The sequence below is a fragment of the Bacillus sp. FH genome, from assembly GCF_052216825.1.
In the GTDB taxonomy this organism is placed as follows: domain Bacteria; phylum Bacillota; class Bacilli; order Bacillales; family Bacillaceae_G; genus Bacillus_A; species Bacillus_A paranthracis.
The window spans coordinates 173015-216607 of sequence record NZ_JBQOUU010000006.1 but is presented as its reverse complement, the minus strand read 5'-3'; the positions used below and the strand labels follow the sequence as shown (position 1 = coordinate 216607).

Genomic DNA, 43593 nt, shown 5'->3' with positions numbered 1-43593 from the left:
AGTTTGACTGGGGCGGTCGCCTCCTAAAGTGTAACGGAGGCGCCCAAAGGTTCCCTCAGAATGGTTGGAAATCATTCGTAGAGTGCAAAGGCATAAGGGAGCTTGACTGCGAGACCTACAAGTCGAGCAGGGACGAAAGTCGGGCTTAGTGATCCGGTGGTTCCGCATGGAAGGGCCATCGCTCAACGGATAAAAGCTACCCCGGGGATAACAGGCTTATCTCCCCCAAGAGTCCACATCGACGGGGAGGTTTGGCACCTCGATGTCGGCTCATCGCATCCTGGGGCTGTAGTCGGTCCCAAGGGTTGGGCTGTTCGCCCATTAAAGCGGTACGCGAGCTGGGTTCAGAACGTCGTGAGACAGTTCGGTCCCTATCCGTCGTGGGCGTAGGAAATTTGAGAGGAGCTGTCCTTAGTACGAGAGGACCGGGATGGACGCACCGCTGGTGTACCAGTTGTTCTGCCAAGGGCATAGCTGGGTAGCTATGTGCGGAAGGGATAAGTGCTGAAAGCATCTAAGCATGAAGCCCCCCTCAAGATGAGATTTCCCATAGCGTAAGCTAGTAAGATCCCTGAAAGATGATCAGGTTGATAGGTTCGAGGTGGAAGCATGGTGACATGTGGAGCTGACGAATACTAATAGATCGAGGACTTAACCATATAATATGTAGCAATGTTATCTAGTTTTGAAGGAATATGCCTTCATAGTTTGGTGATGATGGCAGAGAGGTCACACCCGTTCCCATACCGAACACGGAAGTTAAGCTCTCTAGCGCCGATGGTAGTTGGGACCTTGTCCCTGTGAGAGTAGGACGTCGCCAAGCAAAAACCTAAGTCGTTTCGACTTAGGTTTTTTTGTGTTTATTTATATATATCAAATGTCATAATCCGTAAATTTAGTAATCTTAATGAGAGAAAAGAATGAAAATGAGGCTATTGAGGGTAACTGTTATTTCTTACTACAAGTATATATTTTACATAATGAGAGTAAGAAAAGCGGGATGATATAAGAATGAAAATAAGTATTCAATCATTACAGTAATGAATGCGATACAAAGGAATAGAAACGATATGCTTTATTCCGCATTAACGGGCAGTAAGACCCCCACCTCAAATTTCAGCGGAAGCAAAGAAGCTAGGTAGGGGATCAACTGCTCGTAAAAGCCCGATTGTTGAAGGTTGATTAAAGTTTCACTTTATATAAAAGCATACGGAATTAATATACAAACCGTTTTGTGTATGGTAGATCTCTAGAAATATATATTCTAATTGCTTATCCTTCTTGCATATAGTTACAATTATTCTTTTGAATATAACTAAAACACGAACGTTATTGATGAGTAATAAAAAAACATTCGATTATTTGTTGACATTGTTTATAAAATATTGTTAATATAGCCATAGAAAGAATAATATATAAGACCTCATATAATCGCGGGGATATGGCCTGCAAGTCTCTACCTAACGACCGTTATTCGTTAGACTATGAGGGAAAGTCACTCGGTATTTTTCTATTCACAAGGGATACGTATGCCTGAGTAGAGCGCTTTCTCTCATAGTAAAAGAGAAAATGTTCTATTTCAGGCTTTTTTTATTTGAATCGGGGGGATTCTAATATGAAATCACTAGTTGGAGTCATAATGGGAAGCACGTCAGACTGGGAAACAATGAAATATGCTTGTGACATTTTAGATGAATTAAATATACCGTATGAGAAAAAAGTTGTATCCGCTCATCGGACTCCGGATTATATGTTTGAATATGCAGAGACGGCTCGTGAACGTGGATTGAAAGTTATTATTGCTGGAGCTGGTGGAGCAGCGCATTTACCAGGAATGGTTGCAGCGAAGACCAATCTTCCTGTAATCGGAGTTCCAGTTCAGTCAAAAGCGTTAAACGGCTTAGATTCATTATTATCCATCGTCCAAATGCCAGGAGGGGTTCCAGTTGCAACTGTTGCAATTGGTAAGGCTGGTTCAACAAATGCTGGTTTACTTGCTGCACAAATACTTGGATCATTCCATGATGACATATATGATGCATTAGAATTGAGAAGAGAAGCAATTGAAAAAGATGTGCGCGAAGGTAGTGAGCTAGTATGACGAGAATCATTTTACCTGGAAAAACAATCGGTATTATTGGAGGCGGCCAGCTAGGAAGAATGATGGCATTGGCAGCTAAGGAGATGGGATATAAAATTGCTGTTTTAGATCCTACAAAAAACTCACCATGTGCACAAGTTGCTGATATTGAAATTGTTGCATCATATGACGATTTAAAAGCAATTCAGCATTTAGCGGAGATCAGTGATGTTGTCACATATGAATTTGAGAATATTGATTATAGATGTTTACAATGGCTTGAAAAACATGCTTACTTACCGCAAGGCAGTCAGTTGTTAAGTAAAACACAAAATCGTTTTACAGAAAAGAATGCGATTGAGAAAGCAGGATTACCAGTAGCAACGTATAGATTAGTTCAAAATCAAAATCAGCTTACTGAAGCAATCGCTGAATTATCATATCCTTCCGTCTTAAAAACGACGACAGGCGGATATGATGGGAAAGGGCAAGTTGTTTTAAGAAGTGAGGATGACGTTGATACAGCGCGAGAGCTTGCGAATGCAGCAGAGTGTATTTTAGAGAAATGGGTGCCTTTTGAAAAAGAAGTATCAGTTATTGTCATTCGTAGTGTAAGTGGTGAAACGAAAGTATTTCCGGTAGCAGAAAATATTCATGTAAATAACATTTTGCATGAATCCATCGTTCCGGCTCGCATTACAGAAGAACTTTCTCAAAAAGCTATTGCTTATGCAAAAGTGCTTGCGGATGAACTAGAACTTGTGGGAACACTAGCGGTAGAGATGTTTGCTACAGCTGATGGTGAGATTTACATTAATGAATTGGCGCCAAGACCTCACAATTCAGGACACTATACACAGGATGCATGTGAAACGAGTCAATTCGGCCAACATATTCGAGCAATCTGTAATTTACCTCTTGGAGAAACAAATTTGTTAAAACCAGTTGTCATGGTAAACATTTTAGGCGAACATATAGAAGGGGTCCTAAGACAAGTGAATAGATTAACCGGGTGCTATTTACACTTGTATGGAAAAGAAGAAGCAAAAGCACAGCGGAAAATGGGGCATGTTAATATTTTAAATGATAATATTGAAGTCGCTCTAGAAAAAGCGAAGAGTTTGCATATTTGGGACCATCAAGAACAACTGTTGGAGGGAAAAAGATGATTAGTCGTTATACACGCCCAGAAATGGGTGCAATTTGGACGGAAGAGAACAAATTTAAAGCGTGGTTAGAAGTTGAGATTTTAGCTTGTGAAGCATGGGCTGAGCTTGGCGATATTCCGAAAGAAGATGTTAAGAAAATTCGTGAGCATGCATCATTTGATATTGATCGTATTTATGAAATTGAAAAAGAGACACGTCATGACGTAGTTGCATTCACTCGTGCTGTATCAGAAACACCAGCATTAGGCGAGGAACGTAAATGGATTCATTACGGTTTAACATCTACAGACGTAGTAGATACAGCGTTATCTTACATCTTAAAACAAGCGAATGAAATCATATTAAAAGACTTAGAAAACTTCGTAAGTATTTTAGCTAATAAAGCAAAAGAGCATAAATACACGATCATGATGGGAAGAACACACGGTGTTCATGCAGAACCAACAACATTCGGTTTAAAACTTGGTCTTTGGTATGAAGAAATGAAACGTAACGTAGAGCGTTTCAAACAAGCTGCTAATACAGTTCGTGTTGGTAAATTATCTGGTGCGGTTGGTACATATGCAAATATCGATCCATTCGTAGAAAAGTATGTTTGTGAAAACTTAGGATTAGAAGCAGCACCAATTTCAACACAAACATTGCAACGTGATCGCCATGCTCATTACATGTCAACACTTGCATTAATCGCAACATCTATTGAAAAGATGGCAGTTGAGATTCGTGGTTTACAAAAGAGTGAAACACGTGAAGTTGAAGAAGCTTTCGCAAAAGGTCAAAAAGGTTCTTCTGCAATGCCGCATAAGCGTAATCCAATTGGATCTGAAAATATGACTGGTTTAGCTCGTGTTATCCGCGGTTATATGATGACAGCTTATGAGAATGTTCCATTATGGCATGAGCGTGATATTTCTCATTCTTCAGCAGAACGCGTAATTTTACCAGATGCTACAATCGCGTTAAATTACATGCTAAATCGCTTTGGTAATATCGTTAAAAACTTAACTGTATACCCAGAGAATATGAAACGCAATATGACAAGAACATACGGCTTAATTTATTCTCAGCGCGTAATGCTTACATTAATCGATAAAGGTATGGTGCGTGAAGAAGCTTACGATATCGTACAACCTAAAGCGATGGAAGCTTGGGAAACACAAGTACAATTTAAAGAGCTTGTAGAAGCTGATGAGCGTATTACGAGCAAGTTAACACAAGAAGAAATTAATGAATGCTTCAACTATGAGCATCATATGCAACACGTTGATACAATCTTTGAACGCCTAGGATTAAACGAAGCGTAAAATTTCATATGGCACAGAATAGAGTCATTCTGTGCCATTCTTTATAAAAACATTATTCACATTTTTCAAACTACAGGGGGCTTGCGAAATGCAAAAGCTAGAATTGCTGTATGAAGGTAAGGCAAAAAGAATTTATCGTACAGAATCAGCAGATATGGTTTGGGTAGAGTACAAAGATAGTGCGACTGCTTTCAATGGGGAGAAAAAAGAGACGATTACAGGAAAAGGTCGTTTGAACAATGAGATTACAACTTTATTGTTCAGAAAGTTACAAGAAGTAGGAATTAAAACACACTTTGTTGAGAAGCTATCTGAAACAGAACAACTTGTTAAAAAAGTGAGTATTATTCCTTTAGAAGTTGTCACAAGAAATGTAATTGCAGGAAGTCTTTCAAAACGATTAGGAATGGAAGAGGGAACTGTACTTGCAGAACCAATCGTAGAATTTTACTTCAAAGATGATGATTTAGGAGATCCGCTTGTAACGGAAGATCATATTCGTGTATTAAACGTTGCATCGCCAGAGCAAGTAAGCGTATTACGAGATATGGCTCTACAAATCAATCAAGTGTTGATTGATCATTTCGCAAGCTGTCGTGTAAGATTAGTAGATTTCAAATTAGAGTTTGGTGTAACGGATGAAGGAGAAATCATTTTAGCAGATGAAATTTCACCAGATACTTGCCGTTTATGGGATGAAACGAGCAATGAGAAGTTTGATAAAGACGTATTCCGTCGTGATCTTGGAAATTTAACAGATGCTTATGAAGAGATTTTAAAACGTTTAGGGGGAATTTCACATGTATAAAGTTAAGGTATATGTAACATTAAGAGAAAGTGTATTAGATCCACAAGGAACAGCAGTAAAAGGAGCACTTCATAGCCTTTCATTCACAGAAGTACAAGATGTTCGAATTGGAAAGTACATGGAACTAACAATTGATAAATCGGTAACTGACTTAGATAGTAAGGTAAAGGAAATGTGTGAAAAACTATTAGCAAACGTTGTAATGGAAGACTTCCGTTATGAAGTTGAGGAGGTTGTCGCACAGTGAAATTTGCCGTAATAGTATTTCCAGGTTCGAACTGTGATGTCGATATGTTCCATGCAATTAAAGATGAGCTTGGCGAAGAAGTAGATTACGTTTGGCACGATACAGAGAATTTAGATGAATATGATGCAATTCTACTACCAGGTGGTTTCTCTTACGGTGACTACTTACGCTGCGGTGCTATTTCTCGCTTTGCAAATGCAATGAAAGCAGTACAAAAAGCTGCTGAGCAAGGAAAGCCAATTTTAGGTGTATGTAATGGATTCCAGATTCTTGTTGAATCAGGATTATTACCAGGAGCATTAATGAGAAATGAAAACTTAAAATTTATGTGTCGAACAGTTCAGTTACGTGTTGAAAATAATGAAACGATGTTTACATCACAATATGAAAAAGATGAAGTAATCAATATTCCAATTGCACATGGTGAGGGGAATTACTATTGTGATGAAGAGACTCTTAAACAATTAGAAGAGAATAATCAAATCGCATTCCGTTACGTAGAAAACCCGAACGGAAGCGTTTCAGATATTGCTGGTATTGTAAACGAAAAAGGAAATGTACTTGGTATGATGCCACACCCAGAGCGTGCTGTAGATGAATTACTTGGCGGTGCTGAAGGGTTAAAAGTCTTTCAATCTATCTTAAAACAGTGGAGGGAAACATATGTCGTTAATGCTTGAACCAAATCCAACACAAATTAAAGAAGAGCGCATATATGCGGAAATGGGGCTAACAGACGAAGAGTTTGCCATGGTTGAAAAGATTTTAGGCCGTCTGCCAAATTATACAGAAACAGGATTATTCTCTGTTATGTGGTCTGAACATTGTAGTTATAAAAATTCAAAACCAGTACTTCGAAAATTCCCAACAACAGGTGAGCGCGTCTTGCAAGGGCCTGGGGAAGGTGCTGGCATTGTAGACATCGGTGATAATCAAGCGGTTGTATTTAAAATGGAAAGTCATAACCACCCTTCTGCTATTGAGCCATATCAAGGAGCAGCAACAGGTGTTGGCGGTATTATTCGTGACGTATTCTCTATGGGAGCACGTCCAGTAGCTCTATTAAACTCACTTCGATTTGGAGAATTACAATCACCACGTGTGAAATACTTATTCGAAGAAGTAGTAGCAGGAATTGCAGGATACGGTAACTGTATCGGTATTCCAACTGTTGGCGGCGAAGTACAGTTTGATCCATGTTATGAAGGAAATCCACTTGTAAATGCAATGTGCGTAGGCTTAATTAACCACGAGGACATTAAAAAAGGGCAAGCGCACGGTGCTGGAAATACAGTAATGTACGTAGGAGCATCAACTGGTCGTGATGGTATCCACGGTGCAACATTCGCATCTGAAGAGTTATCTGAAAGCTCAGAAGCGAAGCGTCCAGCAGTTCAAGTAGGAGATCCATTTATGGAGAAACTTCTTATCGAAGCTTGCTTAGAACTTATTCAATCTGATGCACTTGTTGGAATTCAAGATATGGGTGCGGCTGGTTTAACATCATCTTCTGCAGAAATGGCAAGTAAAGCAGGCATGGGTATTGAAATGTACTTAGATGATGTACCACAGCGTGAAACAGGAATGACACCATATGAAATGATGCTATCTGAATCACAAGAGCGTATGTTAATTGTTGTGAAAAAAGGTAGAGAACAAGAGATAGTAGATTTATTTGAGAAGTATGGTCTTGCAGCCGTTACGATGGGGAAAGTAACGGAAGACAAAATGCTTCGTTTATTCCATAAAGGTGAAATGGTAGCTGAAGTACCAGCAGATGCTCTTGCAGAAGAAGCACCAATTTACCATAAACCATCACAAGAAGCAGCATATTTTGCTGAGTTCCAAGAAATGAAAATGGAAACGCCGAAAGTAGAAAACTATAAAGAAACGTTATTCGCTTTATTACAACAACCGACGATTGCAAGTAAAGAGTGGGTTTATGATCAATATGATTATCAAGTTCGCACAAGCACAGTTGTTACACCAGGTTCAGATGCAGCAGTTGTACGTGTACGCGGTACAGAAAAAGGATTAGCAATGACGACAGATTGTAACTCTCGCTACATTTATTTAGATCCAGAAGTGGGCGGTAAAATTGCAGTAGCAGAGGCAGCACGTAATATCGTATGTTCTGGCGGGGAGCCACTTGCAATTACAGATTGCTTAAACTTCGGTAACCCAGAAAAACCAGAAATCTTCTGGCAAATTGAGAAATCAGTAGATGGTATGAGTGAAGCTTGTCGCACATTACAAACACCAGTTATTGGCGGAAATGTATCAATGTATAACGAACGTAGTGGTGAAGCGGTATACCCAACACCGACAGTTGGGATGGTTGGACTTGTACACGATTTAAAACATGTAACAACACAAGAGTTTAAGCAAGCTGGCGATTTAGTTTATGTTATCGGAGAGACGAAAGCTGAGTTTGGTGGAAGTGAATTACAGAAAATGCTTCACGGCAAAATTTTCGGTCAATCACCAAGTATCGATCTAGACGTAGAATTAAAACGTCAAAAACAAGTATTAGCAGCCATTCAAGCTGGCCTTGTTCAATCTGCACATGACGTTGCTGAAGGTGGTTTAGCAGTTGCAATTTCAGAAAGTGCAATTGGTGCTAACGGCTTAGGTGCTACTGTGAAATTAGACGGGGAAGCAACAGCGGCATTATTTGCGGAATCACAATCCCGCTTCGTAATAACTGTAAAACGTGAAAATAAAGAAGCGTTCGAAAAAGCGGTAGAAGCAATTCAAGTTGGAGAAGTAACAAATACAAATGAAGTAACAATTCATAATGAAGAAAATGAAGTATTACTTACAGCAAATGTAGATGAAATGAGAAAGGCTTGGAAAGGGGCAATCCCATGCTTGCTGAAATAAAGGGGTTAAACGAAGAATGTGGCGTTTTCGGAATTTGGGGGCATGAAAATGCGGCACAAGTTTCATACTACGGATTGCACAGTTTACAGCACCGTGGACAAGAAGGCGCAGGCATTGTCGTAAATAATGGAGAAAAAATCGTCGGTCACAAGGGGTTAGGCTTAATATCAGAAGTGTTTTCAAGAGGAGAGCTAGAAGGATTGAACGGAAAATCAGCAATCGGACACGTACGATACGCGACGGCTGGTGGAAGTGAAGTGGCTAACGTTCAACCATTACTATTCCGTTTTTCTGATCATAGTATGGCATTAGCTCATAACGGGAATTTAATTAATGCCAAAATGCTTCGTCGTGAATTAGAGGCAGAGGGAAGTATTTTTCAAACAAGTTCAGATACAGAAGTACTTTTACATCTTATTAAACGTAGTACGAAAGATTCGTTAATTGAAAGTGTAAAAGAAGCTTTAAATAAAGTGAAAGGTGCGTTTGCATATCTTTTACTAACTGGAAATGAAATGATTGTTGCGCTAGATCCAAATGGATTCCGTCCCCTTTCAATTGGAAAGATGGGAGATGCTTACGTTGTAGCATCAGAAACATGTGCTTTTGATGTAGTAGGTGCAACATACATTCGTGATGTAGAACCGGGTGAATTACTTATCATTAATGATGATGGAATTCACGTAGATCGTTTTACAAATGATGTAGAACATGCAATTTGCAGTATGGAATACATTTACTTCGCACGCCCAGATTCAAATATCGCTGGTGTTAATGTCCATGCAGCACGTAAAAACATGGGGAAACGTTTGGCGGCAGAAGCTCCTATTGAAGCTGATGTTGTTACTGGTGTACCAGACTCTAGCATTTCAGCAGCAATTGGTTATGCGGAGGCGACAGGCATTCCATATGAGTTAGGATTAATTAAAAATCGTTACGTTGGACGTACGTTTATTCAACCTTCTCAGGAACTGCGAGAGCAAGGGGTTAAGATGAAGCTTTCAGCAGTAAGAGGTGTGGTTGAGGGGAAACGAGTTGTTATGATTGATGATTCTATCGTACGAGGAACAACGAGTAAACGAATTGTTCGTATGCTTCGCGAGGCTGGAGCGACAGAAGTTCACGTAAGAATAGCTTCACCACCTTTGAAATATCCATGTTTCTATGGCATTGATATTCAAACGAGAAAAGAATTAATTGCAGCAAATCATACGGTAGAAGAAATTCGTGAAATGATCGGTGCAGACTCATTAACATTTTTAAGTGAAGATGGATTAGTAGATGCAATTGGACGTCCATATGAAGGGAAATACGGTGGCCTTTGTATGGCGTACTTCAATGGAGATTATCCAACAGCTCTTTATGATTATGAGCAAGAGCTTTTAGAAAGTATGAAATAAGAAGAAAAAAGCTTCTACTTCTTTTGATGTAGAAGCTAGCTTCTTTCTTAAAACGGCCCGCACAGGATAGGGAGAAATTAAAAGACGAGGTGTAAATAACGATGGCGAATGCATATAAGCAAGCAGGAGTAGATATTGAAGCTGGATATGAAGCGGTATCTCGCATGAAAAAACACGTACAAACAACAATGAGAAAAGAAGTACTAGGCGGTTTAGGCGGTTTTGGAGGTATGTTTGATCTATCAAAATTTGCATTAGAAGAACCTGTATTAGTATCTGGAACAGATGGCGTGGGAACGAAATTGATGCTCGCTTTTATGGCAGATAAACATGACACAATTGGTATTGATGCAGTAGCAATGTGTGTAAATGATATTGTTGTCCAAGGAGCAGAGCCGCTTTTCTTCCTTGATTATATTGCTTGTGGTAAAGCTGAACCTAGTAAAATTGAAAACATCGTCAAAGGTATATCAGAGGGCTGTCGCCAAGCAGGTTGTGCTTTAATTGGTGGAGAAACAGCTGAAATGCCAGGAATGTATTCTACAGAAGAATACGATTTAGCTGGTTTTACAGTTGGGATCGTTGATAAAAAGAAAATTGTAACAGGTGAAAAAATTGAAGCTGGTCACGTATTAATTGGCTTGGCATCTAGCGGTATTCATAGTAACGGTTATTCTTTAGTACGAAAAGTATTACTAGAAGATGGAGAGCTATCTTTAGATCGCATTTACGGACGCTTAGAGCTACCTCTTGGTGAAGAATTATTAAAACCAACGAAAATTTATGTCAAACCTATTTTAGAACTATTGAAGAAATATGAAGTATACGGTATGGCACATATTACAGGTGGCGGATTCATTGAAAATATTCCACGTATGTTACCAGAAGAAATCGGTGCAGAAATTGAATTAGGATCTTGGGAAATTCAGCCGATCTTTAGTTTACTTCAAGAAGTTGGCAAGCTGGAAGAGAAAGAAATGTTCAATATTTTTAACATGGGTATTGGTATGGTAGTAGCGGTGAAGGAAGAAGATGCAAAAGATGTTGTTCGTCTTCTTGAAGAGCAAGGAGAAACTGCTCGTATTATTGGACGCACTGTACAAGGAGCTGGCGTTACTTTTAATGGAGGCACAGCGCTATGAGTAGATTAGCAGTTTTTGCTTCTGGAAGCGGATCTAACTTTCAATCTCTCGTTAATGCAGTAGAAGAAAAAAGATTGGATGCAGAAATTAGTTTATTAGTATGTGATAAACCAGAAGCACGCGCTGTTGGGCGAGCACATTATCATCATATCCCGTGTTTCGCTTTTTCAGCGAAAGCATATGAGTCAAAAGAAGCGTTTGAAAAAGAGATATTAAAGAAGCTAGAAGAGTATGAAATTGATTATGTTATTTTAGCTGGATATATGCGTTTAATTGGACCAACTTTACTAGAAGCTTACGGCGGAAGGATTATTAATATTCATCCATCACTATTACCGAGTTTTCCAGGGAAAGATGCTGTTGGTCAAGCGTTAGAAGCAGGTGTGAAAGTAACTGGAGTAACGATTCATTATGTAGACGCAGGTATGGATACAGGGCCAATTATTGCACAAGAAGCAGTAGTTGTTTCTGAAGGGGATACGAGAGAAAGCTTACAAAAGAAAATTCAACAAGTTGAACATAAATTATACGTAAATACAGTGAATCAAATTGTTCAATCTACGAAAGAACCAACTGTTAACTAACATACAACCAGGGGTGAAGGGTAAATGAAAAAGCGTGCATTAGTAAGTGTTTCAGATAAAACAGGAGTAGTAGAATTTGTTAAAGGTTTACTAGAACAAGGGATCGAAGTTATATCAACAGGTGGTACGAAAAAATTACTAGAAGAAAACGGCTTACAAGTAATCGGTATTTCTGAAGTAACTGGTTTCCCAGAAATTATGGATGGTCGTGTGAAAACATTACATCCAAATATTCATGGTGGTCTATTAGCAGTTCGTGATAATGAAACGCATGTAGCACAAATGAATGAGTTAGGTATAGAGCCAATTGATTTTGTTGTCGTTAACTTATACCCATTCAAAGAAACAATCGCTAAGCCTGATGTAACATTTGCTGATGCAATTGAAAATATTGATATCGGTGGCCCGACAATGATTCGCTCTGCTGCGAAAAATCATAAATTCGTATCTGTAATTGTAGATCCAGTAGATTATGATGTTATATTAGCTGAATTAAAAGAGAACGGTGAAGTAGCAGAGGAAACAAAACGTAAACTAGCAGCAAAAGTATTCCGTCATACAGCAGCATATGATGCACTAATTTCTAATTACTTAACAGAGCAAATGGGTGAAGAAAGTCCTGAAACATTAACTGTGACATTTGAGAAAAAGCAAGACTTACGTTATGGCGAGAACCCACATCAAAAAGCAACTTTCTATAAAGCGCCATTCGCAGCAACTTCTTCTGTTGCATACGCAGAACAATTACACGGTAAGGAATTATCGTATAACAATATTAATGATGCAGACGCAGCGCTTAGCATCGTGAAAGAATTTACAGAACCAGCAGTAGTAGCGGTAAAACATATGAATCCATGTGGTGTTGGAGTAGGTACGGATATTCATGAAGCATACACACGTGCTTATGAAGCGGATCCAGTATCCATTTTTGGAGGCATTATTGCAGCGAATCGTGAAATTGATAAAGCTACAGCTGAAAAGTTACATGAAATTTTCTTAGAAATTATTATTGCACCTTCTTTCTCAAAAGAAGCTTTGGAAGTATTGCAAAGTAAGAAAAACTTACGTTTACTAACTGTAAATATTGAAAAATCGACAAGCGCGAGCAAAAAACTAACTTCTGTACAAGGTGGCCTTCTCGTTCAAGAGGAAGATACGTTATCATTAGATGAAAGTACAATTTCAATTCCAACAAAACGTGAACCTTCAGAGCAAGAATGGAAAGATTTAAAATTAGCTTGGAAAGTTGTAAAACATGTGAAGTCAAATGCAATTGTTTTAGCGAAAGATGATATGACAATTGGTGTCGGTGCGGGACAGATGAACCGTGTAGGTTCTGCAAAAATCGCAATTACACAAGCTGGTGAAAAAGCACAAGGTAGCGCGCTTGCATCTGATGCTTTCTTCCCAATGCCAGATACATTAGAAGAAGCAGCAAAAGCAGGAATTACAGCAATCATTCAACCAGGCGGATCAATCCGTGATGAAGATTCTATTAAAGTGGCGGATACATATGGGATTGCTATGGTGTTCACTGGCGTACGTCATTTCAAACACTAATAGAGGAAGTTTAAAAAGTCCGGTTAAGATAACCTTCCTTTTTAAACTTTGATTGATATGAAAAAACAAACTAGGAGCATAGCTTCTAGTTTGTACTTATTTAAATATTGGGGGATGAAATATGAATGTTTTAGTAATTGGCCGCGGTGGGCGTGAGCATGCTTTAGCTTGGAAGTTTGCACAATCTGAAAAAGTAGAAAAGGTATATGTAGCACCAGGTAATGAAGGTATGCGTGATGTTGCAACACCAATTGATATTGATGAAAATGATTTTGATGCATTAGTTTTATTTGCGAAAGAGAATCATGTTGAGTTAACTTTCGTTGGACCAGAAATTCCACTTATGAATGGAATTGTTGATCGTTTTAAAGAAGAGGGACTTCGCGTATTTGGTCCGAATCAAGCGGCTGCTGTTATTGAAGGTAGTAAAGCTTTTACAAAAGAGCTTATGAAAAAATATAATATTCCAACTGCAGCGTACGAAACTTTTACAGACTACGAAGAAGCAGTAAAGTACATTGAAAAGGTTGGTGCACCAATTGTTATTAAGGCAGACGGTTTAGCGGCTGGTAAAGGTGTAACGGTAGCAATGACACTTGAAGAGGCATTACAAGCTGTGAAAGAAATGCTGCAAGATGTAAAGTTCGGGGAAGCGAGTAAGAAAGTTGTTATTGAAGAGTTTTTAGATGGACAAGAATTTTCATTAATGGCATTTGTGAATGGAACAACTGTACATCCGATGGTAATTGCACAAGATCATAAACGAGCTTTTGATGGTGATAAAGGTCCAAATACTGGCGGAATGGGTGCATATTCTCCAGTACCACAAATTTCGGAGTCAGCAGTTCAAGAGGCGATTGAAACGGTGTTACATCCAACTGCTAAAGCGATGATCCAAGAAAATCGATCGTTTACAGGAATTTTATATGCGGGACTTATTTTAACAAATGATGGTCCAAAGGTAATTGAATTTAATGCACGTTTTGGCGATCCTGAAACTGAAGTTGTATTACCCCGTTTAGAAAATGATTTAGTGGACGTATGTAACGCTGTATTAGATGAAAGTGAGTTAACGTTACAATGGTCAGAGGAATCGGTAATTGGTGTTGTGCTTGCTTCGAAAGGATACCCGGAAGCATATAAAAAAGGTGAAATTATTAAAGGGCTAGATGCATTGCAAGATGTAATTGTTTTCCATGCGGGTACAGCAATGAAACATGGTGACTTTGTGACAAACGGTGGCCGTGTACTATTTGTTGCTTGTAAGGCGAATAGTTTACAAGAAGCAAAAGATAAAGTATATAAAGAAATCGGTAAAATTGAGAGTGATGGTCTATTTTACCGAAGTGATATAGGATATCGTGCAATTGGGCATGAGATGACGAGAAATTAATATGTGAAAAATCCCGCTGATTCCTCAGCGGGATTTTTTATGCATCTTTATCCTTTTTTAATTTCCCTTTTTGCTTTGCCATTTCTCGAAGTAAATATTCGATGTGTGCATTGACGCTACGAAACTCATCATTCGCCCATTTTTCGATGACTGCGTGTAATTCAGGATCAATACGTAATGGAAAGCTTTTCTTTTTAGCCATAAGGATTTACAACCTTTTAGTATAGGCTTCCTGTATTAATAACTGGTTGCGCACCTTTGTCTGAAACGATGGCAACTAATAAGTTGTTCACCATATTTGCTTTACGCTCGTCATCGAGTTCTAGTACGCCTTCTTCATCTAACATATGGATTGAATCTTTTGCCATCTTCACAGCACCTTCAACAATCTCTTTTCTAGCAGCTAATACTGCTTTTGCTTGTTGACGTTGTAGCATTGCATGGGCAATTTCTGTTGCGTAAGCTAAATGTGTTAAACGAGTTTCTAATACTTCTACGCCAGCAATTTCAAGGCGTGCTTCTAACTCGCGTTTTAATTCTTCAGAGATTTCTTCAGTGTTTCCACGTAACGTAATGCAAGTTTCATCTTGAAAATTGTCATAAGGATATTTCGTTGCAACGTGGCGGATTGCCGTTTCGCTTTGAATTTCTACAAATCGATCATAATGTTCAACGCCGAACATTGCTTTTGCAGAATCAACAACCTTATATACGATAACAGCTGCAATTTCAATTGGGTTGCCGTCGACATCATTTACTTTTAATTTTTTACTATTAAAGTTTTCAACACGTAACGATACAGTTTGACGGAACGCGAACGGAATCGTTAAAAATAAACCGTTTTGACGAATTGTTCCTAAATAATTACCGAAAAACGTAATGACTTTTGCTTGATTTGGCTGAACAATCCCGATACCTGTAGCAAGAACTGCAGCTAAAATAATAGTTAATGCTGCTCCTATGAAAATTTCTTGTACAAGGAAAAATACACCGATAGCGGCTAAAATTAAAATTCCAATAATCCCAAGAAAACCATTAACGTAAAATACTTGTTTTTCTTTCATATGATCGCCTCCTGATATAAAAATGATATCACTTTTATATCATTTTAAGCAAGGGGTTTACACCTAATTTTCTGAATTTTATTGATTATGTATATTTAAATACTTAAAATAAGAATGTATGTTCTGTTTCATGGTAAAATAAAGAAGACTTAACCGCCCACTGCAGCAGCTAAGTCCCTTTGAGAGCATCTTGCATCGTGACAAATGATTCAAAGCGGTTTTGCCAGGATTATATCTTCAATCGCTGACTCAATCTCTTTGTCAGAAGCGTCATAACTTCCATTTGACTGTGGTTTGTCGTGATTGGAGGTTTGATTCGCTTCTTCTTTAGTATGTCCCTTTTTAGCAAAATCCATGCTAGGCATTTTAAATGCCCCCATGTTCATGTATTTTCCGAATTTCCACATTTCAACAATAGGGCAGAAACGAACAATTCCCTCTGCAACTTTCATTGCACCAATCCATAGCAAAATGTTAGACCAAGTGCACCAAGGTTTGCGCACGAGTTTCGTTGCACTACAACCGAAGAGGACAAGTCCGAGTGTAATTCGAATTAGGGCATTTATTGTACCGATATTTTGCTTCATTAGAAAAACACTCCTTTTATGAAAGTTGAAATAGATAATACTATTTCTTTTATTAGTATCCCTTTTGATTTTTCGGATATGTAATCCAACATTTGACGTGGAAAAAGATGTTGGATTGTGCGTGTGTGTAAGTAACTTTTTTTGTTATAATGAAAGAATGCATAAAAGGAACTTCAAAATTAAATCCTCTAGTTTAAAAAATATGGAAGAGGTAATTCCAAACTTAATTCTCCGTTTTAAACAAATATTTAAGATGAAGTTAAAACAATAATGATGAAAATAAACTGTTATTTTAAACAGAAATATATACAACTTGAGAAAAGAAAGGGTGTTTTCATGTACGATATTTCCGGATGGAAACATGTATTTAAGCTTGATCCGAATAAGGAATTAAGTGACGAACATTTAGAAATGATTTGTGAGTCTGGAACAGATGCTGTTATTGTAGGCGGAAGTGATGGGGTGACAATTGATAATGTACTACACATGCTAGTTAGCATTCGTAGATATGCAGTTCCTTGTGTGTTAGAGGTTTCTGATGTGGAAGCAATTACACCAGGATTCGATTTTTATTATATCCCAAGCGTTTTAAATAGCCGAAAGGTGGAATGGGTAACAGGCGTTCATCATGAGGCTTTGAAAGAATTTGGGGATATTATGGATTGGGACGAAATTTTTATGGAAGGATATTGTGTTTTAAATCCTGAAGCGAAAGTAGCCCAGCTTACAGATGCAAAGTGTGATGTAACAGAAGATGATGTAATTGCATACGCGCGTTTAGCAGACAAGCTATTACGTTTACCGATATTTTATTTAGAATATAGCGGTACGTATGGAGATGTTGAACTTGTTAAAAATGTGAAAGCAGAATTGAAACAAGCTAAGTTATATTATGGCGGTGGTATTTCTAATGCTGAACAAGCGAAGGAAATGGCGCAGTATGCTGATACAGTAGTTGTCGGAAATATTATTTATGATGATATAAAAGCAGCGTTAAAAACGGTTAAAGCAGTAAAAGGAGAGTAGGTGCAGGCATATATGAGTATGACAGATAGATTATTAAATGGTTTAAATCCGCAGCAACAAAAAGCAGTACAAACAACGAACGGACCACTTCTATTAATGGCAGGCGCAGGCAGTGGTAAAACACGTGTGTTAACACATCGTATTGCGTATTTACTTGGTGAAAAAGGAGTAGCACCATGGAATGTACTAGCTATTACCTTTACAAATAAAGCCGCTCGTGAAATGCGCGAGCGTATTGATACACTTGTCGGACCAGAAGCTGAAGATATTTGGATTTCTACGTTCCACTCTATGTGTGTACGTATTTTACGACGTGATATCGATCGCATTGGTATTAATCGTAATTTTACAATTTTAGATTCAGGTGATCAGTTAACTGTAGTCAAAAAAATTATGAAAGAGCGCAATATTGATCCGAAGAAATTTGAACCGCGCTCTATTTTAGCTGGTATTAGTAATGCGAAAAATGAATTGTTATCTGCGGATAAATATGCAAAGAAAATTACAATTGCTGATCCATATGAAAAATTAACGAGCGATGTATATACAGAATATCAAAAACGTCTTTTGAAAAATAACTCACTAGACTTTGATGATTTAATTATGACGACGATTCAACTATTTGAACGTGTTCCAGAAGTACTAGAGTTTTATCAGCGTAAATTCCAGTATATTCACGTGGATGAGTATCAAGATACGAACAAAGCGCAGTACCTTCTTGTTAAACATTTAGCAGCACGTTTTAAAAATTTATGTGTTGTAGGTGACTCAGATCAGTCAATTTATCGCTGGCGTGGTGCGGACATTTCCAACATTTTGTCATTCGAAAAAGACTATGAGAATGCGCAAGTTATTCTGTTAGAACAAAATTATCGTTCGTCACAAAATATTTTAAATGCAGCGAATGCGGTTATTGAAAGAAATACGAATCGTAAACCGAAGAAATTATGGACAGATAATGAAGTTGGAAGCAAAATCTCTTACTATCGTGCTGCAACGGAAAAGGACGAAGCATACTTTGTGGCGAAAAAAATTCGCGACGATATTCAAATGGGAAAACGAAAATATACTGATTTTGCAGTGTTATATCGTACAAATGCGCAGTCTCGTATGGTCGAGGAGATTTTCCTGAAATCTAATATTCCTTACAAAATTGTCGGCGGTACGAAGTTCTACGACCGTAAAGAGATTAAAGACATTTTGGCGTATTTACGCTTAATTGGTAATCCAGATGATGAGATTAGTTTCGCACGTATTATTAACGTGCCAAAGCGTGGAATTGGTGCGACTTCTATCGACAAAATTATTAATTACGGTGTACAAAATGGAATTTCATTAACAGCTGTATTCGATGAGATTGAGCATGTTGGAGTAAGTGCAAAGGTTACAAAGGCAGTAAAGGAATTCGCAGGTTTATTACACAACTGGGTAAATATGCAAGAGTATTTATCTGTTACAGAATTGGTAGAAGAAGTTATTGAGAAAACAGGTTATCGCGATATGTTGAAAAATGAGCGTACGTTAGAAGCAGAAGGTCGTCTAGAGAACTTAGATGAGTTTTTATCTGTTACGCAAACATTTGAATCTCAAAGCGAAGATAAGAGTCTTGTTGCATTCTTAACAGACTTAGCACTTGTTGCAGATATTGATCGTGTAGATGAAGACCCAACTGCTGGTGAGGAAGTTATTTTAATGACGATGCATTCAGCGAAAGGATTAGAATTCCCAGTTGTCTTTATTGTTGGTTTAGAGGAAGGAATATTCCCGCATACTCGTTCTCTAATGGAAGAAGATGAAATGCAAGAAGAGCGTCGTCTTGCTTATGTAGGTATTACTCGTGCAGAAGAAGAGTTGTATTTATCTAATGCACAAATGCGTACTTTATTTGGTAGAACAAGTATGAATGCCGCATCTCGATTTATTACAGAAATCCCGACAGAACTAGTGGAATCATTAAATGAAACAGCGCCGAAGCGTGAAACTTCGTTTGGTGCAAAAGGAAGAGTGGCAAGTAGCAGTAAAACGACAACTACAACACGTTCTCGCTCAGCTTTCGCGCGTCCTGCAGCTAAGACGACAGGCGGCGAACAAATCGGCTGGGCAGTAGGCGATAAAGCTTCCCACCAAAAATGGGGAATCGGTACAGTTGTAAGTGTAAAAGGTGAAGGTGATGCAAAAGAATTAGATATTGCGTTCCCAAGCCCAATTGGTGTTAAACGCTTGTTAGCAAAATTTGCACCTGTGACGAAACAATAGGAAAGGAATGAGGATATGTCAAAAGAGATAGCAAAAAAACGTATAGAAGAACTACGTGATTTGTTAAATACATTTAACTATCAATATCACGTGTTAGACAATCCTTCTGTTTCTGATGCGGAGTATGACCGTAATATGCAGGAGCTTATAAAATTAGAAGCAGAGAACCCAGAGTTTATGAGTGAAGATTCTCCCTCCGTTCGCGTTGGGGGAACGGTTCTTGATATATTTGAAAAAGTAACACACAAGTCACCGATGTTAAGTTTAGGAAATGCATTTAACGAAGGAGATTTACGTGATTTTGACCGACGAGTACGTCAAGGAATTGATGATGCGAATGTAAGATATATATGCGAATTAAAAATTGACGGACTTGCAGTTTCACTTCATTATGAAAAAGGACGCTTCATTCAAGGGGCAACACGTGGTGATGGTGTAACAGGTGAAGATATTACTCAAAATTTAAAAACGATTAAAGCAATCCCGCTTCGTTTAAATGAAGAAGTAACGTTAGAAGTACGAGGCGAAGCTTACATGCCGAAGCGTTCATTCGTTAAGTTAAATGAAGAAAAAGAGCAAAATGGTGAAGATGTATTTGCAAATCCGCGTAATGCGGCAGCAGGTTCAATCCGCCAACTTGATCCGAAAATTGCAGCGAAGCGTAACTTATCTATGTTTGTATACGGTCTTGCGAATGTAGAAGAAAAAACAATCCTATCACATAGTGAATCGCTTGATTTCTTAGGTGAACTTGGATTCAAAACAAATCCAAATCGACGCACATGTGAAACAATTGAAGAAGTTATAGCTTATGTAGAAGAATGGCAAGAAAAACGTCCGCATCTTGATTATGAGATTGACGGGATCGTTATAAAAGTAGATGATGTTGCTCTTCAAGAAAGTCTAGGCACTACAGCAAAGAGTCCAAGATGGGCAATTGCTTATAAATTCCCAGCTGAAGAAGTTGTAACAAGATTAACAGGCATTGAATTAAGTGTTGGTCGTACAGGGGTTGTAACACCGACTGCAGAGCTAGAGCCAGTGCGAGTGGCTGGTACGATCGTTCGTCGTGCTTCTTTACATAACGAAGATTTAATTCGTGAAAAAGATATTCGAATTGGTGACTACGTTGTTGTGAAGAAGGCTGGAGATATTATTCCTGAAGTTGTGAATGTTATTTTCGATAAGCGTACTGGTGAGGAAGAAGAATATCATATGCCAACGCATTGCCCAGCGTGTGAGAGTGAACTAGTTCGTTTAGAAGAAGAGGTAGCACTTCGTTGTATAAATCCAACTTGTCCTGCTCAAATTCGAGAAGGGTTAATCCATTTCGTTTCAAGAAATGCAATGAATATTGATGGACTTGGAGAACGTGTCATTACACAACTCTTTGAGGCAGATTATATTCGTACATTTGCTGATTTATATTCGTTGACGAAAGAGCAATTATTACAGCTAGAACGATTTGGAGAAAAATCAGCAACGAATTTAGTACAAGCAATTGAAAATTCTAAAGAAAACTCATTAGAGCGATTATTATTCGGTCTTGGTATTCGCCATGTTGGAGCGAAAGCGGCACGTACATTTGCAGAGCATTTCGAAACGATGGATGCGCTTGTGAAGGCAACGGAAGAAGAACTAAAAGCAATTAATGAAATTGGTGAAAAAATGGCTCAATCCGTAGTAACGTATTTCGATAATGAAGACGTATTAGAGTTATTACAACAATTTAAAGAATACGGCGTGAACATGACATATAAAGGCATGAAAATTGCTGATTTACAAAACGTTGAGTCGTACTTCGCAGGAAAAACTGTCGTTTTAACAGGGAAATTAGAAGTTATGGGACGTAGTGAAGCGAAGAAAAAGATTGAGGCATTAGGTGGAAAAGTAACAGGAAGTGTTAGTAAAAGTACAGATTTAGTTGTTGCAGGTGAAGCGGCAGGTTCGAAATTAGCACAAGCGGAGAAACATAATGTCGAGGTTTGGAATGAAGAGAGGTTCTTACAAGAGCTAAATAAGTAAGAGGTGCAAACTTACCATGAAAAAAATAGCATTAGCGGTATTAAGCCTTGGCCTACTTGTAAGTGGGTGTAGTGCAGGTGCTGATAAAGATGAAAAAGTGGTTGAGAAATCGGGGAAAGCAAAAGAGCAAGCAATCGTCCCGAATTACTCTATTTCGGATGAATATTATAAGACGACTATTCCATTTGAGGGAGGAAACGCACGTGGCTTAGTTGTGCAAGGAGTAAGTAATCGTCTTGATATAGATGAATTTGAAACAGGATTAATGCGTATTGCGAAAGAATCATTTAGTACGAAAGATAATGTTTTCAAAGGCGGAAAATCCCTAACTACTCAGTATATACAGATGCTTGTTAAAAGAAAACGTACAGATGCAGAACAAAAGGAACTAGAAGATACATTAAAAAAAGATGCGGTTAAATTCCCGAACATAGGGTTAAATCCTGCATTAGGTACAGGATCCGAATCATTAGAAGTGAAAAATAAAAAAAATCCAATATATATTTCAAATATTTTAGAGCATGATTATTATGTGAACAAAGGCGAAAAAGATGAGCGTAGTGGCATTGTAGTTGGATTAGCAATGAATTCGGTTCATTATTATGAGGAAGAGCATGGGTACCCGCGTGAGGCTGCAATTTCGAATGAAAAGATGTTAGCTGAAGGGAAAAAAATGGTGCCAGAAATCTTGAAAGTTATGCATCAACAAGATCCTGAGACAAAAAACCTTCCGATAACATTTGCAATTTATCGTCAGGCTCCGAAGTCTTCGCTCGTGCCAGGTAACTTTGTTTCTTATGCGAATGTCGAAAAAGGTAGTGAAACGGTTGAGGATTGGAAACAAATTAATGAGAAATATTATTTGTTCCCATCTGAACAAGCGAAAACAGATAATAAACGTGAGGACTTGGCGAGAGTATCAAACTTCAAGGCAAAATTAAGCGATTATTTCCAAGGTGACTATACAGCTGTTATCGGTACTGGTATGTATAGAGACGATGAATTAAGAGAAATAAAGCTTGATATTCCTGTCCAGTTTAATGGGAAAGCAGAAATAATTGGCTTTACACAATATGTAGCCGGGCTTGTTATGGAATACTTCCCGAATTATATGAAAGTACAAGTAACGATTAAATCTGTAGAACGTCCAGAAGCGATTATTATACGTGAGGCGAAGCAAGATGAGCCGTATGTGAAAATTTTAGATTAAATAGAAGGGCCGTTCCTTTATGGAACGGCTTTTTTTCTTGGGTAATTTTGTTATAATTTAAAATGTTATAAATAATGGGGTAAGGGGTAAAGCGCATGGACGAATTAAGTTTTCAAGTCATTATTTTATTAATCGCATTCGGTTTTTTAGCAGCTTTTATTGATTCAGTTGTTGGCGGTGGAGGGTTAATTTCGCTTCCGGCACTTATGTTTGTTGGTTTACCGCCAGCTTCGGCAATTGCAACGAATAAATTAGCTGCAACGATGGGGACGTTTACGAGTGCAATTTACTTTATTCGATCGGGAAAGGTCGATTTTAAAATTGTAGGAAAGTTAATCCCGTTAACTGTTATAGGAGCAGTAGCAGGTGCTTTAGTAGTAAAGTTTATTCCTCCAGATATTTTACGTCCGTTAGTGCTTGTAATGTTGGTATTTATTGCTATTTATATTATTGCGAAAAAGGATTGGGGAAGTGTGTCTACCTATAAGAAGATGACGAAAAGAAAAACATTAATATTTTTCTTTGTTATTTTAATGATAGGGTTTTACGATGGGTTTTTTGGACCAGGGACGGGATCCTTTTTAATTTTTGCATTTTTATTAATTGGTTTGGATTTTATTCAAGCGGCAGCATCTGGAAAACTTTTGAACTTTGTTAGTAATATCGTATCGTTAATCACTTTTTTATTTTTAGACGTAATTCATTTTGAATACGGTATTATTATGGGGTTATCGATGATTTTTGGCGCTTATTTTGGATCGAAGTTTGCAGTTCAAAAAGGTGTTGGATATGTAAGAACTTTATTTTTGTTAGTAACTATTTTATTGATTAGCAAAAACGTTTTGGAATATACTCATATTTTGTAGAGTTATACATTTGTATAACTCTGTTTTTTATTATATTTTAAAAATTAATTAATTTTTAAAATATAAGTCTAGGAATATTTGAATAAATCTAAATTATCGTGTAGAATAATGTTGTAAAATGTAAACGTTTTTCTAAGGGGAGGCTAAAAATAATGGTAGTAGCATACAAACATGAGCCATTTACAGATTTTTCAGTGGAGGCTAACAAATTAGCGTTTGAAGAAGGTTTAAAGAAAGTAGAATCTTATCTTGGGCAAGACTATCCATTAATTATTGGGGGAGAAAAAATCACTACAGAAGACAAAATTGTTTCTGTAAACCCTGCAAATAAAGAGGAACTTGTTGGTCGTGTTTCAAAAGCAAGCCGTGAGTTAGCTGAAAAAGCAATGCAAGTAGCGGATGAAACATTCCAAACTTGGAGAAAATCAAAGCCAGAAATGCGTGCAGACATTTTATTCCGTGCTGCAGCGATCGTTCGTCGTAGAAAACATGAATTCTCTGCTATTCTTGTAAAAGAAGCAGGTAAACCATGGAATGAGGCAGATGCTGATACAGCAGAAGCAATCGACTTTATGGAATATTATGGTCGTCAAATGTTGAAATTAAAAGACGGAATTCCAGTAGAAAGCCGTCCAATTGAATATAATCGTTTTTCTTACATTCCATTAGGAGTAGGTGTTATCATTTCTCCTTGGAATTTCCCATTCGCAATTATGGCAGGTATGACAACAGCTGCTTTAGTTTCTGGTAACACAGTATTACTAAAACCAGCTAGTACAACTCCTGTAGTAGCAGCGAAATTCATGGAAGTATTAGAAGAAGCTGGCTTACCAGCTGGCGTAGTAAACTTCGTACCAGGTAATGGTTCTGAAGTTGGTGACTACTTAGTAGATCACCCTCGTACACGTTTCATTAGCTTCACTGGATCTCGTGATGTAGGTATCCGTATTTATGAGCGTGCAGCGAAAGTAAACCCAGGCCAAATTTGGTTAAAACGCGTTATCGCTGAAATGGGCGGTAAAGATACAATCGTTGTTGATAAAGAAGCAGATCTTGAATTAGCAGCTAAATCTATCGTTGCATCAGCATTCGGATTCTCAGGACAAAAATGTTCTGCATGTTCTCGTGCAGTAATCCACGAAGATGTATACGATCACGTATTAAATCGTGCTGTTGAATTAACGAAAGAATTAACAGTTGCTAACCCAGCTGTATTAGGTACAAACATGGGTCCTGTTAATGACCAAGCTGCATTTGATAAAGTAATGAGCTATGTTGCAATTGGTAAAGAAGAAGGTAGAATTTTAGCAGGTGGCGAAGGAGACGATTCTAAAGGCTGGTTCATCCAACCAACAATCGTTGCTGACGTTGCAGAAGATGCTCGCCTAATGAAAGAAGAAATCTTCGGACCAGTAGTAGCATTCTGTAAAGCAAAAGACTTTGACCATGCACTTGCAATTGCAAACAATACAGAATACGGTTTAACAGGAGCAGTTATCTCTAACAACCGTGATCATATTGAAAAAGCACGTGAAGACTTCCACGTAGGTAACTTATACTTCAACCGTGGATGTACTGGTGCAATCGTAGGATACCAACCATTCGGTGGCTTTAACATGTCTGGTACAGACTCTAAAGCTGGTGGTCCTGACTACTTAGCGCTTCACATGCAAGCAAAAACTACTTCTGAAACTTTATAAGAAATAGTAGAAGAGATCTTCGCAGTCTGCGAAGATCTCTTTTTTTTTGAAAAACTTTCTATATGTGGAGTAAGATAGGTGTCAGTAGAAAAACTGATTAAGTATTAAGGTTTATTTCAGTAAAATAAGGTATATTATATTTGTTGAATAGATTCTCTTTAAAGAGAAGAAAAGTAGGTGAACAAAGTGGGAAAATATCAATTGGATTACAAAGGTCAGGTAGCTGTCGCAAAGTTCCATGAAAAACAGACGCCTGTCAAATTTGATAAAAAGCAGCAAATTGAAAAATTGCGTGCGGAGTATTTGAAAAAGAAACAAAAACAAACAGATAAATAATAGGGGAAACTAGTTCGAATTTAAAATGCTATATATTACCATTCGGCAAATAGAACTAGCTAAACCCTATTCATATCGGGATAAACATGTAAATAGAAATAAAACAATGAGAAAAGTTGACTTATTAGTCACATTTTTTTGTATTCATTTTAAGGATTTCCTGTATAATACAATTTGAAAGAAAATCTATGGTTTGACAAGAAACACTCTTTTCGGTTTTGCTCACTGAAGAGAGTGTTTTTTTGTAGCTAAAAACTCCTCTGTACTCATTACATTTGCATATACGCCATTTAAACTAGCTAAAATTGTATTATGAATATAAACAGCTGGTATCGTAGCATTCTTAAAAGAAAGATCTTTTGTCGCACAAGCATCATGTATAACAGTACATTGCAAGCCGAAATCAAAGGCAGCCCGTACGGTAGCATCAATACACATATGAGTCATCATCCCGCATATGACGAGGTGCTCAATATTTAAACGTTGTAATTGCTCTAGAAGATCGGTTTCGCGAAAACTATTTGGATAATGTTTGAGTATAACGGTTTCTTCTTTAAGTGGGCGTACGCTTTCATGAATATGTACACCTTCTGTATTGGGTAGGAAAAAAGTAGCGTCCTCTTTTATTGCTACATGTTGGATATGAAAAATAGGTTCGTTTTTCGTTCTAAAGAATTGTAATAGCTGACTAGCATATTCGCTTGCTTCTACTGGATTACGCAATTCCATTTTTCCATGTGGAAAATAATCATTTTGAATATCAACGAGTAAAAGAGCTGTTTTCATATATTTACCTTCCTCCAATTTCATATTCAAATAATGGTATTCAATTAGTAGAGAAGATTATCCTTTTAAAAAATATGCAAGAGGAGAATTTTACATAACTTTAAAGATTACTATTTTTTCTTGAATTTTTCATCTAAAAATTTTAATAAAGAAATAATTAATATTTTTCTAAAAAATGTATTGACTCTTATTATTCTGAGTTCTATAATGAGAATTAATTAAACGATAATTAAATCGATACATTCTTATCCAGAGAGGTGGAGGGACTGGCCCTACGATACCTCAGCAACGGGTTTTTTAATACCGTGCTAACTCCAGCAAGCCTATGAAAGGCTTGGAAGATGAGAAGATGTGACCGAGTACATATAAGTGCTCTCCTTCTTATCTTTATGGTTGATAAGAAGGAGAGCACTTTTTATTTTACCTCGAAAGCTCTACTTCAAGTTTTTACAGCATATAGGAGGGGGAAAAATGATTTCTTTTAATAATGTAAGTAAAGTATATGAATCAGGTGGGCAATCTGTTCATGCGGTGGAGGATGTAACGTTATCAGTTGAGAAAGGCGAAATTTTTGGCATTATCGGTTTTAGTGGCGCTGGAAAGAGTACATTATTACGCCTAGTAAACATGTTAGAGAGACCAACGGCAGGAACGATTTCAATAGATGATAAAGATATTACATCATTATCGACGAAAGAATTACGGAAGCTAAGACAAAGAATCGGGATGATTTTTCAAAACTTTAATTTATTTAATTCAAGAACAGTGTTTGGGAATATTGCTTATCCATTAAAGTTAGCAAAAGTACCAAAGAATGAAATAAAAGAAAGAGTAAATGAATTGTTGAAGTTTGTAGGGTTAGAAGATAAAGCAAACAATTACCCAGAGCAGCTATCAGGCGGACAAAAGCAGCGTGTAGGTATCGCTAGAGCACTTGCAACATCACCAGATATTCTTATATGTGATGAGGCAACATCAGCTTTAGATCCAGAAACAACGACAGAAATTCTAAACTTATTAAAGAAAGTAAATCGAGAATATAATTTAACAATTCTTCTTATTACACATGAAATGCATGTTGTGAAAGAAATTTGTCACCGTGTAGCTGTAATGGAAAAAGGAAAAGTTATTGAAGAAGGAAAACTGTTTGATGTTTTCACACAACCAAAAACAACGACGACTCAAAACTTTGTACGTTCTGTTATTAATGATCATTTACCGGAAAGTGTTTTAGCGAAAATTCAAAATGGTGGTCAGATTTATCGCCTAACATTTACTGGTGAGGAAACAGGACAGCCGGTACTATCATATATCGCAAAAAACTATAATGTCGATGTAAATGTACTGTACGGAAATATTATTGAACTTCAAAATGTGCTATTTGGAAATCTTCTTGTAGAATTGCAAGGTGAACAGAGGGAAATTCAAAAAGCATTACAACATCTAAGACTGCAAGTGCAGCTGAAGGAGGTAGAAGCTCATGCGAGTTGATTGGAGTATATTTTGGCCGCGCATATTAGATGCGACGGGGGATACCCTCTTAATGGTAATTGTAACCCTTATATTCGCTACAATTCTTGGTATACCTCTAGGTTTACTTTTATATGTAACGAGAAAAGGAAACTTTTTAGAAAATAAATGGGTCTTTTCTATTCTTAATATTATCATTAATACAATTCGTCCAATTCCATTCATCATATTCTTAGTAGCTTTAAGCCCGCTAACAAGAAGTGTTATCGGAACGACAATTGGAACGGCGGCAGCAATTTTTCCAATGACGTTAGTTGCATCAATTGGTATCGCTAGAATGGTTGAAACAAATCTTGTTTCTGTTCCGAAAGGGGTAATTGAAGCAGCGCAAGCGATGGGTGCTTCACCAATTAGAATTGTTTTTGAAATCCTTGTACCAGAAGCGTTAGCACCATTAATTTTAGGTGTTACATTTATGACAGTTGGTTTAATTGAATTTTCTGCAGTTGCTGGGCTTGTCGGTGGTGGCGGCCTTGGTGATTTAGCAATGACATATGGTTATCAACGTTTTGATACATCAGTTATGTTCGTAACGGTCGTTTTACTTATCATTCTTGTACAGTTAGCTCAAAACTTAGGAAACTACTTTGCGAAAGTCTTTTTACGCAGATCATAAAAGGAAGAGGGGGAAAAGAGAATGAAGAAGATTTTAGCATTTGCATTATCAGCGATTGTAGGGGTTTCAGCATTAAGCGGCTGCTCAAGTGGAGACACAGGGGCAGGAGCGAAAGAAAAAGTAGTTCGCGTCGGTGTAACTGGAACGGATGGAGACGCTTGGGAAATTTTGAAGAGGAAAGCTGAAAAAGAAGGAATTAAAATTAAACTGGTTGAGTTCTCTGATTACACAACGCCAAATAAAGCGTTAGCTGATGGAGATATTGAATTAAATTCATTCCAGCATATTGCATTCTTAGAGCAATTTAAAAAGGAGCATAAGCTAGATATTACAGCTGTTGGTACAACGCAAATTGCACCAATGGGTTTATACTCTGAAAAACATAAGAAAGCAAATGAAATTCCAGATGGTTCAGAAATTGCGATTCCAAATGATCCGACGAACCAAGCACGTGCATTAAAACTTCTTGATGCAGCTGGGTTATTAAAGCTTAAAAAAGACTTTGGTCTATTTGGAGATCCAAGCGGCATTGCTGAAAATCCGAAGAAGTTAAAAATTACACCGGTTATCGCACAGCAAACACCTCGTGTATTAAAAGATGTAGCAGCTTCAGTTATTAATAACGGTGTTGCTGGTCAAGCTGGATTAGATCCAGCGAAGGATCCAATTTTCTTAGAAGATCCAAAGAATGAAAATGCGAAGCCATATATTAATATTTTCGCAGCTCGTACGAAAGATAAAGATGATCCAACACTGAAAAAAGTAATTGAATTATATCATTCAAAAGAAGTAACAGATGCAATTAAGAAAGAAACAAATGATGGTTCAATTTCAGTAGATCTTTCACTTGATGAGCTTGAAAAAATCGTAAAATAATGATTGGGTTTAATGGACTAACAGAAGGAACCCCTCCGCTGTTAGTTCGTTCAACATATAATCTACTTAACAAACAAAACAACCCTAATTCTGTACCTTCCAATTCTGTATAACATAGAATCCAATGTTTGTTAAGTAGAGTAATGGACCAGGAGTTTTCCTGGTCTTTTTTATGAATGAAAGTAGCTAGCGAATAGTAAGGTAATCCAAATTATAATAGGATAAGAAAATAAGCTGAAAGCGAGTGTAATTAAGAATTTATTTTTATGAATTAAGTGTTTTTGGGATAAAAAAAAGAAAATAGAAAAGATGGCAATGAAAACTGCGGATATTACGCCAGGGTTATAAGAACGGTAAATGAAAAACAAAATAATATGTTGAACAGAGTTGAAGAAAATTGCCCCTTGTATAAAAATAATCCAGTATATAGAAGACAAGATGTTTATTTGATATAGAAAGACGATAAGTAAAACAAAGAGAGTCAATATAGAAATCGCAATGGAAAATTGTTGGCTAGTTATAAAAGTAATTGAAAATTGATTAGCAAGATATTGTGGCATTTGGAAAGATTCTTCAAGGTTATGAATGAAAAATAAAAAGGGAATTAGCCAGATTGTAAGAGGAGTAAAGTGTCTTGCAGAAAATGTTTTTATCAATTTACATCAGCTCCAATAAAGGGATAGAAAGCCTATAGGAAAAGGCCTTCTACAAGGATATAATTATTCAATTACAATACTTTTTAAATTGCTATTATGTTGTGGTTGTTCGGGAGCATAAGAAGATAGTTCCTCTTGCAAAATATTTAGTACTTGCTGAGCTTGTTGCTGGATTGGAGTAGGTAGCTCTTCTAATATATGCATCCCGACTTTTATTTTTGTGCGAATTATTTTTCGTAGTAGTTCCTCATGCATGCACTACACCTCCAAACCGAATGTTTAGTACATCATCTTCAAACTTAGCTCCTTGAATAGAAAGGTGCGTTAACGTTTTTGGCAGGGTGATATTTCGTTTTGCAGAACCAGCCCGAATAATAAGTTCATCGCCTTTTTGATTTAATGCAAGTTCACTTTTGTTAGAGAAGGGAATGGACAGAACGAAAATATATTCATCGCCATCTTTTTTTACATATTGAGTGCGACCGTTAAATTTTACTTCAGTAGGACAATAATCTTTTTTAAATAAAGCATCTCCAACGCGTTCTAACATAGGTAAGCCAACAACTTCTTGTTCAAACATTGGAGCTTCGTAAATAGGAAGCGGATCAAAGCTATTTTGAATTAATGTTTTATATTTCTTTTGAGTATCTTTCCAAGCTTGAAAATAAGGATCGATGACAGTGTTAGGGATGACGCGGTTAATCATAATCGCATCTACGTTATAATCGTATAAATTTAAATACGTAAAGCTACGCTGAGCCTCTTTAATAACCATTTTTTCGGGATTTACAACGATGCGGATACTTGTTACGTCTCGGTTTGATAAAATATCTCTCATTTCTCCAAGTTGTTCAAGTGTATTTGTTAATTCGTCCATAATATCATCGGTTGGAAGGGGGACACCAAGAAGTGGTTGCGCTACAGGACGAACAACTTTTAAAACTTTTCTTTTAATAGGGAAGAGTTTTTCCATCCACCAGCCGAGCATGTCTGGAAAACTGAGCATGGCTAATGTTTCTCCTGTTGGGGCACAATCAATGATAATAACATCATATGTGTTTTGTTTATAATAATCGAGTACACGAAGTAAGCTAATTAAATCTTCCATACCAGGAAACATCGTTAACTCTTCTGTTGTAATATCATCAGCTGCTTTGGAAGTGAAGAGTAGTGTAATATATTTCTGTAATTTCCCCAGCCTTTTTCCATTTCATAAATCGTATTAATTTCTTGTGCCCATAGGTTTTCACGAATTTCTAATGGTTCAGAAGATAGTTTTATACCAAATGAATCTCCTAAACTATGAGCTGGGTCTGTGCTCATTACTAAAGTTTTTAATCCTTGTTTTGCGCTTTGAAGTGCAGTTGCCGCTGAAATGCTAGTTTTTCCTACGCCGCCTTTACCTGTATACAAAATAATTCTCATCATTCATATCCCCTTTGTTTCGAGTATCGAATATTACGAGTGGCGAAATAAACAATTGAATAAAAACCCAGCTAGGGTTTTATTCAATCGGAATGTTTTTCATTTTAGGTGTAGAAACTTTTTCTTCTGTTTTTTGTTGTGATGTAGCAATGTGATTCATAATCTTTTGGAAGATCTGTAGTAAAAATGCTTTTTCTTCTTCCGATAATGCTTCTGTTACTAGGCTAAAGTAATGGGCTGCATTTTGTTTTACTTCTTGAACGAGTATTACGCCGTTTTCTGTTAAACGAATTAATACAATACGTCGGTCATTTTCATCACGGTAGCGTTCAATATATCCCTTTTTTACAAGGCGATTTACAACACCTGTCGTTGTACTCATTGGTATATCAAGAAGATCAGCAATTTTCGTCATTGTAATATCTGTATTTCGTTCCATCCAAAGTAAACAAAATACTTCTGTTTTAGAAAGTGTTAAATCTAGGCTTACCCATTCTTCAGGATAGAAAAGTTTCTTGGCGTTATCTAGCAGTAAGTCTAAAAAATGTTCATATTGCAACAATTAATTCCACTCCCGTATATTTCGAGGTTCGTAATATTTATTTTTATTTTATGTAGAATAGAAATAATTGTCAATGATTTTAATTGTTTTTTTCAGATTAGGCAGAAAACTTTCTTTAAAATAGTATTCTTTTATGATAGATTTATAAATATAAAACTAGAATTTACATAAAAATCCATCATGGTAAATATACTTATCTATAATGGATGTACTGCTAACGAGGGGGAGAACGATGAGAAGACGTAATACGCAAGCGTTCACGTTTTTAGCATGGACTTCATTTGTTTGTGCGCTTTCAGGTATGCTAATTGGTATTTATACGCTAGATGAAACGCTTAGTGTAAAAGGATACTATTTAATTGGAACATTATTTTTAACGATGTCTTGTTTTGTATTACAAAAAACAATTCGTGATAATGAAGAAGATAACGAGAGATTTCCGAAAAATAAACCGTTAGATAAAGAGTAAATCGTAAAGAAAGGCGTTTGCCTTTCTTTTTTTATGTAAAAATGGTGTAAGTACCGTGTGTTGACTTGCTTGAAGTACTGAAAATTTGGTATCATCAATAGTATTGTAGATTGAACGATATATTATGGAGGTGGCCTAGCCGTGTCAAGAATTTCCGTTGAGAATGTAAAGCACGTAGCACATTTAGCACGTCTTGCAATTACTGATCAAGAAGCAGAAAAATTTCAAAAACAACTAGATGCAATTGTTACTTTTGCAGAACAGTTAAATGAATTAGATACAACAAACGTAAAACCAACAACTCATGTATTAACTATGAAAAATGTTATGCGTGAAGATGTACCAGAAAAAGGTTTACCAGTAGAAGAAGTATTAAAAAATGCACCGGATCACAAAGATAATCAAATCCGTGTTCCAGCAGTATTAGAATAGAGGAGGGGAATTTCGATGTCATTATTTGATCATTCAGTATCAGAGTTACATAAGAAGTTAAACAACAAAGAAATTTCCGTTACGGATTTAGTAGAAGAATCTTATAAACGTATTGCGGATGTTGAAGATAACGTAAAAGCTTTTCTTACATTAGATGAAGAAAATGCACGCGCGAAAGCGAAAGAATTAGATGCAAAGATTGGTGCTGAAGATAATGGTTTATTATTCGGTATGCCAATCGGTGTAAAAGATAACATTGTAACTAACGGTCTTCGTACAACTTGTGCGAGCAAAATGTTAGCAAACTTCGATCCAATTTATGATGCGACAGTTGTGCAAAAGCTAAAAGCTGCTGACACAATTACAATCGGTAAATTAAATATGGACGAGTTCGCAATGGGTTCTTCAAATGAAAACTCAGGTTTCTACGCTACGAAAAATCCATGGAACTTAGATTACGTTCCAGGCGGATCTAGTGGTGGTTCTGCAGCAGCTGTAGCAGCAGGAGAAGTATTATTCTCTCTAGGTTCTGATACGGGTGGTTCTATCCGTCAACCAGCTGCATATTGCGGCGTTGTAGGTTTAAAACCAACCTACGGACGCGTATCTCGTTACGGATTAGTAGCATTTGCATCTTCACTTGACCAAATCGGACCGATTACACGTACAGTAGAAGACAATGCATACTTATTACAAGCTATTTCAGGTCTTGACCGTATGGATGCAACTTCTGCTAACGTTGAAGTAGGAAACTACTTAGCTGGTTTAACAGGCGACGTTAAAGGTTTACGCATTGCTGTACCGAAAGAATACTTAGGAGAAGGTGTTGGCGAAGAAGCTCGTGAGTCAGTACTAGCTGCTTTAAAAGTATTAGAAGGTATGGGCGCAACTTGGGAGGAAGTGTCTCTTCCACACTCTAAATACGCTCTAGCAACGTATTACTTATTATCTTCTTCTGAAGCATCAGCTAACCTTTCACGCTTTGATGGCGTACGTTATGGTGTTCGTTCTGATAATGTGAATAACTTAATGGATCTTTACAAAAACACACGTAGCGAAGGCTTCGGTGATGAAGTAAAACGTCGTATTATGCTTGGTACATTTGCTCTTAGCTCTGGTTACTATGATGCATATTACAAAAAAGCACAACAAGTACGTACATTAATTAAAAACGACTTTGAAAATGTATTTGCTAACTACGATGTTATTATTGGACCAACAACGCCAACTCCGGCATTTAAAGTGGGCGAAAAAGTTGATGATCCAATGACAATGTATGCAAATGACATTTTAACAATCCCAGTAAACTTAGCAGGCGTTCCAGCGATTTCTGTTCCATGTGGATTCGGTGCTAACAACATGCCACTTGGTTTACAAATTATTGGTAAACACTTCGATGAAGCGACAATTTACCGCGTTGCACATGCGTTTGAGCAAGCAACAGACCATCATACAAAAAAAGCAAGTCTGTAAGGAGGCGAGCATAGATGAATTTAGAAACAATTATTGGTTTAGAGGTTCACGTTGAGTTAAAAACAAATTCGAAAATTTTCTCTGCGAGTCCAACAGAATTCGGAGCGGAACCAAATACACAAACAAGTGTAATTGACTTAGGATACCCAGGAGTACTTCCTACTTTAAATAAAGAAGCAGTTAACTTTGCAATGAAAGCTGCAATGGCATTAAACTGTGAAATCGCAACAGAAACAAAGTTTGACCGTAAAAACTATTTCTATCCAGATAATCCGAAAGCTTACCAAATCTCTCAGTTTGATAAGCCAATTGGTGAAAATGGTTGGATTGAAATCGAAGTAGACGGTAAAAAGAAACGTATCGGTATTACACGTCTTCATTTAGAAGAAGATGCTGGTAAATCAACGCATACAGCTGACGGCTCATTAGTAGACTACAACCGTCAAGGTATGCCTTTAATTGAGATCGTATCTGAGCCAGATATGCGTACGCCAGAAGAAGCATATGCATACTTAGAGAAGTTAAAATCAATCATTCAATACACTGGCGTATCTGATTGTAAGATGGAAGAAGGTTCCTTGCGTTGTGATGCGAACATTTCCCTTCGTCCAGTTGGACAAGAGAAGTTCGGTACAAAAGCGGAACTGAAAAACTTAAACTCTTTCACTTACGTACAAAAAGGTCTTGAGTTTGAGCAAGCTCGCCAAGAAAAAGAATTATTATCTGGTGGTATCATCCAACAAGAAACACGTCGTTATGATGAAGCAACGAAGAAAACAATCTTAATGCGTGTGAAAGAAGGATCTGATGATTACCGTTACTTCCCAGAGCCGGACTTAGTTGAACTTTACATCGACGATGAGTGGAAAGAAGCAGTTCGTGCTTCTATTCCAGAACTTCCAGATGCACGTAAAGCTCGCTATGTTGCAGAATTAGGCTTACCAGCTTATGATGCACACGTATTAACATTAACGAAAGAAATGTCTGATTTCTTTGAAGCAACTGTTGCAGACGGTGCTGATGCGAAATTAACATCAAACTGGTTAATGGGTGAAGTACTTGCATACCTAAACAAACAACAAAAAGAATTAAAAGACGTTGCATTAACGCCTGCTGGTTTATCTAAAATGGTTCAATTAATTGAAAAAGGTACAATTTCTTCTAAAATTGCGAAGAAAGTATTTAACGAATTAATTGAAAAAGGTGGAGACCCAGAAGAAATCGTTAAAGCGAAAGGCCTTGTTCAAATTTCTGACGAGGGTACACTTCGTAAAGTTGTAACAGAAATTCTTGATAATAATGAGCAATCTATCGAAGACTTTAAAAACGGTAAAGACCGTGCAATTGGCTTCTTAGTTGGTCAAATTATGAAAGCTACAAAAGGGCAAGCAAATCCACCGCTTGTTAACAAAATCTTACTTGAAGAGATTAATAAGCGATAATAGTAGTAACTTTTAAAGATTAAGCAGAAAAACACCCGTACATGGGTGTTTTTCTAGGTTAATCAAACGTTTGTTTAAATGAGAGAAAATTATTTAAACAAACGTTTGATTAACTGTCAAAAGTGGAAAAATGTTTGTATAGCAACTATGGTATGATAGTTGCAAAAAGGTGGGAATAATGATAAATCTAGAAATAGAGGTTTTTTCATCTCATGAAATAATAGATAATTATTATTCGTTATATGTAAATTGTTGTGAGGAAATAGATGGACATAAATTTTTTGTCAAATAAAACAAAACCATTGAAATGAATATTTACTTTTGATGGGCTACACGAATCGGGTTCTTACTGCCTGTTTGAGCGAGATAAAAGAAGGATAGGAAGATGAGAGGAGGTAGGCACGGGAATACTGAATAGAAGTTCGGTATGTTCTTTTTTGATACATAAAGAAATTTCCTGTGCTAATAAATGATGAAGCGAGCAAGAATTATTTATAATCCTACTTCTGGGCGTGAGCTATTTAAGAAGAGCTTACCAGAAGTATTACAAAAATTAGAACAAGCTGGATATGAAGCATCTTGTCATGCGACAACGGGTCCTGGAGACGCAACTGTGGCGGCGAGGCAAGCTGTAGAGCGTAAATTTGATGTTGTTATTGCGGCTGGTGGTGACGGCACGTTAAATGAAGTCGTAAACGGTCTAGTTGGTCATGAATTCCGTCCGAAGTTTGGAATTATTCCAGTTGGAACGACAAATGACTTTGCACGTGCAATCGGTGTACCTCGTTCTATTGAAGAGGCAGCGGATATTATTTGTGAAGGAAAAACTGTTCCATTAGACCTTGGTAGAGCAAACGATACATATTTTATTAACATCGCTGGTGGCGGTCGTATTACAGAATTAACATATGAAGTACCAAGTAAGCTAAAGACTGTATTAGGACAACTTGCTTATTATTTAAAAGGTATCGAAATGCTACCATCACTACATCCAACATACGTTGAAATTGAGTATGATGGAAAATTACTACAAGAAGAAATTACGATGTTTTTAATTACGAATACTCGTTCAGTGGGTGGCTTTGAAAAGGTAGCACCATATGCATCGATTAACGATGGCTTATTTGATTTATTAGTGCTGAAAAAAGGTTCGATTGCCGACTTAATTAAAGCTGCAACACAAGCGCAGCGTGGTGAACATATTAACAATCCAAAAGTACTATACACACAAGCGAACCGAATTAAAGTGCATTCACCAGATAAACTAATGATTAATTTAGATGGTGAATATGGTGGAGATGCACCGATGGAATTCGAAAATATGTATCATTGTCTGGAACTATTTGTTCCTGAACATCAAGAGGATGCCCTGTAAAGGCATCCTTTTTTATTTATACATATATGAACGTGTCCAAGGAATGGAATCACTAATCCCTTTTGTAAATACAAATTGATGTAAATCAATGTTACCAGTATAAAACGAAGCTGCACAAGCATTTAAATACAAGCGCCACATACGAATAAATCGCTCATCTTTTGTTTTACGTATTTCATCTAGTGTATTTTCAAAGTTTTCTGCCCAGTGTTGAAGTGTTTTACCGTAATGTCTGCGCAAACTTTCAACATCAACTATAAAGAAATGCTGATTAGTTATGTTAGTAATTAATTCATTAACGGCGGGGACGTATCCACCAGGAAATATATATTTCTCAATCCAACTATTAGTAGCGCCCTCTGTAGGAGAAGTAATACAGTGAAGAACGGAAATACCACCATCATTGAGTAATGCATTGACCGTTTCAAAGTACTCTGTAATGTGATCTTTCCCGACATGTTCAATCATACCTACACTAACAATTTTATCAAACTTTCGCTCGTGAATATCACGATAATCGAGTAAATTTACTTCAACTAAATCTGTGAGATTTTCTTTTTCGATTCTTTCTAGAGTTTTTGCATATTGTTCTTCACTTAATGTGACTCCCGTTGCTTTCACACCATATTGTTTTGCGGCAGCTGTAATGAGTTCACCCCATCCGCAACCAATGTCTAGCAAAGTATCTCCTTTTTGAAGGTTTAACTTTTTTAAAATATGATTTACTTTATTATGTTGAGCAGCTGTTAAGGAATCGGTTTCATTTTGGAAATATGCACAAGAGTATGTCATTGTTTCATCTAGCCATAATTTATAAAAATCGTTCCCAATATCATAATGATGGGCGATATCTTCTTTATTTTTTCGTTTTGAAAAATTCCATTTGCTTGTAAAGTATTGTAATTTGCTATTACCTAAAAAACTGTCTTTGTTTTTATAAATAGACTCAATCGCTTTTTCAAGGTTACCCTCTATTTCAATATCTCCATTCATATAAGCTTCACCAAATGCGATGGAGGGATCTTTTATTATCTCTTTTTTGGCAAGAGGTTTGTGGAATGTAATATGAAATTGAGGATTCCCTTCACCGTACTGTACAGTGTTTCCATCCCAAAGTGTAATTTGAACAGGATCTAAAAACAGATTTTCTAATGTTTTCTTATAAAATATTTCTTCAACCATATATAAACATCTCCTACTTAAAAAAAGAATTAGGAAACTATCATGATAGTTAATGAGGTTAAGTAATTAGCTAATTTTCAATAAGATGAGAGTAATTTTACGCTTCTGTTACGTAATAGTCAAACAATCCGATTTGTATTGTAAATTGGAAGTTAGTTTGATTTTCATGGTATTTTTACAATTCGTTTATTTTATATCCATACTTTATTGATACACTGGAGGAGATAAGAGACGAGAGGTGGGGTGTTATGGAGAAAGTAAAAGCAATACTATTTGATAAAGATGGGACATTAATGGATTTTCATTCAATTTGGATAAAAGTGGCTGAAGAACTTGTGGCTGAATGTATAAAATTATACCAACTGCCACAATCAATGCAGCCGACTTTATTAAAAGAAATCGGTGTGGATGGGGTATTTGTTCACCCACGTAGCGCAATAGCGGCAGGAACAAGTCTTGATGTGGCAAAGGGGCTTTGTAAGTATATTACGTCATCTAAAGAAGAGGAAATGCATGAATGGGTAAGTGAAAAACTGTTTGCCCTTATGTACGAGCATCGTTCTTACATGAAAATGACGGCAGATTTACCGAGAATTTTACAAAGCTTAAAGGATAGAGGATTTATTTTAGGTGTTGTCACGGCGGATGATTTTGCACCGACAGAATTATTTTTAAAACAGTATCAATTAGAGTCTTTTTTTGATTATGTTGTAGCTTCAGATACATTTCCAGCACAAAAACCAGATAAAAGAATTGTAGAATCCTTTTGTGAGAGGTTTCATTTAGAGGCATGTGAAGTAGCGGTCGTTGGGGATACACCGACTGATTTATATTTAGCGAAAAATAGCGGTGATTGCTATGCAATTGGAGTACTATCTGGTACAGGAGATCGTCAAACATTAGAACCACTTGCTGATTTAGTAGTACAGTCTGTTGGGGACCTTATTTCTCATTCAGGTGAGTTTGTTTGGGAAAAAGGAAAGTCTAATGTGTAAGAAAAATAAGTCTATAAAGACTCTTAATGAGTCTTTATAGACTTATTTTTTATGGCGAAATAGATGAATACTAGAAAAGAATATTGGCATACATTTTGCAATGAAAAGAGAAAACAATGTAAAGAAAAGGATGGGGTACGTAATGAATATAAAAAAATTTGCTAAAGTAAATGAACAAATTCCTGGACCGAAAGCAGCGTCTTTACTAGAACGCCGCCAAAATATAGTACCAAAAGGAGTAAGTAACGGCATCCCAACGTTTGTACAATCTGCAAATGGTGCTCTTGTTACTGATGTTGATGGTAATCAGTACATTGATTTCGCTGGAGCGATAGGAACAATTAACGTAGGACATTGTCACCCAGCTGTTAAAGAAGCGCTCCATAAACAAGTAGATCAATACATTCATACTGGCTTTAATGTCATGATGTATGAGCCATATATTGAATTAGCAGAAAAGCTTGCGGCATTAGCGCCGGGAAGTTTTGATAAGCAAGTACTATTTTTAAATAGTGGTGCAGAAGCAGTTGAGAATGCGGTGAAAATCGCTCGTAAATATACAAAAAGACCTGGTATTATTGCATTTTCTAAAGGTTTCCATGGACGCACATTAATGACAATGACGATGACAAGTAAAGTAAAACCATATAAGTTTGAATTTGGTCCATTTGCGCCTGAAGTCTATAAAGCACCATTCCCGTACGAATATCGCCGCCCAGAAGGATTAACGGAAGAGCAGTACGATAACTTTATGATTGAAGAGTTTAAGAATTTCTTCGTATCAGAAGTAGCACCAGAAACGATTGCAGCCGTTGTAATGGAACCTGTTCAAGGGGAAGGTGGATTTATCGTCCCAAGTAAGAAGTTTGTGCAAGAAGTACGCAATATTTGTTCAGAACAAGGCATCTTATTTGTAGCGGATGAAATTCAAACTGGATTTAGCCGTACAGGAAAATATTTCGCCATTGATCATTATGATGTCGTTCCGGATTTAATTACGGTATCTAAATCATTGGGTGCTGGTGTACCGATTAGTGGTGTTATTGGGCGCAAAGAAATTATGAATGAGTCTGCACCAGGAGAACTTGGTGGAACGTATGCAGGAAGCCCGCTAGGATGTGCGGCAGCATTAGCAGTACTTGATGTAATAGAAAAAGAGAATTTAAATGATAGAGCGATAGAATTAGGAAAAGTCGTAATGAACCGATTCGAAGAGATGAAAAATAAATATAATTGCATCGGTGATGTGCGCGGTTTAGGAGCAATGTGTGCATTTGAGCTCGTTCAAGATCGTAAGACGAAAGCACCTGATAAAACGTTAACAGCTAATTTATGCGCAGAAGCAAATAAACGCGGCTTACTTCTACTATCAGCAGGAACATACGGTAATGTTATTCGTGTGCTAATGCCATTAGTGATTACAGATGAGCAACTGGAAGAAGGATTAACAATCATTGAAGAATCGTTGCAAGTCTGTTATGAGAAAGCAAATATTGCTCGTGTTTAAAAGTTAAATAATAAAACAGCAAACATTCTAGCTGACTCTATATAAAATGCAGAAAATTCACTTTATAATAAAGGTAGTGAAGTGAATCGATGGATTGGAAGTTAGGGGTGGCTAGGATGGTTGCAGAAAAGGAACGAGTGTTAATGGATTTACAAGATGTATTTGAATATGCGTTTGACGAAATTTTTGTGACTGACGAAAAGGGAATCGTTGTACGTGTAAATAGTACATGTGAAAGGCACTATCAATTGGCTGCAAAAGAGTTAGTAGGTAAACATGTAAAAGAATTGCAGAAAGATGGTATCTTTTATCCATCAGCAACGTTAGAAGTAATTGAAAAAAAGAGGCCAATCGAACTCGTTCAGACGACAAAATCAGGAGAGTATTTACACGTTCGTACAAGGCCTGTTTTTGATGAAGAGGGCAATTTAAGAAGAGTAATTAGTTACTCTCGTGATCTTACAGAACTCTATCAATTACGTCAAAAGGTAGAAGAAATGGATAATCAGTTAAAAACATATAAAAAAGAATTAAGAGAAACATATGAACATGAAGGACTTATTTTTAAAAGTATCGCTATGCAAAAAATAGTCGAGACAATCAAGAAAGTATCCGTGGTAGATAGTACGGTTCTCGTTTTAGGTGAGACAGGAGTAGGAAAGAGTCGATTGGTGCGTCATTTACATGAAGTGAGTAACCGGAAGAATGAAAGTTTCTATGAAATTAACTGTGCGGCATTGCCGACAAATTTAATTGAATCAGAGCTTTTTGGATACTCAGGCGGATCCTTTACAGGTGCGAATCGTGAAGGAAAAAAGGGACTATTAGAATCAGCGCATAAAGGAACGCTATTCTTAGATGAAATTGGCGAAATGCCGCTTGAAACTCAAGCAAAGCTTTTGCAAGTGTTGCAAGAAAAAACGTTTCGCCCTATAGGCGGAAGAGAATTAAAAAAGGTGGACGTTAGAATTGTAGCGGCAACAAATAGAGATTTAAGTATGATGGTGAAACAAGGAACATTTCGGAAAGATTTATATTATCGTCTGAATGTCATTCCCATTGTAATCCCACCACTACGGGAAAGAACAGAAGACATTTTGCCACTTATTTATCATTATTTACAACACTTTAATGAGAAATATGGTAGAAATGTAAAATTAGCGCCTAGCACATTACAAATGTTTGTTGGTTACCCGTGGGAGGGAAATAATAGAGAGATTGAAAATGTGATTGAGCGAATTGTTATAACTGCCGATGATATCGTTACGATAGAAGATTTACCAATAGCGATGCAAGAATCAACGGTTGAACAGTCCGGTCAAAGTCTCTATAAAATGTTAGAAGAAGTAGAACGGAATATTATTTTGAAAGCATATAAAACATATGGATCGAGTTATAAAGTAGCCGAGTTTTTAAAAATAAGTCAATCTGCTGCGACTAGGAAAATAAAGAAACTTATAGAGGAGGAAGAGAATATTGGATAAAAAAGCGACGTTTGTAAATGTAGAGAAAAAGGCGATGTATATAAATGGTGAGTGGATTACATTGCAAGAGCAAATCGAAGTAAATAATCCAGCAACGAAGGAAATATTTGCGACTGTACCAAAGGGCGGGGTAACAGAGGCAAAGCAAGCTGTTGATGCTGCGCATGAAGCTTTTAAATTATGGTCTAAGTTAACAGCGGCAGATCGTGCAGCGAAATTAAAAAAATGGTTCACACTTATTGAGGAAAATAAAGAAGAGATTGCAGCGATCATGACGAAAGAACAAGGAAAGCCCTTTGCAGAAGCGCTTGGTGAAGTGAATTATGCAAATAGTTTTGTTGAATGGTATGCAGAAGAAGGAAAACGCATATATGGTGAAATGATTCCTGCTTCTCATCCGAATAAACGTATTTTAGTCATGAAGCAACCAGTTGGTGTTATGGCAGCTATTACGCCTTGGAACTTCCCAGCTGCTATGATTACGAGAAAGGTAGCTCCGGCGCTTGCAGCAGGATGTACAGCGGTTGTAAAACCTGCAAGTCAAACGCCGTTAACTGCGTTAAAATTAGCTGAATTAGCTCATGAAGCAGACATTCCAAAAGGCGTAATAAATATTGTAACAGGCAGTGCGAAAGCAATTGCTGATACGTGGATGGAAGATGGGCGTGTTCGAAAAGTGTCCTTTACAGGATCAACGGAAATTGGGAAAGAGTTAATGGCTAGTGCGGCACAAACGATGAAAAAGGTTTCACTTGAGTTAGGCGGTCACGCACCGTTTATTGTTATGAATGATGCAGACTTAGATAAAGCAGTAGAGGCAGTAATCGGTTCGAAATTCCGTAACGCAGGACAAACGTGTATATGTACAAACCGAGTATTTGTTCAGGAAGAAGTGTATGAAGCGTTTGTAGAGAAGTTTCAAAAGGCAGTAGGGCAGTTAAAAGTAGGGGACGGTTTCAGTGACGGAACGACTGTAGGACCACTTATTGACGAGAATGCAGTTTCAAAAGTACAAGAACATATTGAAGATGCTATTCAAAAAGGTGGAACAGTTTTATATGGTGGCCAAAAGGTTACAGAGCTAGATGGACACTTTATTCAACCAACTGTAATTGGATTAGCGAATGATACGATGCTTTGTAT

Annotated in this window: 39 protein-coding genes, 2 rRNA genes, 1 pseudogene and 2 riboswitches (1 of these 44 running past the window's edge); of the genes and pseudogenes, 33 read left to right on the top strand and 9 right to left on the bottom strand. The window is 37.1% G+C overall.

Annotation, left to right across the window (positions count from 1 at the left end):
• The 14 genes from ACTT1L_RS16210 to purD form a co-directional block, all read left to right on the top strand.
• Nucleotides 1-659: ribosomal RNA gene (locus ACTT1L_RS16210) — 23S ribosomal RNA — on the top strand; the annotation flags it as partial.
• Nucleotides 660-707: 48 nt separating this feature from the next.
• Nucleotides 708-823: ribosomal RNA gene (gene rrf / locus ACTT1L_RS16205) — 5S ribosomal RNA — on the top strand.
• A gap of 580 nt (nucleotides 824-1403) precedes the next feature.
• Nucleotides 1404-1505, top strand: a riboswitch (purine riboswitch).
• A 110-nt stretch (nucleotides 1506-1615) separates the two neighbouring features.
• Nucleotides 1616-2101, top strand: a complete 486-nt coding sequence (purE, locus tag ACTT1L_RS16200; protein WP_000839371.1) for a 5-(carboxyamino)imidazole ribonucleotide mutase — start codon at nucleotides 1616-1618, stop codon at nucleotides 2099-2101.
• Nucleotides 2098-3249: a 5-(carboxyamino)imidazole ribonucleotide synthase gene (purK, locus tag ACTT1L_RS16195; protein ID WP_000196799.1), complete on the top strand. Its 1152-nt coding sequence runs from the start codon at nucleotides 2098-2100 to the stop codon at nucleotides 3247-3249. The genes purE and purK overlap by 4 nt, the downstream gene beginning before the upstream one ends.
• Nucleotides 3246-4553, top strand: coding sequence for an adenylosuccinate lyase (gene purB / locus ACTT1L_RS16190; protein WP_000625677.1), 1308 nt, complete (start codon nucleotides 3246-3248; stop codon nucleotides 4551-4553). Before purK ends, purB begins: the two co-directional genes overlap by 4 nt.
• An 88-nt stretch (nucleotides 4554-4641) precedes the next feature.
• Nucleotides 4642-5361: a phosphoribosylaminoimidazolesuccinocarboxamide synthase gene (gene purC, locus ACTT1L_RS16185; RefSeq protein ID WP_001170542.1), complete on the top strand. Its 720-nt coding sequence runs from the start codon at nucleotides 4642-4644 to the stop codon at nucleotides 5359-5361.
• Nucleotides 5354-5608: a phosphoribosylformylglycinamidine synthase subunit PurS gene (gene purS, locus ACTT1L_RS16180; protein WP_000278826.1), complete on the top strand. Its 255-nt coding sequence runs from the start codon at nucleotides 5354-5356 to the stop codon at nucleotides 5606-5608. The genes purC and purS overlap by 8 nt, the downstream gene beginning before the upstream one ends.
• Entirely contained in the window at nucleotides 5605-6288 is a 684-nt protein-coding gene (purQ, locus tag ACTT1L_RS16175; protein WP_000666779.1) for a phosphoribosylformylglycinamidine synthase subunit PurQ, read from the top strand. Before purS ends, purQ begins: the two co-directional genes overlap by 4 nt.
• A complete protein-coding gene (gene purL / locus ACTT1L_RS16170; protein WP_000055583.1) occupies nucleotides 6272-8491 on the top strand; it encodes a phosphoribosylformylglycinamidine synthase II in 2220 nt (739 codons plus the stop codon). The genes purQ and purL overlap by 17 nt, the downstream gene beginning before the upstream one ends.
• Nucleotides 8476-9891, top strand: a complete 1416-nt coding sequence (gene purF / locus ACTT1L_RS16165; protein ID WP_000879021.1) for an amidophosphoribosyltransferase — start codon at nucleotides 8476-8478, stop codon at nucleotides 9889-9891. Before purL ends, purF begins: the two co-directional genes overlap by 16 nt.
• A gap of 101 nt (nucleotides 9892-9992) precedes the next feature.
• Nucleotides 9993-11033, top strand: coding sequence for a phosphoribosylformylglycinamidine cyclo-ligase (gene purM, locus ACTT1L_RS16160; protein ID WP_001262431.1), 1041 nt, complete (start codon nucleotides 9993-9995; stop codon nucleotides 11031-11033).
• Nucleotides 11030-11617 (top strand): phosphoribosylglycinamide formyltransferase, encoded by a 588-nt coding sequence (gene purN / locus ACTT1L_RS16155; protein WP_000088580.1) that lies wholly within the window; start codon nucleotides 11030-11032, stop codon nucleotides 11615-11617. Before purM ends, purN begins: the two co-directional genes overlap by 4 nt.
• A 24-nt stretch (nucleotides 11618-11641) precedes the next feature.
• Nucleotides 11642-13177, top strand: coding sequence for a bifunctional phosphoribosylaminoimidazolecarboxamide formyltransferase/IMP cyclohydrolase (gene purH, locus ACTT1L_RS16150; RefSeq protein WP_076875352.1), 1536 nt, complete (start codon nucleotides 11642-11644; stop codon nucleotides 13175-13177).
• Between the two features lie 121 nt (nucleotides 13178-13298).
• Nucleotides 13299-14570 carry a phosphoribosylamine--glycine ligase gene (purD, locus tag ACTT1L_RS16145; RefSeq protein ID WP_001101951.1) on the top strand — a complete coding sequence of 424 codons (1272 nt, stop codon included), beginning with the start codon at nucleotides 13299-13301 and terminating at the stop codon, nucleotides 14568-14570.
• Nucleotides 14571-14607: 37 nt separating this feature from the next.
• On the opposite strand, the gene ACTT1L_RS16140 is transcribed toward purD, so the two are convergent.
• The 3 genes from ACTT1L_RS16140 to ACTT1L_RS16130 all read right to left on the bottom strand — a co-directional run bounded on the left by ACTT1L_RS16140 (nucleotide 14608) and on the right by ACTT1L_RS16130 (nucleotide 16221).
• The gene (locus ACTT1L_RS16140; RefSeq protein ID WP_001085171.1) at nucleotides 14608-14772 is read right to left on the bottom strand and encodes a toxin-antitoxin system HicB family antitoxin; all 165 of its coding nucleotides are present in this window, start codon (nucleotides 14770-14772) and stop codon (nucleotides 14608-14610) included.
• Nucleotides 14773-14788: 16 nt separating this feature from the next.
• Nucleotides 14789-15634: an SPFH domain-containing protein gene (locus ACTT1L_RS16135; protein WP_000660683.1), complete on the bottom strand. Its 846-nt coding sequence runs from the start codon at nucleotides 15632-15634 to the stop codon at nucleotides 14789-14791.
• Nucleotides 15635-15843: 209 nt separating this feature from the next.
• Complete coding sequence (locus ACTT1L_RS16130; RefSeq protein WP_000812349.1) at nucleotides 15844-16221, bottom strand: YgaP family membrane protein; 378 nt, start codon at nucleotides 16219-16221, stop codon at nucleotides 15844-15846.
• Nucleotides 16222-16557: 336 nt separating this feature from the next.
• Between ACTT1L_RS16130 and ACTT1L_RS16125 the strand changes: the two genes are divergently transcribed.
• The 7 genes from ACTT1L_RS16125 (at nucleotide 16558) to ACTT1L_RS16095 (ending at nucleotide 25640) form a co-directional block, all read left to right on the top strand.
• On the top strand, nucleotides 16558-17247 hold the full coding sequence (locus ACTT1L_RS16125) for a heptaprenylglyceryl phosphate synthase (protein WP_000272090.1): 690 nt from the start codon (nucleotides 16558-16560) through the stop codon (nucleotides 17245-17247).
• A 12-nt stretch (nucleotides 17248-17259) separates the two neighbouring features.
• Nucleotides 17260-19503 carry a DNA helicase PcrA gene (gene pcrA, locus ACTT1L_RS16120; RefSeq protein ID WP_071743039.1) on the top strand — a complete coding sequence of 748 codons (2244 nt, stop codon included), beginning with the start codon at nucleotides 17260-17262 and terminating at the stop codon, nucleotides 19501-19503.
• A gap of 15 nt (nucleotides 19504-19518) precedes the next feature.
• Nucleotides 19519-21528, top strand: a complete 2010-nt coding sequence (gene ligA / locus ACTT1L_RS16115) for an NAD-dependent DNA ligase LigA (protein ID WP_000031446.1) — start codon at nucleotides 19519-19521, stop codon at nucleotides 21526-21528.
• A gap of 16 nt (nucleotides 21529-21544) precedes the next feature.
• Nucleotides 21545-22738 (top strand): CamS family sex pheromone protein, encoded by a 1194-nt coding sequence (locus ACTT1L_RS16110; protein ID WP_000717039.1) that lies wholly within the window; start codon nucleotides 21545-21547, stop codon nucleotides 22736-22738.
• Nucleotides 22739-22833: 95 nt separating this feature from the next.
• On the top strand, nucleotides 22834-23604 hold the full coding sequence (locus ACTT1L_RS16105; protein ID WP_000343966.1) for a TSUP family transporter: 771 nt from the start codon (nucleotides 22834-22836) through the stop codon (nucleotides 23602-23604).
• A gap of 152 nt (nucleotides 23605-23756) precedes the next feature.
• Complete coding sequence (gene pruA / locus ACTT1L_RS16100; RefSeq protein WP_000259550.1) at nucleotides 23757-25304, top strand: L-glutamate gamma-semialdehyde dehydrogenase; 1548 nt, start codon at nucleotides 23757-23759, stop codon at nucleotides 25302-25304.
• A 177-nt stretch (nucleotides 25305-25481) separates the two neighbouring features.
• On the top strand, nucleotides 25482-25640 hold the full coding sequence (locus ACTT1L_RS16095; RefSeq protein ID WP_001045034.1) for a hypothetical protein: 159 nt from the start codon (nucleotides 25482-25484) through the stop codon (nucleotides 25638-25640).
• Between the two features lie 222 nt (nucleotides 25641-25862).
• Here the strand turns inward: ACTT1L_RS16095 and ACTT1L_RS16090 are convergent, their stop codons facing one another.
• Entirely contained in the window at nucleotides 25863-26426 is a 564-nt protein-coding gene (locus ACTT1L_RS16090; protein WP_000844901.1) for a cysteine hydrolase family protein, read from the bottom strand.
• Nucleotides 26427-26668: 242 nt separating this feature from the next.
• Nucleotides 26669-26774: riboswitch (SAM riboswitch) on the top strand.
• Nucleotides 26775-26897: 123 nt separating this feature from the next.
• On the opposite strand from ACTT1L_RS16090, the gene ACTT1L_RS16085 reads away from it, so the two are divergent.
• The 3 genes from ACTT1L_RS16085 to ACTT1L_RS16075 are packed head-to-tail and all read left to right on the top strand — an operon-like array spanning nucleotide 26898 to nucleotide 29448.
• Nucleotides 26898-27917, top strand: coding sequence for a methionine ABC transporter ATP-binding protein (locus ACTT1L_RS16085; protein WP_000622978.1), 1020 nt, complete (start codon nucleotides 26898-26900; stop codon nucleotides 27915-27917).
• On the top strand, nucleotides 27907-28572 hold the full coding sequence (locus ACTT1L_RS16080) for a methionine ABC transporter permease (protein WP_001261859.1): 666 nt from the start codon (nucleotides 27907-27909) through the stop codon (nucleotides 28570-28572). The genes ACTT1L_RS16085 and ACTT1L_RS16080 overlap by 11 nt, the downstream gene beginning before the upstream one ends.
• 21 nt (nucleotides 28573-28593) lie before the next feature.
• Entirely contained in the window at nucleotides 28594-29448 is an 855-nt protein-coding gene (locus ACTT1L_RS16075) for a MetQ/NlpA family ABC transporter substrate-binding protein (RefSeq protein WP_000721603.1), read from the top strand.
• 170 nt (nucleotides 29449-29618) lie between these two features.
• Here ACTT1L_RS16075 and ACTT1L_RS16070 read toward each other — a convergent pair whose 3' ends face one another.
• The 4 genes and pseudogenes from ACTT1L_RS16070 to ACTT1L_RS16055 all read right to left on the bottom strand — a co-directional run bounded on the left by ACTT1L_RS16070 (nucleotide 29619) and on the right by ACTT1L_RS16055 (nucleotide 32091).
• Nucleotides 29619-30104, bottom strand: coding sequence for an HXXEE domain-containing protein (locus ACTT1L_RS16070; RefSeq protein WP_071743031.1), 486 nt, complete (start codon nucleotides 30102-30104; stop codon nucleotides 29619-29621).
• 63 nt (nucleotides 30105-30167) lie between these two features.
• Nucleotides 30168-30359: a DUF3926 domain-containing protein gene (locus ACTT1L_RS16065; protein WP_071743029.1), complete on the bottom strand. Its 192-nt coding sequence runs from the start codon at nucleotides 30357-30359 to the stop codon at nucleotides 30168-30170.
• Nucleotides 30352-31532 (bottom strand): annotated as a pseudogene (locus ACTT1L_RS16060) (ArsA family ATPase). The gene ACTT1L_RS16065 and the pseudogene ACTT1L_RS16060 overlap by 8 nt, the downstream one beginning before the upstream one ends.
• Nucleotides 31533-31608: 76 nt before the next feature.
• On the bottom strand, nucleotides 31609-32091 hold the full coding sequence (locus tag ACTT1L_RS16055; RefSeq protein WP_000942473.1) for a MarR family winged helix-turn-helix transcriptional regulator: 483 nt from the start codon (nucleotides 32089-32091) through the stop codon (nucleotides 31609-31611).
• 232 nt (nucleotides 32092-32323) lie between these two features.
• On the opposite strand from ACTT1L_RS16055, the gene ACTT1L_RS16050 reads away from it, so the two are divergent.
• The 5 genes from ACTT1L_RS16050 to ACTT1L_RS16030 all read left to right on the top strand — a co-directional run bounded on the left by ACTT1L_RS16050 (nucleotide 32324) and on the right by ACTT1L_RS16030 (nucleotide 37282).
• The gene (locus ACTT1L_RS16050) at nucleotides 32324-32560 is read left to right on the top strand and encodes a YiaA/YiaB family inner membrane protein (RefSeq protein ID WP_001254393.1); all 237 of its coding nucleotides are present in this window, start codon (nucleotides 32324-32326) and stop codon (nucleotides 32558-32560) included.
• 141 nt (nucleotides 32561-32701) lie between these two features.
• Complete coding sequence (gatC, locus tag ACTT1L_RS16045) at nucleotides 32702-32992, top strand: Asp-tRNA(Asn)/Glu-tRNA(Gln) amidotransferase subunit GatC (RefSeq protein ID WP_000087000.1); 291 nt, start codon at nucleotides 32702-32704, stop codon at nucleotides 32990-32992.
• Nucleotides 32993-33007: 15 nt separating this feature from the next.
• Nucleotides 33008-34465, top strand: a complete 1458-nt coding sequence (gatA, locus tag ACTT1L_RS16040) for an Asp-tRNA(Asn)/Glu-tRNA(Gln) amidotransferase subunit GatA (RefSeq protein WP_000051445.1) — start codon at nucleotides 33008-33010, stop codon at nucleotides 34463-34465.
• A gap of 14 nt (nucleotides 34466-34479) precedes the next feature.
• Nucleotides 34480-35907: an Asp-tRNA(Asn)/Glu-tRNA(Gln) amidotransferase subunit GatB gene (gene gatB / locus ACTT1L_RS16035; protein WP_001047674.1), complete on the top strand. Its 1428-nt coding sequence runs from the start codon at nucleotides 34480-34482 to the stop codon at nucleotides 35905-35907.
• A gap of 469 nt (nucleotides 35908-36376) precedes the next feature.
• On the top strand, nucleotides 36377-37282 hold the full coding sequence (locus ACTT1L_RS16030) for a diacylglycerol kinase (RefSeq protein ID WP_000977677.1): 906 nt from the start codon (nucleotides 36377-36379) through the stop codon (nucleotides 37280-37282).
• Nucleotides 37283-37294: 12 nt separating this feature from the next.
• On the opposite strand, the gene ACTT1L_RS16025 is transcribed toward ACTT1L_RS16030, so the two are convergent.
• A complete protein-coding gene (locus ACTT1L_RS16025) occupies nucleotides 37295-38464 on the bottom strand; it encodes an SAM-dependent methyltransferase (protein ID WP_061536380.1) in 1170 nt (389 codons plus the stop codon).
• 248 nt (nucleotides 38465-38712) lie between these two features.
• On the opposite strand from ACTT1L_RS16025, the gene ACTT1L_RS16020 reads away from it, so the two are divergent.
• From ACTT1L_RS16020 to gabD, 4 genes are all read left to right on the top strand, one after another.
• A complete protein-coding gene (locus ACTT1L_RS16020) occupies nucleotides 38713-39459 on the top strand; it encodes an HAD family hydrolase (RefSeq protein ID WP_000416637.1) in 747 nt (248 codons plus the stop codon).
• Between the two features lie 142 nt (nucleotides 39460-39601).
• Nucleotides 39602-40966, top strand: a complete 1365-nt coding sequence (gabT, locus tag ACTT1L_RS16015; protein ID WP_074544010.1) for a 4-aminobutyrate--2-oxoglutarate transaminase — start codon at nucleotides 39602-39604, stop codon at nucleotides 40964-40966.
• A gap of 116 nt (nucleotides 40967-41082) precedes the next feature.
• Nucleotides 41083-42450 carry a sigma-54 interaction domain-containing protein gene (locus ACTT1L_RS16010; protein WP_000225164.1) on the top strand — a complete coding sequence of 456 codons (1368 nt, stop codon included), beginning with the start codon at nucleotides 41083-41085 and terminating at the stop codon, nucleotides 42448-42450.
• Nucleotides 42443-43593: the 5' portion of an NADP-dependent succinate-semialdehyde dehydrogenase gene (gabD, locus tag ACTT1L_RS16005; protein ID WP_061130637.1), read on the top strand. Its footprint extends 301 nt past the window's final position; 1151 of the gene's 1452 nt are visible here — the first part of the coding sequence; the start codon lies at nucleotides 42443-42445; its stop codon lies off the right edge, out of view. The genes ACTT1L_RS16010 and gabD overlap by 8 nt, the downstream gene beginning before the upstream one ends.

What these genes read in the sequence shown, in the direction of transcription:
- purE (WP_000839371.1), top strand. Translation starts at nt 1,616, where the DNA reads ATGAAATCACTAGTTGGAGTCATAATGGGAAGCACGTCAGACTGGGAA.
- purK (WP_000196799.1), top strand. Translation starts at nt 2,098, where the DNA reads ATGACGAGAATCATTTTACCTGGAAAAACAATCGGTATTATTGGAGGC.
- purB (WP_000625677.1), top strand. Translation starts at nt 3,246, where the DNA reads ATGATTAGTCGTTATACACGCCCAGAAATGGGTGCAATTTGGACGGAA.
- purC (WP_001170542.1), top strand. Translation starts at nt 4,642, where the DNA reads ATGCAAAAGCTAGAATTGCTGTATGAAGGTAAGGCAAAAAGAATTTAT.
- purS (WP_000278826.1), top strand. Translation starts at nt 5,354, where the DNA reads ATGTATAAAGTTAAGGTATATGTAACATTAAGAGAAAGTGTATTAGAT.
- purL (WP_000055583.1), top strand. Translation starts at nt 6,272, where the DNA reads ATGTCGTTAATGCTTGAACCAAATCCAACACAAATTAAAGAAGAGCGC.
- purF (WP_000879021.1), top strand. Translation starts at nt 8,476, where the DNA reads ATGCTTGCTGAAATAAAGGGGTTAAACGAAGAATGTGGCGTTTTCGGA.
- purM (WP_001262431.1), top strand. Translation starts at nt 9,993, where the DNA reads ATGGCGAATGCATATAAGCAAGCAGGAGTAGATATTGAAGCTGGATAT.
- purN (WP_000088580.1), top strand. Translation starts at nt 11,030, where the DNA reads ATGAGTAGATTAGCAGTTTTTGCTTCTGGAAGCGGATCTAACTTTCAA.
- purH (WP_076875352.1), top strand. Translation starts at nt 11,642, where the DNA reads ATGAAAAAGCGTGCATTAGTAAGTGTTTCAGATAAAACAGGAGTAGTA.
- purD (WP_001101951.1), top strand. Translation starts at nt 13,299, where the DNA reads ATGAATGTTTTAGTAATTGGCCGCGGTGGGCGTGAGCATGCTTTAGCT.
- ACTT1L_RS16140 (WP_001085171.1), bottom strand. Translation starts at nt 14,772, where the DNA reads ATGGCTAAAAAGAAAAGCTTTCCATTACGTATTGATCCTGAATTACAC.
- ACTT1L_RS16135 (WP_000660683.1), bottom strand. Translation starts at nt 15,634, where the DNA reads ATGAAAGAAAAACAAGTATTTTACGTTAATGGTTTTCTTGGGATTATT.
- ACTT1L_RS16130 (WP_000812349.1), bottom strand. Translation starts at nt 16,221, where the DNA reads ATGAAGCAAAATATCGGTACAATAAATGCCCTAATTCGAATTACACTC.
- ACTT1L_RS16125 (WP_000272090.1), top strand. Translation starts at nt 16,558, where the DNA reads ATGTACGATATTTCCGGATGGAAACATGTATTTAAGCTTGATCCGAAT.
- pcrA (WP_071743039.1), top strand. Translation starts at nt 17,260, where the DNA reads ATGAGTATGACAGATAGATTATTAAATGGTTTAAATCCGCAGCAACAA.
- ligA (WP_000031446.1), top strand. Translation starts at nt 19,519, where the DNA reads ATGTCAAAAGAGATAGCAAAAAAACGTATAGAAGAACTACGTGATTTG.
- ACTT1L_RS16110 (WP_000717039.1), top strand. Translation starts at nt 21,545, where the DNA reads ATGAAAAAAATAGCATTAGCGGTATTAAGCCTTGGCCTACTTGTAAGT.
- ACTT1L_RS16105 (WP_000343966.1), top strand. Translation starts at nt 22,834, where the DNA reads ATGGACGAATTAAGTTTTCAAGTCATTATTTTATTAATCGCATTCGGT.
- pruA (WP_000259550.1), top strand. Translation starts at nt 23,757, where the DNA reads ATGGTAGTAGCATACAAACATGAGCCATTTACAGATTTTTCAGTGGAG.
- ACTT1L_RS16090 (WP_000844901.1), bottom strand. Translation starts at nt 26,426, where the DNA reads ATGAAAACAGCTCTTTTACTCGTTGATATTCAAAATGATTATTTTCCA.
- ACTT1L_RS16085 (WP_000622978.1), top strand. Translation starts at nt 26,898, where the DNA reads ATGATTTCTTTTAATAATGTAAGTAAAGTATATGAATCAGGTGGGCAA.
- ACTT1L_RS16080 (WP_001261859.1), top strand. Translation starts at nt 27,907, where the DNA reads ATGCGAGTTGATTGGAGTATATTTTGGCCGCGCATATTAGATGCGACG.
- ACTT1L_RS16075 (WP_000721603.1), top strand. Translation starts at nt 28,594, where the DNA reads ATGAAGAAGATTTTAGCATTTGCATTATCAGCGATTGTAGGGGTTTCA.
- ACTT1L_RS16065 (WP_071743029.1), bottom strand. Translation starts at nt 30,359, where the DNA reads ATGCATGAGGAACTACTACGAAAAATAATTCGCACAAAAATAAAAGTC.
- ACTT1L_RS16050 (WP_001254393.1), top strand. Translation starts at nt 32,324, where the DNA reads ATGAGAAGACGTAATACGCAAGCGTTCACGTTTTTAGCATGGACTTCA.
- gatA (WP_000051445.1), top strand. Translation starts at nt 33,008, where the DNA reads ATGTCATTATTTGATCATTCAGTATCAGAGTTACATAAGAAGTTAAAC.
- gatB (WP_001047674.1), top strand. Translation starts at nt 34,480, where the DNA reads ATGAATTTAGAAACAATTATTGGTTTAGAGGTTCACGTTGAGTTAAAA.
- ACTT1L_RS16030 (WP_000977677.1), top strand. Translation starts at nt 36,377, where the DNA reads ATGATGAAGCGAGCAAGAATTATTTATAATCCTACTTCTGGGCGTGAG.
- ACTT1L_RS16025 (WP_061536380.1), bottom strand. Translation starts at nt 38,464, where the DNA reads ATGGTTGAAGAAATATTTTATAAGAAAACATTAGAAAATCTGTTTTTA.
- ACTT1L_RS16020 (WP_000416637.1), top strand. Translation starts at nt 38,713, where the DNA reads ATGGAGAAAGTAAAAGCAATACTATTTGATAAAGATGGGACATTAATG.
- gabT (WP_074544010.1), top strand. Translation starts at nt 39,602, where the DNA reads ATGAATATAAAAAAATTTGCTAAAGTAAATGAACAAATTCCTGGACCG.
- ACTT1L_RS16010 (WP_000225164.1), top strand. Translation starts at nt 41,083, where the DNA reads ATGGTTGCAGAAAAGGAACGAGTGTTAATGGATTTACAAGATGTATTT.